The 57,671-nt window shown below is 39.3% G+C and carries 58 protein-coding genes and 2 pseudogenes (1 of these 60 running past the window's edge); 28 read left to right on the plus strand and 32 right to left on the minus strand.

All coding sequences use genetic code 11. The features are described from left to right. Positions 1-709: the 3' portion of a 2Fe-2S iron-sulfur cluster-binding protein gene (locus tag AC1M85_RS02250; RefSeq protein ID WP_488213470.1), read on the plus strand. Its footprint begins 284 nt before the window's first position; the window shows 709 of its 993 coding nt (coding positions 285-993); the start codon falls outside the window, past its left edge; its stop codon occupies positions 707-709. A 35-nt stretch (positions 710-744) separates the two neighbouring features. On the opposite strand, the gene AC1M85_RS02255 is transcribed toward AC1M85_RS02250, so the two are convergent. Further along, entirely contained in the window at positions 745-1,392 is a 648-nt protein-coding gene (locus tag AC1M85_RS02255) for a response regulator transcription factor (RefSeq protein ID WP_488213471.1), read from the minus strand. Further along, the gene (locus AC1M85_RS02260) at positions 1,383-2,870 is read right to left on the minus strand and encodes a PAS domain S-box protein (protein ID WP_488213472.1); all 1,488 of its coding nucleotides are present in this window, start codon (positions 2,868-2,870) and stop codon (positions 1,383-1,385) included. The genes AC1M85_RS02255 and AC1M85_RS02260 overlap by 10 nt, the downstream gene beginning before the upstream one ends. Before the next feature lie 392 nt (positions 2,871-3,262). Here AC1M85_RS02260 and AC1M85_RS02265 point away from each other — a divergent pair, with 392 nt between their 5' ends. The 5 genes from AC1M85_RS02265 (at position 3,263) to AC1M85_RS02285 (ending at position 6,683) form a co-directional block, all read left to right on the plus strand. Beyond that, complete coding sequence (locus AC1M85_RS02265) at positions 3,263-4,150, plus strand: EamA family transporter (protein ID WP_488213473.1); 888 nt, start codon at positions 3,263-3,265, stop codon at positions 4,148-4,150. Positions 4,151-4,321: 171 nt separating this feature from the next. Further along, the gene (gene ureE, locus AC1M85_RS02270) at positions 4,322-4,807 is read left to right on the plus strand and encodes an urease accessory protein UreE (protein WP_180028353.1); all 486 of its coding nucleotides are present in this window, start codon (positions 4,322-4,324) and stop codon (positions 4,805-4,807) included. Further along, the gene (locus AC1M85_RS02275) at positions 4,794-5,459 is read left to right on the plus strand and encodes an urease accessory protein UreF (RefSeq protein ID WP_180028352.1); all 666 of its coding nucleotides are present in this window, start codon (positions 4,794-4,796) and stop codon (positions 5,457-5,459) included. The genes ureE and AC1M85_RS02275 overlap by 14 nt, the downstream gene beginning before the upstream one ends. A gap of 22 nt (positions 5,460-5,481) precedes the next feature. After that, complete coding sequence (gene ureG / locus AC1M85_RS02280; protein WP_035266791.1) at positions 5,482-6,096, plus strand: urease accessory protein UreG; 615 nt, start codon at positions 5,482-5,484, stop codon at positions 6,094-6,096. Positions 6,097-6,113: 17 nt separating this feature from the next. Further along, positions 6,114-6,683: a HupE/UreJ family protein gene (locus tag AC1M85_RS02285; RefSeq protein ID WP_488213474.1), complete on the plus strand. Its 570-nt coding sequence runs from the start codon at positions 6,114-6,116 to the stop codon at positions 6,681-6,683. A gap of 59 nt (positions 6,684-6,742) precedes the next feature. Here the strand turns inward: AC1M85_RS02285 and AC1M85_RS02290 are convergent, their stop codons facing one another. Then, positions 6,743-8,653, minus strand: coding sequence for an ATP-binding cassette domain-containing protein (locus AC1M85_RS02290; protein ID WP_488213475.1), 1,911 nt, complete (start codon positions 8,651-8,653; stop codon positions 6,743-6,745). 34 nt (positions 8,654-8,687) lie between these two features. Between AC1M85_RS02290 and AC1M85_RS02295 the strand changes: the two genes are divergently transcribed. The 4 genes from AC1M85_RS02295 to topA all read left to right on the plus strand — a co-directional run bounded on the left by AC1M85_RS02295 (position 8,688) and on the right by topA (position 13,381). After that, positions 8,688-8,933, plus strand: coding sequence for a SlyX family protein (locus AC1M85_RS02295; protein ID WP_035266784.1), 246 nt, complete (start codon positions 8,688-8,690; stop codon positions 8,931-8,933). A 112-nt stretch (positions 8,934-9,045) separates the two neighbouring features. Next, a complete protein-coding gene (locus AC1M85_RS02300) occupies positions 9,046-10,056 on the plus strand; it encodes a hypothetical protein (protein ID WP_488213476.1) in 1,011 nt (336 codons plus the stop codon). Positions 10,057-10,259: 203 nt separating this feature from the next. Next, complete coding sequence (locus AC1M85_RS02305; RefSeq protein ID WP_488213477.1) at positions 10,260-10,709, plus strand: ammonium transporter; 450 nt, start codon at positions 10,260-10,262, stop codon at positions 10,707-10,709. Between the two features lie 32 nt (positions 10,710-10,741). Then, positions 10,742-13,381 carry a type I DNA topoisomerase gene (gene topA, locus AC1M85_RS02310; protein WP_488213478.1) on the plus strand — a complete coding sequence of 880 codons (2,640 nt, stop codon included), beginning with the start codon at positions 10,742-10,744 and terminating at the stop codon, positions 13,379-13,381. 42 nt (positions 13,382-13,423) lie between these two features. On the opposite strand, the pseudogene AC1M85_RS02315 reads toward topA, so the two are convergent. Continuing rightward, positions 13,424-13,873, minus strand: a pseudogene (locus AC1M85_RS02315) (carboxymuconolactone decarboxylase family protein). A 79-nt stretch (positions 13,874-13,952) separates the two neighbouring features. Between AC1M85_RS02315 and AC1M85_RS02320 the strand changes: the two are divergent. The 6 genes from AC1M85_RS02320 to AC1M85_RS02345 all read left to right on the plus strand — a co-directional run bounded on the left by AC1M85_RS02320 (position 13,953) and on the right by AC1M85_RS02345 (position 19,229). After that, entirely contained in the window at positions 13,953-15,083 is a 1,131-nt protein-coding gene (locus tag AC1M85_RS02320) for a glycerate kinase family protein (RefSeq protein WP_488213479.1), read from the plus strand. A gap of 102 nt (positions 15,084-15,185) precedes the next feature. Beyond that, positions 15,186-17,174: an ATP-dependent helicase gene (locus tag AC1M85_RS02325; protein WP_488213480.1), complete on the plus strand. Its 1,989-nt coding sequence runs from the start codon at positions 15,186-15,188 to the stop codon at positions 17,172-17,174. 80 nt (positions 17,175-17,254) lie between these two features. After that, entirely contained in the window at positions 17,255-17,506 is a 252-nt protein-coding gene (locus AC1M85_RS02330; protein ID WP_035266766.1) for an RNA recognition motif domain-containing protein, read from the plus strand. Positions 17,507-17,803: 297 nt separating this feature from the next. After that, positions 17,804-18,130 carry a hypothetical protein gene (locus AC1M85_RS02335; RefSeq protein WP_035266764.1) on the plus strand — a complete coding sequence of 109 codons (327 nt, stop codon included), beginning with the start codon at positions 17,804-17,806 and terminating at the stop codon, positions 18,128-18,130. Between the two features lie 194 nt (positions 18,131-18,324). Next, positions 18,325-18,828, plus strand: coding sequence for a DUF6586 family protein (locus AC1M85_RS02340; protein ID WP_035266761.1), 504 nt, complete (start codon positions 18,325-18,327; stop codon positions 18,826-18,828). Positions 18,829-18,950: 122 nt separating this feature from the next. Further along, a complete protein-coding gene (locus AC1M85_RS02345; RefSeq protein WP_035266758.1) occupies positions 18,951-19,229 on the plus strand; it encodes a hypothetical protein in 279 nt (92 codons plus the stop codon). 36 nt (positions 19,230-19,265) lie between these two features. Here AC1M85_RS02345 and AC1M85_RS02350 read toward each other — a convergent pair whose 3' ends face one another. The 4 genes from AC1M85_RS02350 to AC1M85_RS02365 all read right to left on the minus strand — a co-directional run bounded on the left by AC1M85_RS02350 (position 19,266) and on the right by AC1M85_RS02365 (position 23,154). Beyond that, complete coding sequence (locus tag AC1M85_RS02350; RefSeq protein ID WP_488213481.1) at positions 19,266-20,984, minus strand: cation:proton antiporter; 1,719 nt, start codon at positions 20,982-20,984, stop codon at positions 19,266-19,268. A 151-nt stretch (positions 20,985-21,135) separates the two neighbouring features. Further along, positions 21,136-21,291 (minus strand): 50S ribosomal protein L33, encoded by a 156-nt coding sequence (gene rpmG / locus AC1M85_RS02355; protein ID WP_001205031.1) that lies wholly within the window; start codon positions 21,289-21,291, stop codon positions 21,136-21,138. 12 nt (positions 21,292-21,303) lie between these two features. Then, positions 21,304-21,540: a 50S ribosomal protein L28 gene (gene rpmB / locus AC1M85_RS02360; protein ID WP_000048256.1), complete on the minus strand. Its 237-nt coding sequence runs from the start codon at positions 21,538-21,540 to the stop codon at positions 21,304-21,306. A 165-nt stretch (positions 21,541-21,705) separates the two neighbouring features. After that, positions 21,706-23,154, minus strand: coding sequence for a coniferyl aldehyde dehydrogenase (locus tag AC1M85_RS02365; RefSeq protein ID WP_035266754.1), 1,449 nt, complete (start codon positions 23,152-23,154; stop codon positions 21,706-21,708). Positions 23,155-23,278: 124 nt separating this feature from the next. On the opposite strand from AC1M85_RS02365, the gene AC1M85_RS02370 reads away from it, so the two are divergent. The 5 genes from AC1M85_RS02370 to AC1M85_RS02390 all read left to right on the plus strand — a co-directional run bounded on the left by AC1M85_RS02370 (position 23,279) and on the right by AC1M85_RS02390 (position 27,006). Then, positions 23,279-23,971 carry a TetR/AcrR family transcriptional regulator gene (locus AC1M85_RS02370; RefSeq protein WP_035266753.1) on the plus strand — a complete coding sequence of 231 codons (693 nt, stop codon included), beginning with the start codon at positions 23,279-23,281 and terminating at the stop codon, positions 23,969-23,971. Positions 23,972-24,059: 88 nt separating this feature from the next. After that, positions 24,060-24,926 (plus strand): formyltetrahydrofolate deformylase, encoded by an 867-nt coding sequence (gene purU / locus AC1M85_RS02375; RefSeq protein ID WP_092766746.1) that lies wholly within the window; start codon positions 24,060-24,062, stop codon positions 24,924-24,926. Between the two features lie 213 nt (positions 24,927-25,139). Beyond that, complete coding sequence (locus AC1M85_RS02380) at positions 25,140-25,958, plus strand: energy transducer TonB (protein WP_092766747.1); 819 nt, start codon at positions 25,140-25,142, stop codon at positions 25,956-25,958. A 20-nt stretch (positions 25,959-25,978) separates the two neighbouring features. Beyond that, positions 25,979-26,602 carry a MotA/TolQ/ExbB proton channel family protein gene (locus tag AC1M85_RS02385; protein ID WP_180028347.1) on the plus strand — a complete coding sequence of 208 codons (624 nt, stop codon included), beginning with the start codon at positions 25,979-25,981 and terminating at the stop codon, positions 26,600-26,602. Then, complete coding sequence (locus tag AC1M85_RS02390) at positions 26,602-27,006, plus strand: ExbD/TolR family protein (RefSeq protein WP_488213482.1); 405 nt, start codon at positions 26,602-26,604, stop codon at positions 27,004-27,006. The genes AC1M85_RS02385 and AC1M85_RS02390 overlap by 1 nt, the downstream gene beginning before the upstream one ends. Before the next feature lie 50 nt (positions 27,007-27,056). Here the strand turns inward: AC1M85_RS02390 and msrA are convergent, their stop codons facing one another. From msrA to lgt, 9 genes are all read right to left on the minus strand, one after another. Continuing rightward, positions 27,057-27,578, minus strand: a complete 522-nt coding sequence (msrA, locus tag AC1M85_RS02395) for a peptide-methionine (S)-S-oxide reductase MsrA (protein WP_481588671.1) — start codon at positions 27,576-27,578, stop codon at positions 27,057-27,059. Positions 27,579-27,661: 83 nt separating this feature from the next. After that, the gene (locus AC1M85_RS02400; RefSeq protein ID WP_488213483.1) at positions 27,662-28,117 is read right to left on the minus strand and encodes an META domain-containing protein; all 456 of its coding nucleotides are present in this window, start codon (positions 28,115-28,117) and stop codon (positions 27,662-27,664) included. A 74-nt stretch (positions 28,118-28,191) separates the two neighbouring features. Continuing rightward, positions 28,192-29,262: an Lnb N-terminal periplasmic domain-containing protein gene (locus tag AC1M85_RS02405; RefSeq protein WP_092766749.1), complete on the minus strand. Its 1,071-nt coding sequence runs from the start codon at positions 29,260-29,262 to the stop codon at positions 28,192-28,194. A 26-nt stretch (positions 29,263-29,288) separates the two neighbouring features. Further along, positions 29,289-29,801: a dihydrofolate reductase gene (locus AC1M85_RS02410; protein ID WP_035266739.1), complete on the minus strand. Its 513-nt coding sequence runs from the start codon at positions 29,799-29,801 to the stop codon at positions 29,289-29,291. A gap of 93 nt (positions 29,802-29,894) precedes the next feature. Beyond that, the gene (gene thyA / locus AC1M85_RS02415) at positions 29,895-30,737 is read right to left on the minus strand and encodes a thymidylate synthase (RefSeq protein WP_481588673.1); all 843 of its coding nucleotides are present in this window, start codon (positions 30,735-30,737) and stop codon (positions 29,895-29,897) included. Positions 30,738-30,929: 192 nt separating this feature from the next. Next, positions 30,930-31,421 (minus strand): lipocalin family protein, encoded by a 492-nt coding sequence (locus AC1M85_RS02420; protein ID WP_481588674.1) that lies wholly within the window; start codon positions 31,419-31,421, stop codon positions 30,930-30,932. A 146-nt stretch (positions 31,422-31,567) separates the two neighbouring features. Further along, positions 31,568-31,819 (minus strand): hypothetical protein, encoded by a 252-nt coding sequence (locus AC1M85_RS02425; protein WP_179998671.1) that lies wholly within the window; start codon positions 31,817-31,819, stop codon positions 31,568-31,570. 132 nt (positions 31,820-31,951) lie between these two features. Then, positions 31,952-32,323: a hypothetical protein gene (locus AC1M85_RS02430; RefSeq protein WP_179998670.1), complete on the minus strand. Its 372-nt coding sequence runs from the start codon at positions 32,321-32,323 to the stop codon at positions 31,952-31,954. A gap of 84 nt (positions 32,324-32,407) precedes the next feature. After that, positions 32,408-33,223, minus strand: coding sequence for a prolipoprotein diacylglyceryl transferase (gene lgt / locus AC1M85_RS02435; RefSeq protein ID WP_035266733.1), 816 nt, complete (start codon positions 33,221-33,223; stop codon positions 32,408-32,410). 93 nt (positions 33,224-33,316) lie between these two features. Between lgt and AC1M85_RS02440 the strand changes: the two genes are divergently transcribed. Beyond that, entirely contained in the window at positions 33,317-34,120 is an 804-nt protein-coding gene (locus AC1M85_RS02440; RefSeq protein ID WP_488213484.1) for an NRDE family protein, read from the plus strand. Positions 34,121-34,147: 27 nt separating this feature from the next. On the opposite strand, the gene AC1M85_RS02445 is transcribed toward AC1M85_RS02440, so the two are convergent. The 4 genes from AC1M85_RS02445 to tatA all read right to left on the minus strand — a co-directional run bounded on the left by AC1M85_RS02445 (position 34,148) and on the right by tatA (position 38,007). Further along, entirely contained in the window at positions 34,148-36,355 is a 2,208-nt protein-coding gene (locus tag AC1M85_RS02445) for a PhoX family protein (RefSeq protein WP_488213485.1), read from the minus strand. A 165-nt stretch (positions 36,356-36,520) separates the two neighbouring features. Next, complete coding sequence (gene tatC / locus AC1M85_RS02450; protein ID WP_488213486.1) at positions 36,521-37,303, minus strand: twin-arginine translocase subunit TatC; 783 nt, start codon at positions 37,301-37,303, stop codon at positions 36,521-36,523. After that, on the minus strand, positions 37,300-37,764 hold the full coding sequence (gene tatB / locus AC1M85_RS02455; RefSeq protein WP_051586559.1) for a Sec-independent protein translocase protein TatB: 465 nt from the start codon (positions 37,762-37,764) through the stop codon (positions 37,300-37,302). The genes tatC and tatB overlap by 4 nt, the downstream gene beginning before the upstream one ends. Before the next feature lie 15 nt (positions 37,765-37,779). Beyond that, complete coding sequence (tatA, locus tag AC1M85_RS02460; RefSeq protein WP_035266725.1) at positions 37,780-38,007, minus strand: Sec-independent protein translocase subunit TatA; 228 nt, start codon at positions 38,005-38,007, stop codon at positions 37,780-37,782. Positions 38,008-38,179: 172 nt separating this feature from the next. Between tatA and AC1M85_RS02465 the strand changes: the two genes are divergently transcribed. After that, the gene (locus tag AC1M85_RS02465) at positions 38,180-39,055 is read left to right on the plus strand and encodes an AEC family transporter (RefSeq protein WP_092766755.1); all 876 of its coding nucleotides are present in this window, start codon (positions 38,180-38,182) and stop codon (positions 39,053-39,055) included. On the opposite strand, the gene rdgB is transcribed toward AC1M85_RS02465, so the two are convergent. Beyond that, positions 39,052-39,681, minus strand: coding sequence for an RdgB/HAM1 family non-canonical purine NTP pyrophosphatase (gene rdgB, locus AC1M85_RS02470; protein WP_481609990.1), 630 nt, complete (start codon positions 39,679-39,681; stop codon positions 39,052-39,054). The two genes, AC1M85_RS02465 and rdgB, sit on opposite strands and share 4 nt — an antisense overlap. Before the next feature lie 193 nt (positions 39,682-39,874). Between rdgB and AC1M85_RS02475 the strand changes: the two are divergent. Then, positions 39,875-40,231: pseudogene (locus tag AC1M85_RS02475) on the plus strand (GNAT family N-acetyltransferase). Between the two features lie 42 nt (positions 40,232-40,273). On the opposite strand, the gene AC1M85_RS02480 reads toward AC1M85_RS02475, so the two are convergent. The 7 genes from AC1M85_RS02480 to AC1M85_RS02510 form a co-directional block, all read right to left on the minus strand. Continuing rightward, a complete protein-coding gene (locus tag AC1M85_RS02480; protein ID WP_488213487.1) occupies positions 40,274-40,864 on the minus strand; it encodes a tetratricopeptide repeat protein in 591 nt (196 codons plus the stop codon). Further along, positions 40,861-41,454, minus strand: coding sequence for a methionine biosynthesis protein MetW (gene metW, locus AC1M85_RS02485; protein ID WP_092766759.1), 594 nt, complete (start codon positions 41,452-41,454; stop codon positions 40,861-40,863). The genes AC1M85_RS02480 and metW overlap by 4 nt, the downstream gene beginning before the upstream one ends. Further along, entirely contained in the window at positions 41,454-42,614 is a 1,161-nt protein-coding gene (metX, locus tag AC1M85_RS02490) for a homoserine O-succinyltransferase MetX (RefSeq protein WP_035265259.1), read from the minus strand. The genes metW and metX overlap by 1 nt, the downstream gene beginning before the upstream one ends. Before the next feature lie 101 nt (positions 42,615-42,715). Next, a complete protein-coding gene (gene leuA, locus AC1M85_RS02495) occupies positions 42,716-44,413 on the minus strand; it encodes a 2-isopropylmalate synthase (protein ID WP_488213488.1) in 1,698 nt (565 codons plus the stop codon). 317 nt (positions 44,414-44,730) lie between these two features. Continuing rightward, on the minus strand, positions 44,731-45,414 hold the full coding sequence (locus AC1M85_RS02500; RefSeq protein ID WP_488213489.1) for a Fe2+-dependent dioxygenase: 684 nt from the start codon (positions 45,412-45,414) through the stop codon (positions 44,731-44,733). Between the two features lie 64 nt (positions 45,415-45,478). Next, a complete protein-coding gene (locus tag AC1M85_RS02505; RefSeq protein WP_488213490.1) occupies positions 45,479-47,770 on the minus strand; it encodes a TonB-dependent receptor in 2,292 nt (763 codons plus the stop codon). A 276-nt stretch (positions 47,771-48,046) separates the two neighbouring features. Further along, a complete protein-coding gene (locus AC1M85_RS02510; RefSeq protein WP_035265267.1) occupies positions 48,047-50,185 on the minus strand; it encodes a TonB-dependent receptor domain-containing protein in 2,139 nt (712 codons plus the stop codon). Positions 50,186-50,450: 265 nt separating this feature from the next. Between AC1M85_RS02510 and tig the strand changes: the two genes are divergently transcribed. The 4 genes from tig (at position 50,451) to AC1M85_RS02530 (ending at position 54,821) form a co-directional block, all read left to right on the plus strand. Further along, on the plus strand, positions 50,451-51,782 hold the full coding sequence (gene tig, locus AC1M85_RS02515; RefSeq protein ID WP_180028337.1) for a trigger factor: 1,332 nt from the start codon (positions 50,451-50,453) through the stop codon (positions 51,780-51,782). Between the two features lie 192 nt (positions 51,783-51,974). Next, the gene (gene clpP, locus AC1M85_RS02520; RefSeq protein ID WP_035265270.1) at positions 51,975-52,586 is read left to right on the plus strand and encodes an ATP-dependent Clp endopeptidase proteolytic subunit ClpP; all 612 of its coding nucleotides are present in this window, start codon (positions 51,975-51,977) and stop codon (positions 52,584-52,586) included. A gap of 33 nt (positions 52,587-52,619) precedes the next feature. Then, the gene (clpX, locus tag AC1M85_RS02525; RefSeq protein WP_179998657.1) at positions 52,620-53,930 is read left to right on the plus strand and encodes an ATP-dependent protease ATP-binding subunit ClpX; all 1,311 of its coding nucleotides are present in this window, start codon (positions 52,620-52,622) and stop codon (positions 53,928-53,930) included. A 138-nt stretch (positions 53,931-54,068) separates the two neighbouring features. After that, positions 54,069-54,821: a DUF2846 domain-containing protein gene (locus AC1M85_RS02530; RefSeq protein WP_488213491.1), complete on the plus strand. Its 753-nt coding sequence runs from the start codon at positions 54,069-54,071 to the stop codon at positions 54,819-54,821. Between the two features lie 27 nt (positions 54,822-54,848). On the opposite strand, the gene AC1M85_RS02535 is transcribed toward AC1M85_RS02530, so the two are convergent. The 3 genes from AC1M85_RS02535 to AC1M85_RS02545 all read right to left on the minus strand — a co-directional run bounded on the left by AC1M85_RS02535 (position 54,849) and on the right by AC1M85_RS02545 (position 57,651). Next, the gene (locus AC1M85_RS02535) at positions 54,849-55,391 is read right to left on the minus strand and encodes a DUF2059 domain-containing protein (RefSeq protein ID WP_035265277.1); all 543 of its coding nucleotides are present in this window, start codon (positions 55,389-55,391) and stop codon (positions 54,849-54,851) included. A 71-nt stretch (positions 55,392-55,462) separates the two neighbouring features. Further along, positions 55,463-56,989 carry a fumarate hydratase gene (locus AC1M85_RS02540; protein WP_035265279.1) on the minus strand — a complete coding sequence of 509 codons (1,527 nt, stop codon included), beginning with the start codon at positions 56,987-56,989 and terminating at the stop codon, positions 55,463-55,465. 320 nt (positions 56,990-57,309) lie between these two features. Further along, entirely contained in the window at positions 57,310-57,651 is a 342-nt protein-coding gene (locus AC1M85_RS02545; protein WP_481593308.1) for a hypothetical protein, read from the minus strand. Positions 57,652-57,671 lie beyond the last annotated feature (20 nt).

Here is a 57,671-nt window from a genome sequence, read left to right on the forward strand (position 1 = left end):
TAAAATTATTCCAAAACAAAAAAAAGTAACATTGAAGCATGCTCATTTGGTGACACATGATATTTTGGAAGTACATTTTCAATCAGATGAGCCAGCACAATTTATTCCTGGACAATACGCTTTAATTTGGGTGAATCAAGAGTTACTTCGTGCCTATTCGATGTCCAATCTGCCGAATGACGACGGTTTATGGGTCTTCCAAATTCGACGTGTTCCTGATGGTAAAATGACCAATTTGTTATTTGATGAACAGTTACGTGAAAAGGCTGATATTCAAATTGATGGTCCATATGGGTTAGCGCATTTACAAGAGAAGCCTCGCCCTATTGTCTGTGTGGCTGGTGGTTCTGGACTTGCTCCCATGTTAGCGATTGCTCGTGGCGTTGCAGTTAACCCACATTTGCAACATCAAAAAGTCTGGTTTTTCCATGGTGGTCGTGAGCAACGTGATTTGTTTACTGAAAATCAATTACGTGACTGGACAGAGTTAGGGGAACGCCTCAATTATGTACCTGCAACCTCCTCTGAACTCATTGAAGGTATCCGTTCGGGGTTTATTCATGAAGTGATTCAAGATGTATTAGGCGAACAATTGCGTGAGCATGAAATTTATTGTGCAGGTCCGCCACCGATGGTGAAATCTATTGAACAAATGGCCCATCAAGCAGGTATTCCACAACAACAAATTCATTTTGATCGTTTCTTTTAATCGAAGATATCATTTTTCTCCCGCTCAGGCGATGGTTAACCCATCGCCAGTATTGAGCGATCACGACACATCAAGACCATATTGACGATCTGTGCGATAGATTCAGTTCCTAATTTCTGACGAATATGAGTGCGGTGAATTTCTACTGTTTTATGGCTGATATTCAACATTTGTGCGATATGTTTACTCGAAAGTCCATCGACCAATAAATTGATAATCTCACTTTCTCTTGGTGATAAAGATTTCAATTTAATCATCTGTTCTTGACGTTTTTCTTCTTCAATAAAGTCTTGTTCAGCAAGTTGCAGACAGATTTGGATTTGATTAAGCATATGCTGTGGATTAAAAGGTTTTTCTAAAAAATCAAATGCCCCAGCTTTCATCGCATTGACCGACATTGGAATGTCGCCGTGACCAGTCATGAAAATGATTGGCATACGGATTTTTTGTTGATTCAATTGTTGTTGTAGTTGCAAGCCACTCATCCCTCGCATACGAATATCAAGGATTAAACATGCAGGTGTTTGCGGGCGCTGAAAATTCAGGAATTCAGTAGCACTATTGAATGTTTTAGTTTCGAGTTGCACTGAATCAAGCAACCATGTGAGTGAATTACAAATGTCTTGATCATCATCTATCACATACACAATGGGCTCGGGAACATGAGAATTAGTTAAATACATTTTGCACGCTCCTGTGCTGCTAAAGAAATATTAAAAATGGCACCAGACTCACCTTCACAGACCCATAAATAACCATGATGATTTTCAATGATGCTCCGAGACAGGGTTAAGCCAATGCCCATACTGTTGTTTTTACTTGAATAGAAAGATTCAAAAATTTGTTCTGGATTTTGCCCTTCGAGTCCAGGACCATTATCTGCAATTGCAACCCGAGCATGTTGGTTATGTTGCCAAGTGCGGATATAAATGTCCCTTTCACCTTCGGGATTATTTTGTAGAGCATCGACCGCATTAAAGACGAGATTGATAATGACTTGGCTAAAGAGCGTTTCATCTGCTGATATAAAAATAGGTGAAACACTTAATTCATAATGTATGGTACATCCACCTTGATCAGCTTTAAGCTTAATCAAAGGATGTAACTCTTGAATAAGATGATTCACAGAATGAATCTGAAAATTCGCCTCACCTTTACGCAAAAAACTTCGCATGCTGTGAATAATACCATTGACGCGATGTGTTTGATTTAACGCAGCATTGAGGGCATCAAGTGTCTCTTGTGAGTTGGCTAAACCGTTTTGAATGCGAATAATACTGCCTCCGACATAATTATTGAGTGCAGCAAGTGGTTGATTTAATTCATGTGCAAGTGCGGTAGCTAACTCACCCATAGTTTTGCAACGTGACATATGACCAAGTTGCTTTTCTCGAGCACGTGCTTTTTCTTCAGCCTCAATACGTTCAGTGATATCACGATAATTTACCAATATACCTTGAATATCAGGGTGATCTAATAAGTTACGATAGGTTGCCTCATGGTGTCGCCATTTTCCATTGTGGTGCAAGATTTTGTAATGAATCACACCAACTGCATGTTGTTCTGTTTTTTTAAATAAAAGCTGTCTGACTTTAATACGATCGTCGGGATGAATAGCGGTTAACACATTCTTATTAAGTACAAAGCGATCCCGATAACCAAGAATACCTTGTAGAGACGGGCTGGCATACAGCAACTTGCCTTGTAAGTCGAGAATAGCAATTCCATCTCCTGAATGTTCAAGCAGTATTTTGAAATACTGATCTTTAGACTGTAAGGCATATTGATATTTTTTGATTTCGCTGATGTTGCGTACTAGAGCAAGAAGCTTTGGTTCATTTTCGATTTCAACTTTTTTAAGACATACTTCAACGGGTATATGACGTTGGTCATGAGACTCTATTAACCATTCAAATGTGATTGCTTCATCTGTTGTTGTGGCGGCCTGTTGAACTTTTCTGAGCGCATGATGTAAATCAAAACCATGTTGAAAAGCACTGATCTTTTCAACAGTCATCTGTGTCAATTCAGATTTACTATATCCTGTAAGTTCCACAGCGGCTTCATTGACATCCATAAATTGGACGCTGCCAATATCATGTACAAAAATTGCATCGCCCGCTTTATCAAAAATAGTTTGATAATATTGTAAGCTGGTCATTGTAGGTCCTTACCTGAGATGGCTTCCGGCTATCGGGTATAGGGAGAAATATCGTCACTGATAAATCATTTTTTTTATAAGTAAATACTGCATTAAGGGGCAGCATCTTGCAATTAGACTTAGGGTCTAATTACATACTTTTAACATATAAAAATATTCATGTGAAAAATTTATCAGTGATCTCAATGTTATGCAATTTAGATACCATATTACTTCAACTGATTTAGGTGACAGTTACACGAGGAATGTTAGCTCAAAAAATATCATCTTTTTATCTAACGAATAAAATCAAACTTTATGCTATCTACATACAATCCTTTTTTGATTAGTCATTACACTGGATGAGGCATAGAATAAAACCCGTCAGTCCTACTCATTAAAGTGATATTTTTATGGCGTTCAGTTGGATTCTCTTTACCCTCATGGCTGCTTTTATGCAGGCTTGGCGCAATGCCTTTCAAAAACAATTGAGTACCACTGTCGATGTATGGGGCGTCACCCTTGCACGCTTTATCTTCGCCTTGCCTTTTGCATTGATTTATTTGAGTAGCCTTTATCACTTCTCACCGGTAACAGCGACTGTTCAATTTACGACAAAATATTGGGTTTATATTTTTATCGCAGGCATTAGCCAAATTTTAGCCACTGCATTGATGGTGCAGTTATTTAAACAAAAAAACTATGCCATTGGCGTGGGACTGGCTAAAAGTGAAGCGATCTTAGCTGCAATCATTGGCGTTGCTTTTCTCTCTGATCATTTGTCATGGTTGGCATGGTTTGGGGTGTTACTGGGTGGTTTTGCTGTGTTTCTGTTGAGTCGGGGACATGGTTTTACTGGATTTTCACCCAAAACACTGATGATTGGCATCGGGAGTGGTTTGTGTTTTGCTATCACTTCACTATTGGTTAGAGAGGCCAGTCTTGAACTGACAATGTTGCCAACAATTCATCGTGCTGCATGGGTATTACTGTCGGTGATTGGCTTTCAATGTCTGAGCATGCTTTTGTATCTCAGCTTATTCCGTCGTCAAACCTTGCTGGCGATGTGGCAACGTCTAGGACTGACCTTTAAAGTCAGTGTATGTAGTTTTATGGCATCTCTCGGATGGTTTACTGCCATGAGTATGATGAGTGTCCCAGTGGTGAAAACACTTGGACAAATTGAAATCTTATTTAGTTTGTTGATTTCAGCTTATTTCTTTAAAGAAAATTTAGCGAAAGCCGAACATTGGGGATTAGCCTTAGTTGTAATTGCAGCAATCTTGGTGATCTGGGCTTAAACATTTTTATAGATCATTGAATATTATTTAATAAGAAAGAAGGGGATGCACCAATAGATTTCATGTTGGCATGAATAATGCTTAATTTTGATGCGTAAATGGATTGATGTTGAACAAGACATTTCGCGAGTTGAAATTAAAGCAAAGTATTCAAGCGACAATAGGAAAGGCATGAAAATCTATACTCAAAGAATAGAAGCAGTGACAGAAGATCAAGCTTTCGAAACTGTGCAACTCAACTTTGATACACGACAAAAGAGCCGTTTTCGTGCAACTTTAGTTTCAGGGTGCGATATTGGTGCAGATTTACCGCGCACAGGTATTCTTCGCGGCGGATCATTTATTGCAACTGAATCAGGTGACTTACTGCGGGTGGACGCATTGCCCGAACGCCTGATGTGTGTTCAAGCTTCTTCTGAATTTGAGCTTTTGAAAGCAGCCTATCATTTAGGGAATCGTCATGTCCCTCTTATGCTCACGCCTAGTGCACTATATTTTGAACCTGATCATGTCTTAGCCGAAATGGTCGAAGGATTGGGTTTAATGGTCACGGAAGTGGATCATCCATTTGAGCCAGAAAGTGGTGCTTATGCTCAGCATGCACATGATCATCGTCTCAGCCCAATCAAAGCGATTCATGCTCATGCGCATCACTAATGCAGCTCACTTACTCAAACTGTTAACTTTGTCCTCTACAGCTTTGCCTGTAGGCGCTTATTGCTATTCGCAAGGTGTTGAAAGTGCGATCGATCAAGGTTTGATCCATGATGAGCAATCCAGTATTGCGTACTTCGAAGAAGTTCTGGAAATGCTTTTGGTTCGTTTTGAGTTACCTGTATTGAAGCGTTTGATGCAGGCCCATGATGATGAACAGCAGTTTAATCATTGGGCGCAGTTGTATCGAGCCAGTCGTGAAAGTCGTGAGTTATTGGCTGAATCGCAGCAGTTGGCATTTTCCTTGAACGCATGGATTAAAGATGTATTGAAAATGCCCGTTACGGTCAAAAAACAACTTGGATTTGTACCTGTATATGCTCAGTTATGTGGGCGATTGGATCTGAATATCGAAGATGTTTTAACGGCGTATACATTTACTGTTTTAGAAAACCAAGTACTTGGCGCAGTCAAAACTGTGCCGCTCGGTCAGATGAGTGGTCAACGAATTTTGTGGCATTTACATGGTTTAGTCTCAGATGCCATAACGCATGCAATGTGTATAGAAGATCATCAACTCAGCAGTGCCTTACCACAATATGCCATGCTCAGCATGTCCCATGAAACACAATATTCGCGTTTATTTAGATCTTAAAAATTATCATAAGGAATCAATCATGTCAGAACGTTCTCCTTTACGTGTCGGAATTGGTGGACCAGTCGGATCTGGTAAAACAGCACTGACTTTAAATTTATGCCGTGCATTGCGTAATAAATACAATATGGCGGTGGTGACCAATGATATTTATACAAAAGAAGATTCCAACTTCTTAACTCGTCATGAAGCCATGTCACCCGATCGTATTGTGGGGGTGGAAACTGGCGGTTGCCCTCATACGGCTATTCGTGAAGATGCCTCAATCAATTTGGCAGCGATTGATGACTTATGTGAAAAGTTTGATGGTCTAGAGTTAATTATCATTGAAAGTGGTGGTGATAATTTGGCAGCAACGTTTAGCCCTGAACTGTCTGATCTGACGCTATATGTGATTGATGTTGCTGGTGGTGAAAAAATTCCACGTAAAGGCGGTCCAGGCATTACCAAGTCTGACTTACTGATTATCAATAAAACAGATCTGGCGCCAATGGTTGGAGCGAATTTGCAGGTGATGGATCAAGATGCCAAGCGTATGCGAGGAGATAAACCGTTCTTGTTTTCAAACATGAAAACTGAAGATGGTTTAAACGAGATTATCAGTTTTATTGAAAAACAAGGTTTATTCAAAGCTTAAACAAGAGGGCTTAAAGGATGAAACAATGCAATAAATTCGGTCTATTCATTCTGGCAAGTGTTCCGAGCCTTGTAATGGCACATCCAGGCCATCATCACCATGACGCTAATTTTTGGACGGGCTTAATTCATCCGTTTACAGGATTGGATCATTTGATGATGGCACTCAGTTTCGGCGTTTTGATGTGGAGCATGTCTAAAATTTGGAAGATGATTGGGGCATGGGGCTTGCTTACAGCGCTCGTTGCTGGATTCAGTTTAGGTGCGCATGGAATTATTCCGAATGGCGTTGCAGAAATTGGAATTGTAGGTTCATTGTTCATCTTAGCTGTAAGTTTATGGACCAAATCGAACAGAATTTTTCCAGTTGCAGCAGTGTTTCTATCAGTTTTTCATGGTTCAGCACACGGAGCTGAATTAGCGATGAATGGAAATGTTGGCGTTCAGATTTTAGGCATGATTACTGCCATGGCAATGATTTATGCTCTTGGACTGGGTTTAGGGGCATTGATGGTGAAATTTGTTCCACAAGGTAAAAAGATTGTAGGTGTGCTAGCAGCATTGGTTGCAGTAATTGGTTTAGCGTGATCAAACTTGGCAAAATAAAAAACTCCGCAAGCGCGGAGTTTTTTTATTCATCAGGGTAATCAGCCACCATTCGCAAGACTTTCAAGCGCTTCCCAGCGCTCTAATTTCTCTAAAAGTAACTCATCAATTTCAGTAAGGCGAATCGAAAGTTGAGTTGCTTTGTCACTATCTGTCACAAATAAAGAACCATCTGCTAAAAGCGCATTAATCTCGGCTTGTTCCTTTTCCAAAGCTTCCATTTCAGCAGGAAGTTGTTCTAAAGCACGTTGATCTTTATAGCTTAGTTTTACTTTTTTAACCGCTGGTGCAGGGGTTGCCGCCGCTTCAGCTTTTGCAGCTGCTTTCTTCACCGCAGATTTCTGATCGACTACAGTTTGATCAGGACGTTGCATGAGGTAGTCTTGATAACCACCGACATATTCATCGATATTGCCTTTGCCATCGAATACCCAAGTTGAGGTCACGACATTGTCCATAAAGGCACGGTCATGCGAGATCAACAATAAAGTTCCTTTGTAATCACTGAGCATCTCTTCAAGCAGCTCAAGCGTCACCATATCCAAGTCATTGGTTGGCTCATCCATCACGATGAGGTTCGATGGTTTAAGCAGTAATTTCGCTAATAAAATGCGGTTACGTTCACCACCAGAAAGGGCTTTTACAGGTGTACGAGCACGCTCAGGGGAGAACAAGAAATCTTGTAAATAGCTATAGATATGACGACGTCCGCCATTGATATCGACAAAGTCTGACCCTTCGGCCACGTTGTCTTTTACCGATTTTTCAAGATCGAGCACGTTACGAAGCTGGTCAAAATAAGCCACTTCGAGTTGTGTCCCTGTTTTGACCGTACCTGAGTGTTCTTGTTGACTCAAAATTGCTTTGATTAGCGTGGTTTTACCGACACCGTTATCGCCCACGAGACCAATACGATCTCCACGCAGAACCAGTGCATTAAAATCTTTGATAATTGGAGTGTTGTCGCCAAATTGCACACTGAGGTTTTCAATTTCGAAGACCACTTTGCCTGAACGTTGAGCATCTTGGGTGGCCATGCTCACTTTGCCTTGCTGCGAACGGCGGGCTTTAGATTCTTCTCGTAATGCTTTTAAGGCACGCACACGACCTTCGTTACGGGTACGACGTGCTTTAATCCCTTGACGAATCCAAACTTCTTCTTCTGCTAACTTTTTATCGAACAGCGCATTTTGTTTTTCTTCTGCTTCCATCTGTGCAGCTTTGAGTTCGAGGTAACGTGAATAGTTCCCTTCATAACTGCGTAAGATGCCACGATCCAGTTCCACAATACGTGTAGCAATACTGTCTACAAATGAACGGTCATGCGAAATGAAGAGTAATGTTAGATTATTTTGATCGAGTAAGAATTTTTCTAACCACTCGATACTTTCAACATCTAAATGGTTCGTTGGTTCGTCGAGTAACAAAACATCAGGTTGGGTGAGTAGTGCGCGTGCAAGAAGCACACGACGTTTACGACCACCTGAAAGATCAGCTAAATCAGCATCAGGATCAAGTCCCATTTTACTGAGGATTGAATTCACTTTAGTTTCAAGTGCCCAACCATCTAATTGATCCATTTTATGTTGCAAGTTACCCATGCGATCGCAAGCTTCCATATCGCCGAGTACACAAGCTTCGCTTGCTTCGTGATAAGCTCTAAGAACAGAAGCTGCTTCACCTGCGCCATCTGCCACAATATCTGCAACACGTCCCGAGTCCATTGGCACGTCTTGAGCCAGCATAGAAATGGTGATGCCATTTTGCAGGGAAACTTCACCAGCATCAGGCAATAAACTTCCATCAATGAGTTTAAGTAAAGTAGACTTACCCTCACCATTACGGCCAATCAAACACACTCGTTCGCCGCGTTCTAAACTAAAATTCGCGCCGTCGAGTAAGTACGGTCCACCAAATGCGAGTTGGACGTCCCTTAAGGTAATATAGGCCATAATGTTTCCTGAAATCCCCTGATGAGGACTTATAATGTCGAATCAAAAAAATCTAAATGAGCAGGCGTCATTTTCCGCACCCATAGAAGATTTGCAAGTCCGAATTGCATTTTTAGATGAATTAGTTGATCAGTTAAATATTCAAATTGCATTACAAAGCCGTGAAATCAGCGATTTAAAGAAACAAATGCAAATTTTGTATCAACGTGTTGAAGCTACTCATGCTGACGATGGTGTTGCTCCATTTGATCCAATTTTGGATAAACCGCCACATTATTAAGACGTGACATAAATACTGATTATTTATTAAGAAGTATGCGTAAATAGTTTGACCTTTGATATGAAGGTCGTTGTAATAGTCTTTTCACTTGCCGAATTCTGAATCTTATCCTATGAGCGCTAAAGTTGTCCTAATAGATCTTGAAAATAACATGCCGACTTCGACGTTATTTCGGGAGATTGTGCAACATTACACCACGACCTATCTATTTCATTCGAAAGGGAGTTTTCATTACAGTCTCACTGATTTGACTGAATTTGCGAGTTGGATTAGTAGTGGTCAAATTGTCATTTTAGAAATGCTTGAGGCAAAAGAAAAAGAATTTGAGTACGCTGTGATTGTGGGGCAAATCTTGGCATTGGTTGAGCATGGCGCAGAGATTGATGTGATTTCTGCACGAAACTGTAGCACGATGTTGGCTGACATGATGCGAGCTTCTGGCATTCAATGTAATTTGATACAGGTACAACCAGAGCAACCTGTGTCAAAACTCAAATACAACGTGCCTTCAGTTGAAACTATTCGTCAAAATCATGATTTATTTAGAGTAAAGCAATATTGTGATGTTGTGGTTCGTATGGAAGGGAAACCCAACACCTTAGCTAAGCTTAAAAACTCGATCGAGAATACGTTGAGAATAAATGACGAGCACAGCGCTAAATTGATTGGCATGCTCATTAATTTAAAGGTGATTAAAAAAGAAGGTGAGCAAATTTCCTTTCGTAAAAAGGTATTAAAGCAGTGGGCTCAATTGGATATGAATGTTGATGAAGATGTAGTAGCAGACCACAAGCTTGGTCAGGTAGATGCGTTATTGGCGAAGCTACATATCGAAGCAAAAGACATTTTAGCTGAAATTGAAGAGTCACAAGACATTCAACATATTCAGAGTGATTTGTTTAAAAATTTTGAAAAAATAGATCCTGTCCAGCTGGAAGTCATCCAAAAATTGAATGCTTTAAAATCCGGAAAGCCTAAAGATATTTATGAACTGCGTGATTTATTAGAACAACTATTTCCAAAATCAGATGTGCGGTTATTGCTTAAGGAAATGATTGATAAAGGATATATTTATTGGAATGGTCATGAAGTACTTTATAGCCATGAGATGTTTTTGAACTAAAAATGCCTAGGAAAAAAGCGATGATTTTATCGCTTTTTTTTTATTTCAGTTGCACTGTGCTTAGGTGAGTTATACCACATCATGCCTTATTTGGTTCAGGTCTCAATACTGGTTTCATGCCGCTATAAATCGTATTTTTAATTTTCAACTTGCCTTTTATATTCGGCTTATGCAACTCTAATATAAGAAGCAAAAGGTGAACTATGGAAAATGCTGGACTTTGGATAACGATTCTTATCGTTGTTTTTGTGCTGGGCTCGATCTTCGGATTACGTGTAAATCCAAGAGAAAAAGCTTTGGGGATCATGCGTGAGAAAGCGCGAAAAATAGGATTACACCCGCGTTTGATTGCTGCACCTTCATGGACCAATATTCCAATGGCATCAGAAAATCGTGCCAGTATGGTAGCGTATTACAGCGTTATCATTCCTGATGGTCGCCTACCTTTAATGCGCGCATTGGTTGAAAATGAAAAACTCAATGTTGTTCACGGAAATGAGAAATTTAATGATTTCCCCATTGCATTAAAAGGGATTTATGCTATTGATATGCAGTCTAATTGCGTCGGTTTGTACTGGAAGGAAGAAGAAGATCTTCACGCTACACAACTTGATGAAATGAAAGCACTTTTACATAAATTGGCTGAAATTTAATTTTTTTAATCTTATAGGAATAACGGTTCACTATGGCGAATGCTCCTAAGTCCACATCCAAAAGCGCTACAGCTCAATCGTTAGAAGCTGGAAAAAAACGTGCTTTAGTGATCGTCGAGTCGCCTGCTAAAGCGAAGACCATTAATAAATACTTAGGTTCAAACTACATTGTGAAATCATCTGTGGGTCATGTTCGTGACTTACCAACAGGTGCTTCAAAAAGTACGGAAAAGAAACCAGTAACACGTACCAAACAGACTGCTGAAGAGAAAGCTGAAAAAGCTCAACAGGCACTGATCAATCGTATGGGGGTAGACCCTGAGCACGGTTGGAAAGCACACTATGAAGTGCTTCCTGGTAAAGAAAATGTTGTTTCAGAACTGAAAAAGCTTGCTTCGCAGGTTGACGAGGTCTATCTCGCAACCGATTTGGACCGTGAAGGAGAAGCAATTGCTTGGCATTTAAAAGAAGTTATTGGTGGTGATGACTCTCGTTATAGACGTGTGGTTTTCAACGAAATTACTAAAAATGCCATTCAAGAAGCATTTAAACAGCCTGCTCGTTTAGATATTGATAAAGTCAATGCACAACAAGCACGCCGTTTCCTTGATCGTATTGTTGGCTTTATGATTTCACCACTATTGTGGGAGAAGATCGCACGTGGTTTATCTGCGGGTCGTGTACAGTCAGTTGCTGCGAAACTTGTGGTTGAGCGTGAGCGAGAAATTCGTGCTTTTATTCCTGAAGAATATTGGCAAGTTTTTGCAGATACCAAATCTAAAAAAGATGATATTCGTTTAGAAGCAGTCAAACAGTCAGGTAAGACATTAAAACTTCAAAACAAAGCACAAACTGATGCTTTATTGGATGTTTTAAAAGAAGCTGAATTTAAAGTTGCTGCCCGTGAAGATAAACCGACCAAAGTTAATCCAAGCGCACCCTATATCACATCGACCTTACAACAAGCAGCAAGTACTCGACTTGGTTTCTCTGTAAAGAAAACGATGACGATGGCACAGCGCTTGTATGAGGCAGGTTATATCACCTATATGCGTACCGACTCTACATTCTTGAGTGATGATGCGGTCAATATGGTACGTGGACATATCGAAACTGAGTATGGTGAAAAATATCTCCCTGCAAAGCCAAACCGTTTTGGAAATAAAGCAGGTGCGCAAGAAGCCCATGAAGCGATTCGTCCATCAAACGTCGCGTTGAAGGGTGATCAGCTTGCGGGCGTAGATCGCGATGCTCAGCGTCTATATGATCTGATTTGGCGTCAGTTTGTTGCATGTCAAATGACACCTGCTGAATATTTGTCTTCGACAATCTTGGTCGATGCAAACGGTGTAGAGCTTAAAGCTAAAGGTCGTACTTTGGTATTTGATGGCTTTACGAAAGTACGTGGCCAGAACAAGTCGGATGATGATGTTTTACTGCCTGCTGTGAAAGTGGGTGAAGTTCTACAACTTCAAAAGTTAGATCCTTCGCAACATTTCACTAAACCGCCTGCACGTTTTACAGAAGCATCTTTGGTGAAAGAGCTTGAGAAAAAAGGTATTGGTCGTCCTTCGACTTATGCAGCGATTATTTCAACGATTCAAGATCGTGGTTACGTGAAATTGGATAACCGTCGTCTCTATGCAGAGAAGATGGGTGAAATCGTAACAGATCGTTTGGATGAAAGTTTTAACAACTTAATGAATTATGCATTTACTGCAGATCTAGAAGGTCAACTGGATAAAGTCGCAGATGGTGAGCGTAATTGGAAAGAGTTATTAGATAGTTTCTATGGTGATTTTAAGAAACGTCTGACTACTGCACAAGGTGAAAATGGCATGCGCCGTAATCAGCCTGTTGAAGTTGATGCTGTGCATTGTAAAGAATGTGATCGTCCGATGCAGATTCGTACCGGTACCACAGGGGTATTCTTAGGTTGTTCTGGCTATAACTTACCACCGAAAGAACGTTGTAAAGGTACACTCAACTTAACGCCAGTAGAGTCCTTGGCCGCATTATCTGATGATGAGTCTGCAGAAACCGCAGATTTAATGTCGAAAAAACGTTGCCCAATTTGCGAAACAGCAATGGATAGCTACGTTATTGATGGTGGTCGTAAACTTCATATTTGTGGAAACAACCCAGATTGCGAGGGTTTTGAGCTTGAAGAAGGTGAGTTCAAAATTAAAGGGTACGATGGTCCAACAATTCCATGTGACAAATGCGATGGTGAGATGCAGTTAAAGACAGGGCGTTTTGGTCCTTATTTTGCCTGCACAAGCTGTGAAAATACACGTAAAGTATTGAAGAACGGTCAACCAGCGCCTCCTCGTGTCGACCCGATTAAAATGGAACATTTGCGCTCAACGAAACACGACGACTTTTTCGTATTACGTGATGGAGCAGCAGGCTTATTCTTAGCAGCAAGTAAATTCCCTAAAGTACGTGAAACTCGTGCTCCTAAGGTTGCGGAATTGCGTACGGTTGCTGAACAGCTAGATCCAAAGTATCAGTTTATTCTGCAAGCGCCAGATACTGACCCTGATGGAAACCCAACTTTAGTGAAGTTTAGTCGTAAAAACCAAGCGCAATATATTGGTTCTGAAACGCCTGAAGGTAAACAAACGAAATGGTCTTTGATTTACCAAGATGGTAAATGGATTGAAGCATAAACTTAAAAAGCTCACTGTTAAGTGAGCTTTTTTAATGGGGATTTAGGGTTGTACACGATAACGGCTACTGATCGCAATTCGGTTCCAACTGTTGATGACGATTGTTAGCCACTCAATAGCAATGATTTGCAGATCTGTTAAATACTGCGTTGCTTCCTCATAAATGTGATTTGGTACTTGACCTTCACTTATAAGTGTAATTGACTCAACAAGTTTCAAAGCTGCACGTTCCTGTTCATTAAAATATAAACTATCTGCCCAAGCATTCAATAAGCTAATTCGTTCAATACTTTCATTGGCTTGTAAAGCATCATGAGTATGTAAACGAATGCAAAAAGCACATTGATTAATTTGTGACGCACGTAATTTTAATTAATGTGTAAAACCTTCTGAAATATTGGCTTCAATAATTTTTTTCATCGCTAAAGCATCAAGCTCAACGACTTTTTTATATAGTTCAGGAGCATTTTGGCCCAAATTCAAGCGTAGCACTTTAGGATCCATTCTATTTTTGATGATCTTCAAGCTTAAATCAGTTATGGTTTCTACCAAGAACAATTTGAAAAGAATTATGAAAAATTTTGTACTGGCTCCCGACTCTTTCAAAGAAAGTATGCCTGCTGAGCAGATATGCATGATTATGAAAAATGCCATCCATAAAGTCTTACCCGATGCACAATGTATTTTGAATCCAATGGCAGATGGTGGTGAAGGAACCATTGATGCATTGGTCATGGCAAAATCAGGATTAAAAATCGCGTGCGAAGTACAAGGCCCATTCGCTGATGAGCGTGTCATGACTCATTTTGGATTAATTGATCAGGGACAAACAGCAGTCATTGAAATGGCGAAAGCCAATGGCATTCATTTAATACCACCTCATTTAAGAAATCCTTTGTTCACTAATACTGTAGGGACAGGGCAACTGATTGTCGCAGCTCTTGAATTCGGTGTGAAAAAGATCATCATCGGATTGGGTGGGAGTGTGACCAATGATGGTGGTGCTGGTATGGCACATGCTTTGGGCGTGAAATTTATTAATCAATATCATGAAGCATTTGAGCCAACAGGTGGAAACTTAAACCAAATCGATTCCATTGATGTGTCACAACTCGACCCAAGATTGACTAAAACAGATATTGTTATCGCTTCAGATGTAAACAATCCATTATGTGGTCCACTTGGCGCATCGTATATTTTTGGTCCGCAAAAAGGGGCTACACCTGAAATGGTGCAAGTATTGGATCATAATTTATTGCACTTTGCAGGGGTGGTAGAGCAGCAGCTTTTAGTCGATTTACGTCATCGATCTGGTGCTGGTGCAGCAGGTGGTTTGGGATTTGGATTGATGGCATTTACAGGCGCAGATATTCGATCGGGTGCTGAATTAATCATTGAGGAAACTCGATTGGCTGAAAAAATTGCGCAAGCTGATTATGTATTTACGGGTGAAGGTAAAATTGATGCTCAGACTCAATTTGGTAAAACCCCATTTGGTGTTGCTCAAGTTGCGCATCAGCAGAATAAGCCTGTATTTGCATTCGCTGGTAGAGTTGGTGAAGGGGTAGAACCATTGTACGAACAAGGATTTCATCACATCTATAGTATTAATCCACCGGATCAAAGTTTGTCAGAATCCTTGAAAAATGCAGTTCAGAATTTAGATTTAACGGTACAAAATATCGTAAGGCAGTATATCTAATTCTCTATGTAAGTGGGCTTTGAGGTTTAAAACTGAAGCGTGTTTGTATTTTCTAAATCTAGCTCTGTTAAACTATTGTTATTGTAAAATTGATGAGTAGCGATGAGTTTAGACAGCCTGATTGATGAATTAAATCCTCAACAAAAACAAGCTGCAACCACAGAAGCCTTACATAGTTTGGTGTTGGCGGGTGCGGGCTGTGGTAAAACCAAAACGATTGTGGCACGTGCTGCTTATCTCATTGATCAAGGTATACCCGCCAATCAAATTCAAATTTTGACGTTTACGCGTCGTGCTGCCAGTGAAATCGTGGCGCGTGTCGAATTGGCACTCGGTGAACAAGCAAAAGGATTACGAGCATCCACATTCCATACTTTTTGTATGTACTTACTGCGACGTATACCAAAAGCTTTCGGCTTAGCGCAATTCTCAATTATTGATCGTGATGATCAACTCATGATGTTTCGTTTGATACGTGGTAAAGATGATAAGAAGAATCCCAATCAGCTCCCGAAGCCTGCTGAATTATGTGATCTGTATTCATATGCTAGAAATACGCGTCAAAAGCTAAGTGTTGCCATAGAAAAGCAAATGCCTGAATTCTTAGCAATGAAAGACCTGATTGCAGAAATCATGAAAGAATATGAAACTCGAAAGCAGGCACGTAGCTTTCTTGATTATGACGATATTCTTGCGATCGTGGCATCAGCTTTAGCACAGTCTGAGGGTCTAGTCGATTATGTGGCCTCGATTTGCAGACATATGCTTGTGGATGAAATGCAAGACACCAATCCATTGCAATGGGCGCTATTAGAGCCTTTAAAGGATCGAGTAAGTTTGTTTTGTGTCGGGGATGATGCTCAATCGATTTATGGTTTTCGTGGCGCAGATTTCGAAAACATTCATCATTTTAAAGAGCGTGTGCCAGCAGCACAGATCTTTAAATTAGAAAAAAACTACCGATCTACTCAAGAAATTTTAGATTTATCAAATTGGTTGCTTGATCAAAGTGAGATTAAATATGACAAGCGCTTAAATGCGTATCGAGGTACAGGCATAAAGCCTAAAATTCATATTTTCCCGAATGAGTTTGATGAAGCAAAATGGATTGCCATAGATATTAAAGAGCGACATTTGCTTGAGGGAAGTCCTTGGCGCGATCATATGGTTCTGGTACGTTCAAGCTTTGCAGCTCGTCATATTGAAGCAGCTTTCATTGCAGCCAATGTCCCATATCGGTTTATTGGTGGTATGAAACTTCTTGAAACTGCGCATGTTAAGGATTTACTGAGTTTACTACGGGTCATTGCCAATCCTTCAGACGATATTGCGTGGATGCGGTTTTTGACGCTTTGGGATGGGGTCGGTGATGTTGGCGCAAGCCGTTTAGCGCAACAGTTGTTACAGGACCCTCAAGATGACGTCATTGCGGAAAAACTAGAAAAATTTGGACGTATTCCTGCTGAGGCTCTACTCATTATGAAGCAGTTGAATGTGTTAAAGACTGAAGTTCAAGCTTGCGTAAGCTTGGCAATTCAGGCAATAGAAATTCAGTTGAGTGAAAATTACAAAAAGGATTGGGGGCGTCGTCAAGGAGACTTTGAGTTGGTGAAACAGTTAGCTTCAAAACATACTCAGTTAAGTGAGTTTTTAGAAGCCTACGTGCTTGATCCAGTTTCAATCAGTGAAATCGAACGCCAGTCAGATACTGATGTTGTTACTTTGATCACGATACATTCTGCTAAAGGAACTGAACAAAAAGTTTGTTACGTGGCGAATGTGACACCTGGTCAGTATCCACATGCAAGAGCTCAAGGGGATTTTGATGAAGTTGAAGAAGAACGCCGTGTGCTTTATGTAGCACTTACCCGTGCACAAAATGAATTGATTTTAACCAAGCAAAATTTGGTGACGTGGGCAAGGGAACAAGTCGATGAGCAAGGACGAAAAGTTGAAAGCTATTTTCTCAATGATCTTTCAAGACATTTGTGTACAAGTGAAACACATTATAAAACCAGAAAGCAAACGGTTAAGAGTGCTTTGATTGAGCGACAGTCGATTAATTTAGATTTTGGGATTGATCTCGATTAAACTATCTAGATTGTTTCATACAAAAAGTAGAGTAGGCGCGTACTTTTTGGTTTTTTTGCCTATCCTCTTAAGGTTTTTTCATGAAAATTTTAGTTCGTAACTTAGAGCGCAGCATTACTGAAGCTGAGATTCTGGAGTTATTTCAGCAGTTTGGAACAGTAGACTCATGTACATTGGTGTTAGATGCTGCAACAGGCAAATCGAAAGGATTTGCCTTTGTTGAAATGCCACATGGCCGTGAAGCTGTGAAAGCAATTAAGGGGCTGAACACCCGTAAAGTTAAAGGTGCAGGTATTCGAGTAAAAGCTGCAGACGAAAAGCCAGAAGCATAACTTGATGTCTAAATAAAGTAGGAGCAGTTATTGCTCCTTTTTATTTGATATTTTATTTAATTTCACTAATAAATATGAATCTTTTTTAGCTTTTTTGACAGACTTTTGTACTTTGAAGAATTGACATATTTTTGAAATGTATTTCTGTTATATATTAATATTTTTATTAAAAAAATACACTTAAAATCATATTTATATACAAATTATTGTGAAGTATATCTTAATAATAGATTGAATAAGTTTGAGTGAAGTGTGTAGTATAAAAGCTCCATTATAAAACCCCAAAAGGTTATAAAAATGTCTATTCAAGAATTAAATCATCTAGAAACAGAAATCGTATCAGGTGCAGGTACGTTAATCGGTGACACGCTTCAAAACGCATCAAACTTATTTTCGAGCACATTGAATGTTCAAGCTCCAATTTGGAAGCCATTGAGCCTAATTCCTGGTGTTGGTACAGTTCATCAAGCAATTGATGTTGGCTTTCTTGCGATTTCAGAGGGTCTTTACAAGGCTGGAACATTGTTAGGTGGTGATCAAGATCAGGTCAAATTTCATTATGACAATGAAAAAGGCGATGGGACTTATAATCCATTAGGAATTTTTAAGGGTATTGTTCGCTAATATAACCTTAGATTCATTCGAAAGGGTCAGCCATGCATTTGGCTGGCTTTTTTATTTAAGCAGTATGCATTAATCATCAAGCTTTCAATCAATCTTGTTGATCTAAAATTAATCTGTATTTTTTTCTTAAAAGCATTGCGTGATATGGCGCCAACATTTAAGTTGTATGACATAAATGTTGCTAGGAAGTTTTCATGTCTCGTGTTGCTCGTTTTCATGCAGATCGCACTAATCAAAAACTCTATTTTGCCCGTCTATCATGTCAGCAAGCCGAACAGACAGATCATATTCAACAAGCTCAAGCCCATCGTGAAGCGGCAGTCTTTCATTTGCATGGAGCGGTCTTGGCATTTTTGCAAGAGTTGGTGCGTTATTACCGTTTAAATGATTTTTCACCTACATTAAAATCTATTGAAGAGCATATGGCCGCTAAAGGGCAAGTTTCTCCAGAAATCACTGTGTTACAGCATCTTGCAAAGGATGGTTTTATTGCAGAACTAAAGCGCGCTTATCGTATGTGCCAGTATGCACCTGAACCAAGTGCACCAGAACCTGAGGATGAGACTTCTTCAAATCTTATTATTAAAGTCACGCAGACACCTCAAGCGTGGTTGCCAGACACTCAAATTCTTCGAGAGTGGCATCGTGACTTAACCCATCTTATTGACGGTTTTCGTAACGAAATGGTTGAGTTTTAATTGTAATCATGACAGTTTTAAACGATTAGACTTGAAATATAAATTTTAGAACTTATATAAAATAGTCTAAGCAATGCAAAGTGCATTCAGCATTTTGCCACCATGTGAATCATGGAGGGTATATGTCTATAGAGCAATTGAAAGAATTATTCGGAACACAAGAAGCAATTTTAGAATTGGTGCAACTTGAGAATGGCGAGTTAGCGCTTCGTCACGCTGCATCTGAAGATGAGCCACTTGTGAAAATTCAATTTAATGATGAAGTGAAAGCTTTATTAGGTGATCATATGCCTTTGATTGCCCAACACATGATTCAGGCTGCGTTATTTGCACTTCTCGAAAAACAATCGAATGAATGGCATGCGGAAGTCGTAGATGAAAAACCACAGTTTTATAGCTAAAAAAAAACCGCGCAAATAGCGCGGTTTTTATTTTACTTAGTGAGATGGTGCATGATGATGTGCGATTTCAATTTGATTTAGAATATGATTACTCATGTTCTTCGCCATTTCTTCCTTCGCGTAATACACTTCACCAATTTCATCTGCACGTATTGCTTCAGCTTCTTCTTTACTTTCCGCACAGATCAAAACTTGAATCTGTGGATTCAGAAGTTTGGCAGTATCTACAATCTTATGAATATCTAAAATATCCATCGGCGAGATAATTAAAAGCCTCGCATGTTGTATATGCGCTTGAATTAATACGCCCGGTTCTGTTGCTGAACCTGATACTGCAGCAATATCTTTTGCACGTAGTTTTTCAACAATTTCTCGATTTTCTTCAGCAATCACCACTTTGATGTTATTTTCCATCAGTGTTTTTGTTAAGCGACGTCCAACTTCTCCATGACCGACCATGACCACTTGATCGCGCAGGTAGTCCTGTGAGACCTCGTCAGGTAACATCGCCAATGGATCACCACTACGCTCAAGCAAACGAGCCAAATGCGAGCGCTCACGAATCCATTTCTGTACGGGTTCAATGGCTGAAAATAAAACAGAATTGAGCGAAATAGAAAATAATGCCCCGGCTAAAATCAAGTTTTGAGCTTCAGGGGTTAATAATCCTATAGATAGACCGAGTGTTGCCAAGATAAAGGAGAACTCACCGATTTGAGCGAGTGAGGCACCTACTGTAAGTGCGGTATTTAATGGATAGCGGAAGAACAAAACCAGCGCCATTGCTGCCAATGTTTTTCCGATCATAATAATGCCAATCACAGCCAGAATATGAAGTGGTTCTTCAACGATAATTGTTGGGTCAAACAACATTCCGACAGAGACGAAGAATAGGATGGAGAATATCTCACGCAGTGGTAACGTTTCTTCTTCAGCACGATGACTGAAGTCAGACTCTTTAACCACCATCCCAGCAAAGAATGCACCTAATGCCATTGAAACGCCAAAAACTGCATACGAACCATAGGCAATGGATACGGCTGCTGCAACCACAGTCAATGTAAATAGCTCGCGAGAACCTAAGCGTACGACAAACTGAATAATTTTAGGGATGAGGCGCTTACCTATAATCAGCATAAAGGCGATAAAGCCCGCAACTTTAAGTAAGGTTATTCCTAAAGTCACAAAGACATTTTGATCTGGATTGGCGCCTTCGAGTGCTGTTCCGCCGAGGAGTACGGCTGTAGCGGGTAATAAAACTAAAGCGAGCACCATAACTAGGTCTTCGACGAGTAGCCATCCCACAGCAATTTTTCCATTGACTGAATCCAATAAGCCTCGGTCACCCAAAGCTTTCAGGAGTACCACAGTACTCGCACAAGATAAGCTTAAGCCAAACACCAATGCTGACCCAAAACTCCATCCCCATACCATAGAGACGCCAATCCCGAGGATGGTAGCCACTGTGATTTGTAAAATTGCACCAGGGACAGCAATACGCCGAACTTGCATTAAATCTTTCAGTGAAAAGTGCATCCCGACACCGAACATCAAAAACATGACGCCGAGTTCTGCGAGTTGATTGGCTAGTGTGATATCGGCGACGATACCGGGGGTTTTAGGGCTAATAATAATGCCGGCAATGAGATAGCCAACGAGAGGGGGTAGACGTAAACGTGCGGCGATAAAGCCAAAAATAAGGGCTAAGCCAAAACCAACCGCAAGCAATATAATTAAATCTACATCATGTGGCACTAATCACCCCTTAAATATTTATAAATTATGAATTGGCTTTTGAGCTGTATAAGCATAAAAAATGCCAAACTGAGATTAAATTTTAACAACCTGAAGAAAAAAAAGGCAAAAAAAACGACCCAATGGGTCGTATTTTTTTAAAGAACTAAAATTATTTGATTTTAGCTTCTTTGAAGATTACGTGTTGACGGATTTTTGGATCAAATTTTTTGATTTCCATTTTTTCCGGCATAGTACGTTTGTTCTTAGTAGTGGTATAGAAATAACCTGTACCAGCAGAAGAAACTAGGCGAATCTTATCACGCATTTTCGTTGCTCCTTAGATCTTTTGACCTTGAGCACGTAGGTCAGCAACAACCTTTTCGATGCCCAATTTGTCGATAATACGCATACCTTTAGTAGTTAGACGAAGACGTACGAAACGTTTTTCGCTTTCTAACCAAAAACGGTGGTGGTGCAGGTTCGGCTCGAACCGGCGCTTAGTTTTGTTGTTGGCGTGTGAGACGTTGTTACCAACGACTGGACGCTTGCCGGTAACTTGGCAAACCTTAGACATGGTGTAACTCCATTGATTTAGCCAACAGCAAACCTGTATGGCCAGTCAAAATAAAACGGATTGAATTCATTCAAGGGGCGTTTTATATCAAAAATACGCTTAAAAGACAAGCGAAATTGATAAAAACAGGGCATGACCTGTTGTGATAGATCATGCCTTGATCATTTAACGAAGAAAGGCTTTACGGATAAGACTAGGGATCGGTCTATTAAACGGAGGCAGTACGTATTTCAAGCTGAATAGCTTTGGAATAGACATGACTGAGCGTTCATTTGATAAACTGAAGAAGCCTTCGGGACCATGGTATCTGCCCATACCAGATGCACCAACGCCACCGAAAGGTAGATCATCTTGTGCAACATGAGTAACAACAGCGTTTTGACCAAAGTGTCCAGAGTGAGTACGTTGCGAAACGTATTCTGCTCGAGCATCGTTAAAGTCGAAATAGTATAATGCAAGTGGACGTGGTCGGTCATTAATAAACTCGATAACTTCGTCTATTTGATCATATTCTAAGATTGGTAAAATTGGACCAAAGATTTCGTTCTTCATAATTTCCATATCAGGGCTGATATTGGTCAGAAGGGTTGGCGCTATTTTACGTACAGAAGCAAGCTCTTCTTTTAATGGGTTAATTTCAGTGACTTGAGCACCATTTTGAATCGCATCTTCTAAGTAACCTTGTAAGCGTTTATTTTGCTTATCGCTCACTATAGAGGTGTAATCTTGGTTGTCACGTAATGTTGGATACATCGTTTTCGCAACGGTTTCAAACTGGTGAATAAACTCTGAAGTTTTACCACGTGGTAGGAAAATATAATCTGGTGCGACACAAGTTTGACCCGCATTCCACAATTTACCGAATGCAACACGCTCCGCGACATCCTTTAAGTCAATTGAAGGGTGCACGATAACTGGTGATTTACCACCAAGTTCTAGAATAACTGGAACTAAGTTTTCAGATGCTGCTTTCATCACAGTCTTACCAACATTGGTAGAGCCTGTGAAGACTAATTTATCAAATGCAAGATGACTGAATGTGTCAGAGATTACGCCACCACCTGTAACAACGGCAACTAACTCTTGTGGGAACGCTTCAGATAAAGCATTTTGTAATACATAGCCAAAGTTACGAGAGGTGCTTGAAACTTTAATCATGGCGTGGTTGCCCGCTGCCAATGCACATACTAATGGGCTAATCGCCAATAATAAAGGGTAGTTCCAAGGGGAAATGATACCGACAACACCTAAAGGTTGATACTGAACCCAACCTTTTGCAGGTTGATGTAAAATACCGATATGGCGTTTAGAAGGCTTCATCCACTCTGTTAAATGTTTGCTGTAATATTTGATTTGTTCGAGTGAAGTGAGTAGTTCACCAATTTTCGTTTCAGAAACCGAACGATTACCATAATCTTGGCTAATTGCTTCTGCAATTTGGTCCTGATATTTAATCAAAACTGCTTTAAGACGAGCCAAACGTTCAATACGCTGTTTTGCTGTCGGGTTCGGATAACGTCGATAGGCTGCTTTCTGAAGCGCTAGAAGATCATGTAAATGCTGAACTTCCGATGCTTCAGTCGTCATTAAATTTGTTTTTGTTTGACTGTTCATGACCAGTACCACTAATGTAAGGGTTGATGTGATTTTTATTTTTAGAGTAAATACTCTAAAAGTCAAGTCACTTTTATGTTAGCTTGGGCTAAACGTCATTATTCTTGTTATAGATGGTATTAGGATGTCGCATTCCAAAACGTTAAAAACCAAAGACCGAATCTTGCAAATTAGTTTGCAACTCTTTAACGAACGTGGAGAGCGATCTGTCACAACTAACCATATCGCAGCAGAGTTAGGTATTAGCCCTGGTAATCTCTATTATCACTTTCGTAACAAGCAAGAGATCATTAAAGAGTTGATGGAGCAATATCAGCATGCAACTTTAGAGCTGCTAGCATTGCCAGAAGACCGTGATGTAAATGCCAATGATAAAATCCGATACTTTCAAGTACTCAGTAGTCAGTTATGGGCCTATCGTTTTCTGCATCGTGATGTATATCATTTAACCGAAAATAATGATGACTTTAGAAAAATTTACCCGCGTTTCGCAGGTAAAGTGATGCAACAAGGTCAAAAGATTTACCGAGCCTTCGTCAATGCAGGTCTCATGCAAATGACAGAGTCTGAAATTGAAGCGTTGATCATTAACCTATGGATTGTCCTAACCAATTGGACGAACTTTCTCTATATGTCTGGTCATTTAAAAGATTCCAACCATCTAGATGAAAAGTGGGTTTGGCAGGCACTGCGTCAAATGGTGTTTCTTGAAGGTCCTTATTTACGTGGTGAAAGTCGTCAGACTTATGAGCGCTTGCTTGAAACGTTGGGAACATCTGAATTATTTGCTAGTCTTTCTGCTGATCGAGAAGATTGATTTCAGCAAAGATAATTTGAAAGCATTAAAAAAAGAGTTAGAATACGCGGCTGTTTTTCAATTTAACTGTTAAGTGATATAAATCATCATGAATATGACAACTGCTAACACAGCACGTTTACTGATTACTTGCGAAGATAAACCAGGAATCGTGCAGGCTGTATCGAGCTTTTTGTATCATCAAGGGGCAAACATCACTGCGCTTGATCAATATGCAACAGAAGCTCAGGGCGGGCGTTATTTCATGCGTGTTGAGTTTGAACTCGACAATTTGCAAAGCCGTAAGGAAAATATTCTACAAACTTTCGCCACAAACGTAGCTGAACGTTACAACATGCATTGGCGTCTAGCTTTAGTGTCAGATGTAAAGAAAGTCGGTATTTTGGTATCGAAAGTCGATCATGCCTTGCTTGAACTTTTATGGCGTCATGCACGTGGTGGATTACCTTGTGAAATCACTAAGGTTGTGTCGAATCATGAAGATCTACGTGAGTCTGTGGAAAACTTCGGTATTCCTTTTGAAGTTGTGCCTGTCAATAAAGAGAACAAGCGCGAAGCATATGCAAAAATTGATGAGTTAATGCAAGGTAATGATTTGCTTGTACTCGCACGTTATATGCAGATTCTTGATGAAGAGTTCGTCTCTAAGTGGGAAATGAAAGTGATCAACATTCATCATTCTTTCCTTCCAGCTTTTGTGGGTGCTAACCCTTATAAGCAAGCGTATGAAAAAGGCGTAAAACTGATTGGTGCAACAGCGCATTATGTGACAGCTGATTTGGATCAAGGTCCGATTATTGAACAAGATGTTGAGCGTGTCAGCCATGATTTTACAGTTGATCAATTACGTGAATTAGGTCAAGACGTTGAACGTAATGTCTTGGCGCGTGCTGTTAAGTGGCATTTAGAAGACCGTATCATTGTTGATGGTAATAAAACTGTGGTATTCCAGTGATTTTTAATTAAATATCACTGATTTATTAAGGCATGCATGAGCATGCCTTTTTTATTGATGATCAAAAAAACTCATCAAAACTGCAGAATTAATAGTTGCAAATGAAAACACTTCTCATTTATTATTGGCGTACTTTAATTGTACTAACCGATAAGTTTGATTGAAATCTTCCTTATGAAGACAGCGTCAATGTATATCAGATCATAAATTTTAATGAGCCCATCTCCCATTCCTATGATGCAAAATCCAATCTCAATGAAAAAGAAAGTGCTTACTTCGCTCATTGCAGTGGTGATCGGGCATATTGGTGTTTTATTTGCCGTGAGTCAGATGAAAACACCTGAATTAAAACCTATTGATAAGGATCCAATTAAGGTTCGTTTTGTTCAGATAAAAGAGGATGCGCCACCGCCGCCACCTCCTGTTGAACCTGTGAAACCTCAAGTTCAACCAAAACCAGAACCTAAAGTCGTTGAACCACCTCCTGTGGTTAAACCCAAAGTCATTGCTGAAAAGCCTAAACCTGTCGAACAAAAAGCAATTGTTCAAGAAGATAAATTAGAAAAGCAAAAGCAGGAACAACAGCGTTTAGAGCAAGAACGTAAAAATCGTGAGTTGCTTGAACAGCAGCGACGTGAGCAAGCATTGCGTGACCAACAGCTACGTGAGCAACAAGAACGTGAGCGCTTGGAAAATGAAAGACGCGAACAAGAACGTCGTGAGCAGCAAGCACGTAATACACCAAAGAATTTAAGTATTGGGCAAATATCATGGTCTCGTACACCGAAGCCATCATATACCAACCGAGATTTACAAGGTTCTGATCGTACTGTTGTAGTATCGATTGAAGCGGACACTAACGGTAATGTAGTGAATGCCAGAATCACAAAATCAAGTGGAATTGATTCGCTTGATCAAAAGATTTTACGCTCGGTGCGTAATGCAAAATTCAGACCTTATAAGGAAAATGGCGTGGCTTATCCGTTTAGAGCGGAACAACCATTTGAACTTAAGTTGAATTCTAACGGCTAACTTTTATTAGGAGTTCGAGTATGAACTTTTCAGTTTATTGGCAACATGCTGATGCAGTCAGTAAGACGCTTTATTTCGTTTTACTCGCAATGTCTATTGCGACATGGACAATTGTCGTTTTACGTGTGATGGGAACACGTCAACTGAAAGAAGTTGCTTATGCTCAACTCTCTAAAGCATTAGCAGGATTGAAAGCAAAACTCGCTCCTTTGGGATTTGAACAACGTAAAGCTGTTGCTGAGCAAGCTTTATTGCGTCAGATTGCTTTGGAAAAAGCATCTGCTGAAAAAGGTGTTGCTGTACTCGGAACAATTGCCTCACTTGCACCATTTGTAGGGCTATTTGGTACAGTATGGGGAATCTTCCATGCATTGGTTGCAGTAGGTAAAAGCGGTCAAGCAGGACTTGCACAAGTTGCAACCCCTGTGGGTGAAGCCCTGATTATGACTGGTATTGGTCTAGCAGTAGCTATTCCAGCAGTGATCGCATACAACATTTGTATTCGCTTTAATCGTACATTAAGTAATGAACTACAAGATCATGCTCACAGTCTTTTAATCGACACGATGCTGCAACAAGATTCTTCTGCGCAAAAAGTTGAAGTGAAAGCGACTCAAGAAAGTTACGTTGGAGGTCAAGCTTAATGGCTTTTCAATTGGGTGAAGACAACGATACAGGCATGACGGAGATGAACCTCATCCCGTTAATTGACATTATGTTGGTTTTGATGATCATCTTCTTGGTGACAGCGACCGTTGCTAACCCATCAATTCCATTAACTTTACCAAAAACGACAGCGGATATCATTGATCCACCACCTGAATCGATTCAAGTAAGCATTAACTCACAGGGTGAGATTGCATGGGATTCAGAAATTATCAGCTTAGATCAATTGCAAAAAAGATTTAACGATGCCGGTGGTTCAGCACAACAACCGACAATTATTCTTAAAGCAGATAAAGAATCACGTTACGATACTGTTGCTCAAGTGATGTCACGTGCAAGCGAAGCCGGGCTTGCTGACATTGCCTTTGCCACAGATAATTAACTGATTAACATGAGAAAAGCGACCATAAGGTCGCTTTTTTTAAACCTGTATTAGTCTTTGAGTAAACCTTCAAATTTAGAGCGCAGCTTTAAAAGTTTTGGTGGGATACTAAAATTGCAGTAGCCTTGAGTCGGGTTACGAGCAAAGAAATTTTGATGATATTCTTCAGCAGGGTAGAAGGTCGGTACTGAGCTTAGTTCTGTAACAATATCTAAACCTTCTGCTTTTAACTGTTGAATCGCTTTCTCTGCAATCTGGCGCTGTTCTTCATCAAAATAATAAATGACAGAGCGATATTGCGTACCTATATCATTACCTTGGCGATTGAGTGTGGTTGGATCATGTGTTGCAAAAAATACATCAAGCAATTGAGCAAAGCTAATTTGACTTTCATCAAAATCCACTAAAACCACTTCTGCGTGATGGGTGTCTCCTTTGCAAATGTCCTCATAGCTTGGATTGGCCGTATACCCACCCGCATAACCACTCACGACTTTAGTGACACCTTTGAGTTGAAGGAAAACTGCTTCAACACACCAGAAGCATCCGCCACCGAGCAAAGCTTGTTGCATGGGATTCACCTTATTGAGTTGCAATGACTGAAATAATGGGGTGTAGAATGAAAAAAGCAACCAGTGAAATGGTTGCTTAACTGTTAACGCGGTTGTATTGCAGACTCATACTGCAATACTGGATTACCATTCTCATCGAGTAGGCGAAGCGTTTTTTCATAGACTTGGAATGCCGCGACTTTTGCCAAGGCAGCATTATAGCGATTTGCAAGTTCTTGAGTATTCACACACATCATTTGTGTAGTTGCAACTTCACTCAAGCTAATTTTGTCAGCTTTAATGCTATATGCACCCATAAAACGGTTACAACCATCTGCACCACTCAAACGACTAGATGCTGCATCAAATTGAATACTTGGAACATTGTGTGCAGTAGGGTCGGTCTTAAATTCTGTTGCGCCAATATGTGTCAAAATCCAAGTTTTATTTTGCAATTGATTAAGTGCTTGTTGTTGCTTTTCAGCAGATGGTGTTGTGGTACATGCTGTAAAAAGTAATGCTGAGCCTATAACGGATACGGCTAAAAGTTGTTTTAACATATGAAATGCCCCTGTGTTATTTCTTTCTAATGTAAATTAAATTCAAGTCAATTTTATGTATATCAACTGATACGCTAAGGTGCAAGCTCTGGCTGACTCTGAGGGAGACCCAGACGAATCAATTTTGAATAATTTTCACTACTTTGATATTTAAATTGATTAAATTGGTCTGTTCTTGGGTTGACATGTGCCTTGTTGTACCATGTTTTGATATCCCAATGATGTTGTAATGCCCCTAAGTCATACAGATAATTAGGTAAATAACCTGAGGCTAATAATCGGTAGTCCACTGGCAGTTCATGTTTGGAAATCGCTTGAACCATATCAAAAACCAAAGTGGTGCAGTTACTGGTCAAGGTGTTATACCATTTTGGTTCTTGACTAAGTTGATCTGCTTGCTCTAAATATTCCTCAAATAAAGCTTTCATTTCAGCAGCTTCCATGTTGATTGGGAAAAAATAGACCTGCTCATTACGTACATTGCTACGTGTATAAATAATGTCTTTCTCGTCAGCAGCAACTAAACTGACTTCGTACTTTCTAAAAAAACCACCAATAGCAGAAAACTCTTCATCTTTTTCTTTGCGAATTTCAATCGAAAAGGTCAGTGGTTTAGAGTTTTTGAAATCAAAGCTGACTAAAGTGTGGGCGATTTGTGGGCCCATCCAATATGAAGTAATGATGTTAATGCCACTGATTTGATTCAAATCAATTTGACGTGTTTCCCAGCGTTCTTGATAGGTTCCGTCTTCATTCCATGCAAAATTACGCACATTGTGTAAAGTGACCCAATCACCTTGACGTTCATAATTGAGAATTCTTGCGACTTCAGGATTCCACTCACGGTCTTGTTTGGCAGGGATACTAAAATACCAAACTAAACTGAACGCAAAAAAGACAATGTATAAGACAACATCTTTACTACGGCTGAAAAAATGTTGTGTTGCATATATGCCTAAAACACTTAAGGCAAAAGCGACCCAAAAGCCAATGATAATACGACTGACTAACCAGCCAAATGGCTCTTGAACCCATAAGGCCATACATAACCAAATTGAAGAGAAGATGACAAATAAACTAAATAGGGAGTGAAAAGCTCCCTTTGCAAGCGCAAGAATAAACTCTCTTTTACCGATGTTATGCATTGTTATTGGCTATATGTAAGAAAGCTTTATTTTTGGTAGGTTGCGAACTCAAATGCAATATTTGTTTTGTCATCAATGTGTTGCTCTGATGCCACTTTTTTAAATTCAGGTGGAATCTCAGGATAATGAGCATCACCTTGAACGTCTAATTCAACATGCGTGAGTTCTAAGCGATCCGCAATAGAGATCGTTTGGCTAAAAATTTCTCCACCACCTATGATAAAAATAGATCCAGGCTTTTCTGAAGCTTTTACATCATGGACTGCCTGCTCAAGTGCACTCTCGATTGTATGCGCGATTTTTGTTCCTTCAAACTGCCATGACGTATCTCGTGTAATGACCCAATTTACACGTTTAGGAAGTGTTCTACCCATAGACTCAAGTGTTTTACGTCCCATGACCACAACACCACCTTGAGTAATTTCTTTAAAATGTTTGAGATCAGCTGAAATATGCCATGGCAAATCATTTCCTTTGCCAATACAACGTTGCTGATCCATTGCAACGACGTGTACGACTTCTAAACCTTGAAATGCCATGATTATTCTTCCAGCGAATATGAGTTAAAGAGGGAAATGTAAAGTTGGATCACGATTAGTATCAACTGTGATCCCAAAAGACATTAGTTAAAATCAAACCGCAACAGGTGCTTTAATTGCAGGATGCGATTCGTAATTTACGATTTCAATATCTTCAAATTTGAAATCAAAAATATCTTTAATTTCGGGATTCAGTTTGAGTTGGCACAATGGAAGTGGTTCACGTGTTAATTGAAGTTGTGCTTGCTCGAAATGATTGGCGTAAAGATGAGTATCACCACCTGTCCAAACAAAATCACCGACTTCTAGATCACAGACTTGCGCAATCATATGGGTGAGAAGTGCATAACTTGCAATATTAAATGGAACGCCAAGAAAAACATCAGCACTACGTTGATAAAGCTGACATGATAATTTTCCATCCTGAACAAAAAACTGGAAAAGCGTGTGACAAGGAGGGAGTGCCACTTGTCCAGCTTCTTTTGGGTTCCAACCTGATACGATTAAACGACGGGAGTTTGGATTGGTTTTAATTTCATTAATTAACCATTTGATTTGATCGAAACCATCTTGCTCGTATAAACCATCGTCTTTTTTAGTTGCACCAAAGTTACGCCATTGGTGTCCATATACTGGACCTAGCTCTCCTTCAGGACGTCCAAAACGAGCAGTCTGCTCAGCTGTCGACCATTCATCCCAAATTGTAACTTTATGATCTTGGAGATATTTAACATTGGTATCACCTTTAAGGAACCAAAGTAATTCAACCACGATTGAACGGAAGTGAACTTTCTTTGTGGTCAGTAGAGGAAAACCTTTAGAAAGATCAAAGCGCATTTGATGACCAAATACAGAACGAGTACCTGTACCAGTACGGTCACCTTTATCACCGCCATTGTCGAGGATATGTTGTAGTAGGTCTAAATACGCTTTCATAAATTTCCTGATCGATTTGAATGTGGCATTTGAAGAATAAACCAATGCCAAAAATTTCATTGGCATCAGTTTATACTAAAGCAGCATGCTTTTTAATATCTTCCTTACGGAATAGAATCTTTGAAAGCGAGTAATTAAAGAAATAAGAAAGCACCCTTTAGGGTGCTCTCATTTAACTCAAAATTTTAGGGCTTAAGTAGTTTTGTGTCCTGTATGTACAGTATGAATTAAATCGCTTAGGTCATAACCAATGGATTGAGCATATGCAAGATACGCTTGTTTGATAGATTCATTTAACACAGGTTCACGGTGCAGAATCCAAAGATATTTTTGATTAGGTTCACCGACTAAAGCAGTTTGATAATTTTCATCGATCTTAAGTACCCAATAGTCACCTTTAGTGAATGGAATCCAACGAAATCCTTCAGGCAAAAAGCTGACTTCTAATTTGCCATGTGCAGCATCTACGACTGTGGCTTCGCCAATAGACTCATCCAGTTCTTTGTTGCCATCAAGACAACGATTTTGAACACGTACAGTTCCATCGCTGTTTAAGGTATAGACTGCCGAAATATCCGTACTGTCTTCAGGTTGATGCTTCATTGGTAAGCGTGCAATCTCATACCAAGTACCTAAATAGCGTTCAAGTTGGAAGTTAGATACGGTCGTTAAATTTTGACTCATTATGATGTACTCCATTTAATCTAAATTAGATACATCCTTTGAGTATAGGCACAGTTTTGGAGTAGAAATAATACTGTTCTGTAGCAAAGCGTTAAGTGAGTGCGATTAATTTATATTTATTTTCATTTGCTTAGTAGTTTTGAAATTCAGCGGGGTGTACGAGATGCATATAAACTCACTACGAATAATCCCACTGCGCTATAACCCATGAGTTGTACAAAAAGTGCAAAAAACTCTCTGCTATTTTGAAAGTTCAGCGCTGAAAGCATGAAGATAAAAAATACAATCAAGATGAAAGGACTAAAAGCATAATATGCTTTCAGCTGATGCTTTAGACGCTTAGATTGGATCAAAACATGATGAATAATGTGTAGACTTAAGCCTAAACATAAGCTCATTAGTGTCGATAGAAAATCAAGTTTTTTAATTTCAGCTGTCAACAGAATCACTACACACGTTGATATACAAATGATCAATTTAAGCCTGCGTGTGCATCGTTCCGAATACCAGAAATTTAACATAATGAAGTCTTAATGCTGATGTTGATGAAGTAGAGACAGTGGGGAAAATAAGCAAATAGATAAAGCCATAAATCCTAATCCTTGAGCGCCAGGTAAAAGAATTTCTCCATCTTTTGCATGCATGAAAATCAAGGCAAGTAGCAGAGCGATAGGAATCCAAGTAAATAATCGGTACATCAACCCTGTTGGATGGTGTGAAGCGAAATGAATTTTACAGTAACGGCAAATAAGAAAAACGATACCTGTGCCCACAAACATTAAGATGGCATCAAAGTTAAGCGGTTGCATCCAATATAACGTAGCGGTAGCACTCGCGATCAAAATAAAAAATAAAGCTTTGTGCTGTATTGAAACTTTAGGATCAAACCAAAACTCGAGCATAGTAATCTGAATCAAAGTAAATAAGTCAAAACTCTAGCACAAAAAAAGGTGAACAAGATGTTCACCTTTGAGGGCATGATTTACTTATTTGCCATTATTTTGTAGAGGACCCCAGTCATATACTTTCTTTTGGTAGGCATACCAAAGCATCCATAGGCCGATGAGAATCATTGGAACTGTAAGGAATTGTCCTTTGCTCATCCATCCGATAAATAATTGACCATTATCTGGCTCACGGAAGAATTCAACTGTGAAGCGAGCGATACCATATCCAATTAAGAATAGAGCAGAAACAGCCATGCGTGGACGAGGTTTAGAACTAAACCACCACAGAACAATAAAAAGAATCAAACCCTCACAGAGTGCTTGGTAAAGTTGGGATGGATGTCGTACGAGTTGTAAAGGATCTGTAGGGAAAATCATACCCAATGCGAAATTTGGATCTGTGACTTGTCTGCCATAAAGTTCGCCGCCAATAAAGTTGCCAATACGACCAAACATCAGACCTGTTGGAACACATGGGGCAATAAAATCCAGTGTTTGGAACCAAGTCATTTTGTATTTTTTACACCACAATAACATGGCCAACATGACACCTAAGAAGCCGCCATGGAAGCTCATGCCACCTGTCCAAACTTGGAATAACCATATCGGATTTGCAAGGAATTGATCAAAACCATAAAAGAACACATAGCCTACTCGACCACCAATCACGACACCTAATGCACCGTAAAAGATGAGATCAGAGACCATGTCTGGTGTCCATCCTCGTTGCTTAGCACGGAATGTTGCCAAGCCCCACGCAAATAAAAATGCGAGTAGATACATGAGTCCATACCAGTGAACTTGTAATGGACCCACAGATATTGCCACTGGGTCAATAGAAGGATAGGTCAGCATTGCTTTTCCTTTATATTATGTTTTGTGTCGATTCTAACGGAAAGACTGAAAAAATGTTGTACATTCAATGTGTAAAGTTCTAAGGATGCAACGATGTGTATTGTAGCAATCGCATGGCAAGTGTTGGATGAAACACCATTATGCTTAATTTCAAATCGGGATGAGTTTTATCACCGACCTGCTTCACAAATTCATAAGTGGGAAAATAGCCCAATTATTGCAGGTCAAGATTTACAATCTGGTGGGACATGGATGGGGATTACTGCTGCAGGGCGTTGGGCACTTGTGACAAATTACCGTGATGCAAATGATAAGAAGGAATATCCAACTTCAAGAGGACATATCATTCAGCAATATCTGGAGTCTGAATTAGCACCGATCCGATTTGCCCAAGAATTAGAAAAAAAGCAATGTGATTACGCTGGATTTAACCTTTTTATCGGAACCTCTGATCAAGCGGTTTATATGAGTAATCGTGGTGAATCTCCACAAGTTCTTGCCAAAGGTGTATATGTGGTTTCCAATGGTGTATTAAGTGATCCATGGGAAAAAACCAAACATTTGCGTAAACGCTTTACACAAGAGTTCTTACCATTATTGCAATTAAATCCCAATGCTCAAAAAGCGTATGATTTAGAGTACGCCGTTTGGGATATCTTACAAGATGAAAGAAAAATTGATTTAGACTTATTACCTCAAACGGGCATATCAGTGGAAATGGAGCAGCTGTTATCTTCTACTTTTATACAAAGCCCGATATATGGAACACGATGCTCAAACTATTTATTGATGAAAAGAAATCAATGGACTTGGCTTGAAAAAACGCAGCAAGGTACGCATCAGAATCACATAGTCAAAATTGATTTGCATCTCTCAAAAAAAATGCCGACATCGTAGTCGGCATTTTCTATTTCAATGTTTGAATTAAGCAGCAGGAGTGTTTTCTTTCTTTTCTAGACTTTCCCCAACAATCTCGCCACCATCTTTACGTGTAATCACGACCGTCGCAGAGCGAGGACGTGTACCTTTACCACCGCTGATACTATTGCTGTGATTTGCAGGCCAAGTACCACCAGGATGCTGAACATTCACAAAAATAGCTTTATAGTCTGGTGTCATCGTTACACCTGTAATTTCACAGCCTGAAGGACCTGTTAAAAAACGACGTAACTTTGAATCATCAAGCTGTGCGCCAGCAGGAGTAAGTTGAGTGGCATTATTTGAACCAGCATTTGCAGAAGTCACTTTACCATCACTTACTTGACCTGGAAGTGCAGCGAGCATCATGCAATTCGTTTCATCTGTATAAGCGCCATCATCAGTTTGTATCCACAAGACACCACGTGGATCAAACCATAGGCCATCTGGACTTGAGAAATCATTTGCTGATGTGAGTCCAGATAGGTTTACACCTGGAAGTGAATCTTCTTCTGCGCCAAATAAGAAGATATCCCATACAAATGTTTTTGCTGTAACAGTATCACCAGTTTCACGGAAACGAATAATATGTCCGTTGATATTCCCGCGAGGAGTACCACCTTTATCATTATCAGCATAGTTACGAGGGTTAGCAGCATCAATTGTATGCTCACTTCCACGTAATGAGTTATTGGTTAAGGTGACATAAACCTCACCATTCTCTGGGTTTACTGCAACCCATTCTGGACGATCCATTTTGGTTGCACCAACTGCATCACCTGCTAAACGGGCATTTACCAATACATCAGCTTGATCTGTAAATTTGTATTTTGAATAACTAGCAATTAATGGATTGGAGATATTGAGTTCAATCCACTCACCAGACGTCTTTTGAGTTGCTTCATTAAAGTTAAATTTAGCAACATAGAATTTACCGTTATTCATATATTTATCACCAGCAGCATAACCGCCGTTGATATCTTTAGGGTCCCAAACCGCATCTGAAACAAATTTATAGATATATTCGCCTTGAGAGTCATCCCCCATATAGAAGGCTAGTGGTTGTCCAGGAATGGCACGACTCACACGGCAATCTTCATGAGCGAAACGTCCAAGAGCTGTACGTTTTACTGGGCGCTGACGACCATCAAATGGGTCAATTTCAACAATCCAACCAAATGTATTTGGTGAGTTTCTAAAATCTTGAGTTGCAGAAGATGCAGAGACTTTGGTTAACCAGCGCTCATAGACATCTTGAGGGAACAGTTGTGCTTGAACAGTGTGCCACTTATAAGAACTATTTGAAGCAATTTTATAACGTTTTAATGACTCCAAATCCTTTTCAGAACGATCTTTGTCATCGCGAGTAAAGTATTGGTTAAAGTTTTCTTCGGTGGTTAAGTACGTGCCCCAAGGCGTATAACCGTTACCACAGTTATTGATCGTACCTAATGTAAATGTGCCTTCTGGACTGATCTTGGTCTGCACCAATTCATGCCCTTTTACAGGACCAGCGAAATCGATTGGTGTTGCAGCTGTAATTCGACGGTTGAATACAGAGCGTTTATTTAGAGTGACTTGTTGAGTTGTTGGATTTTTTTGTACTTCAATCACTGAAACGCCGTGACAGTTGATTTCACGTAATGCTTCATCTTCAGAACGAATATCCGCTGAAATGGTATTATTCGCTGGATGTAAAATTGCTTTGTTATCTACATATTCATGGTTGAGTACCAGTAAACCTACATTTGACTCATTTTGATCATAACGGCTATTTTTCATGCCGAAATATGTCATACCGTCATGACATTCACCTGAACGCATGGTAAATGAAGCACCACTCGGAATATTATCTGCATCCCATTCAGGCATACCTTCAAAAAGCGGGTCTCCTAGTGCATAAATAACACGTGCTTCATATCCTTCAGGCACTGTGAATTCATTTTTAATATTTTTATCAACCGCTTTAAATGTTAGTTCAGTTGGCGTTTTTGATTTGTCGAATTCAGGTAGTGAAGGATTTGAGTTGTTATTGTCATTGTCGTCACTGTTACAGCCTGCGACTGAAGCCGCTACTGTCAATGCTACTGCACCACCAGCAGTCTTCTTAATGAGATCTCTACGCGTAATTTGCTTTTCAAGTAAATGGTGAAATTCTGGATTCCCCGAATCATTGCTATCGTAATCATCGTTAAAAGGTATTAAATCAGTCATGTTCGTTCCTAGCATCTTGCTTGGTAGTTTTTAGCGTCACAAACAACTTAATGCGCAATCATGACAATCAAATGATAGATTTATGTCAGTTGAATTAAGCTTTTATTTAAAGAGTATGAAAAAGGCGAGTCTTAAGACTCGCCTATGTTTAAAAGGGTCAAAATATCAAAGTATTGACTTTGCTCTTCTATTTTCGAGTAATTTTCCAAAGAAAAGTCCCAATTCAAATAACATCCACATTGGTATCGCCAACATAATCATCGATAGTGCATCAGGTGGCGTCACAAACATAGAAACGAAGAAACAACCTACAATAATAAAACGTCTTTTTTCAACCAATTGTTCTGTGGTAACGACCCCAATCATAATGAGTAATAAAGTCACAATTGGAATTTCAAAAGTTAAACCAAAAACCAAGAATAACTTTAAACAGAAACTCAGATAGCTATTAATGTCAGTCATGGGTGCTACCGTTTCAGGTGCAACGCTAATGAAAAAATGTAAAATCGAAGGGAGGGCTACAAAGTAAGCAAAAGCAACACCCGCATAAAATAATGTAATACTTCCGATGAGTAATGGTAGAGCTAAAGCTTTCTCATTTTTATATAGCGCCGGTCTGACAAAAGCCCATATTTGATAAATGATAAATGGCATGGCGATCATTAGAGCAACGAAGAAGTTTAACTTAAATGGTGCCATAAATGTCGCGGTGACATCAGTTGCAATCATTGATGAATTTATTGGGAGTTGAGCTCTAAGAGGCTCAGACATCATTTGATAGCTTTGATTTGCAAATGGTAATAAACAAAAGAATAAAACGAGAATGACCCCAACTATTCTAAATAAATATTTTCTTAAAATAATAAGATGCTTGGTTATTGGCATTTCTTCAAGCTGAGGATTAACTTCATTTGAAGAGATGATATTTGGGAGAGTATTGTGACTCATACTGCCTCCGCTAAGACTACATACGGTTTATTGTGTTGCGCTGAATTTTGAATATGAATAAAACTTTGCTTAGGTGTAGCGTGTCCTCTAAAAGGAACAGCTGTACTTTGCTGAACGCTTAAATACACATAAATAGATCTTGTTTCAGAGAGAACCTGTTGATCGATAGGTGGATTTAAATATTCATCGCTTAATACTGTGTGTTTTTCAATTTCCTGCATTTGCGCTTTCATTTTTTCTTCTAATTCTTGAATGCGCTTCATTTCAGTCTGCATTTGTTCTTTAAGTTCAGACATTCTTAGTTCACGATCAATATCATTTTGTACATTGCTGACCATACGCTTAATTTTGCCATACCATTTACCAGCAAATCGCGCACCCTCAGGAAGCTTTTCAGGTCCAAGAACAAGCAATGCAATGATGCCAAACATTAATAGTTCAGCCATACCAATATTCAGCATTACTGTTACCTACCTTTAATGTTTCGCTGTTGAGTTCAAATCATGAGATGTTTGATGTTCAATCGTGCGTGGTTCTTTTAATTGAGCAGATGTGCTCTGGTCTTCGTCATCCTTAATTGATTTTTTAAAATCTTTAACCGCACCTCCAACATCTTTACCCAAATTTTTTAGCTTAGACGTACCGAACAAAAGTAAAACGACAATTGCGAAAATAAGTACGTGCCAAATTGATAATCCAGCCATGATATATTCCTTATTGAAAATGATCTTGAATGATTTCAACAGTTCTTTATGACAGCAAGTTGACGGAATTATTTCAGTTTGAAGTCATGGATTTTTTATGTGTGCAAGAGACTTATTCTGAAGTGAAATAGATGTTGTGCTAAGATGAGAAAAAATCTATTTCATATTTAATATGGTTCTTCTACTCCCACTAGTCTCCTTTCTCATCGGCTATTTTGGCGTAGAATATTTACAAAAAATTCGTCCCTTTATGGCGATGTTGTTGGCGAAAGTGCTGATTCCTCTCATCATTATTTACAATATGGTGTTTTACCAAGAGGGCAGTATATGGTTGATGTTATTTAGTTTTATCGCTTCATTTTTGCTGTATTTATTTGTTTATTACCGTACAAAAGACAAATTAGTCTCCTTATGTTCCAGTTACCTGAACATGGCTTGGCTTGGCTTTCCATTTGCATTCGCTATTTTTGGTGCGCAAGCATCTAGTCCTATGGTTGCACTTTATGTCGGGGGCTCTATTTTTGGTAATATTTGTGCAGTGACCGTATTAAGTGCTGAAAAGCAGTCTGCGATGGAGATTTTGAGAAAATTGACTTTCTCTCCACCGATTTTAGCTTTATTAGTTGCTGGTTTTCTTTCGTTATGGAATGTTAGTCATTTTCAGCAGAATGCAATGATTCAATCATTGTATATATTGGATAAGTGGTTAATGACCTTTACAGGGATGTGTATCCTTGGGATGTGGTTATCTCAAGTAAAAATTCACTTGTCCGATTTAATTGAAAGTTTAAAACTTGCTTTGATTAAATTTCTATTTGGTTTAGTGTGCTGTGCGGTAGCCTATTTTCTTCTACCGATTCCTCACGAACTGGTTGTTATTGCACTGATGTCTATGTTTTTTTTATTGCCACCCGCAGCGAATATTGTTGCTTTAGAAACACATTATTCAGGAACAGGTGTTTCAGCCCAATATATCGCAGCGGGTACCATCGTAAGTTGCATGACAATTGGTTTATTTGCCATGGTTTATCATGGACTGATCGTTTAGTTCGTTTCGAGGCTTGCTTTGAATAACTGCATGGCTTGACCACGATGACTGATCTTATTTTTTTCTTCTTTGGTCATTTCAGCGCTACTAATATTGAGTTCAGGTAGCCAAAACAGTGGGTCGTAGCCAAAACCATTTTTGCCACGTGCTACTTCCAAAATTTCACCTTTCCAGATTCCTTGGAAAATCTGAGGTAAAGGATCTTCAGCGTGTTGAACTAAGGCGAGTACACACACAAACATCCCTTCAATCACGTCACCATTGTTACGTAATGGTGCTAAATCTGCCAGTAATTTAGCATTATTGGCAGCATCATCGCCATGCTCACCAGCATAACGTGCAGAGTAAATACCAGGAGCACCACCAAGTGCAGGGACGCAAATACCTGAGTCATCTGCTATAGCTGGTTTACCCGAAATCTTAGAAGCATGTCGTGCTTTGATAATGGCATTTTCTACAAAACTTAACCCATCTTCCACCGCATCCTCAATGTTCAGTTTTCCTTGAGGCACAACGTTAACAGGGAGTTTTAATTCTTCAAATAACTTTTCGAACTCAGCTATTTTCCCTTTATTGTTGCTCGCTAAAACCAAAGTACCTTGATCTAACCAATCTTTAGACGCCATGTTGAATCGCTTTCAGTTTCAAATTTGAAGCTATTCTAACGGATATTTGCGATGATACAGATGAACTCATCTCTAAAATAACCAATCATTAATCATGAGAGATTTAAATACCATTCATATTCGTCAAGCAGAGATCGCGGATGTTGAAAATATTGCGTCCTGTATTGCTTTAGCTTTGAATCACTTTGATGAAATGCCAAAAAGTAAGTCCCTATTTTCAAAAGAAGCTCTTGTATCGCACATCAATCATCAAGAGATAAAATACTTTGTTGCAGAATTAAAGCAGTCGCTTGTTGGGATGATTGCTTACAAACAACCCACTCATATTTTTCATTTTTTTGTTCATCCAAATCTGCAATTTCAAGGCGTTGGAACTCATTTATTTAATTATGTGTTAGATCAATTAACTCAAACGGATATCCAGTAGATAACAGTCAATGCGCATATAGGGGCTGTTCATTTTTATAAAAAATTAGGTTTTACTTCACAGAGTGAAGTGGACATATTCGAAGATATGAAATTCATAAGAATGAAGAAGATGCTCGAATAAAAAAAGCACCGATAGGTGCTTTCTTCAAACTTATAAGCGTGATTAACGGCTTTGAATCCATTGATCAGCACGATCACGTGCAGTACGAATTTGTTCTGGTGTCAGGTTAGCAGCCAAAGCCGTCTTTTTTGTCTCAGACATATTGATCACTTTATTATCTAACATGCCATCACGTGTAGAAAGCTCATACCATTGGTAAGCAATCATATAGTTTTTCTTTTGCTCTTCCATAACGGCTAAATTGAAACTTGCACGATTGTCACCATGACTTGCTGCTTTTTCGAAGTATTGGCGAGCTAAGGTTTCATTTTTAGCAACACCAATACCGTCAGCATACATACGACCCACATTTAGCTGAGCAGATGAAATACCTTGATCGGCTGCTGCCTTATACCAAACGAAAGCTTGCTTTAGGTCTTTAGCAACATCTTTACCATGTTGATAATGTGTTGCCAGATAAAACTGGGCAGCCGGTTGACCTGCTCGAGCAGCTTTTTGCAGCTCAGATACAGGCATACGTGAATACTGTGCAGCCAGTGCAGAAGTTGATGGTTGTTGAGGTACATAATCTGCATGAACTTGGAAACTCAACAACCCTAGAAATAATGAAGTACCTAAGAATAACTTTTTCATAGAGCGCTCACTCGATAAATCGCGACCTCGCCAAACAAGTTCGGGATATGCTTGCTGAGCAAACTCCCTTGTTGATTCCCATTCACGGCTAAACGGTCAATAATTTTAATTTGATTCTCAGCACAAAGTGCTTCGAAATCCTTAAACGTGCACAGATGGATATTTGGAGTGTTATACCACATATAGGGTAAGGCATCCGAAACAGGCATTTTCCCTTTTAAAGCAAGGAAAGAGCGTGTTTTCCAGTGTGCAAAGTTAGGAAAAGTAATAATTGCTTGTTTCCCAACACGCACCATATCGCGCAAAAGCACATCAGGTGCATCTACAGCTTGCAAAGCTTGTGCCATGACAACATAGTCAAATGACTGGTCTGCAAAGCGTCCCAAACCGAGGTTCAAGTCTTGTTGGATGATATTTAACCCTCGACTGACTGCAATTGCAATCTTTTCTTGATCGATTTCTAATCCGTATGCACGAATGTTGTGCTTTTTGCTCATATGAGCCAGTAACTCACCATCGCCACAACCAAGATCTAAAATGCTTGAATCAGGTTTAATCCATTTTTCTGCAAGCTTCTGATCGATACGCATTACACGGTCTCCTTAGGGGTTGAAGCAAGATGGTCTACACCACCTAAGAAAGCCCTTAAAGTTTTGACATATAAAGGGATAGGGAACAAGAACGAGTCATGACCTTGTTCTGCATCAATATCAACATAGCTCACAGGCTTATGATTGGTAATCAATGCATCCACAATCTCAACAGATCGGGAAGGAGAGAATCTCCAATCCGTAGTAAATGAAATCACAAGGAATTTACATTTTGTATTCGACATTGCTTTAACTAAAGATTGTTCATACTCACGAGAAGGATCGAAGTAATCCAAAGCTTTAGTCATGATCAAGTAGGTGTTCGCATCAAAGTTACGACTAAATTGTTCACCTTGATAGCGAAGATAACTTTCAACTTGGAATTCAACATCGAAACCATACATGAATTTGCCAGATTTTAAATCACGACCAAATTTTTGTTTCATGGCTTCTTCAGAAAGGTAGGTAATGTGACCTACCATCCGCGCTAGAATAAGACCACGTTTAGGATAGCTGTCTTTTTCTAAATAGCGACCATGATGAAAATCAGGATCAGACAAAATGGATTGGCGCGCGACCTCATTAAACGCGATATTTTGCGCTGAAAGTTTAGGTGCACTGGCAATAATGACACAATTATTTAATCGGTCAGGATAATCTACAGACCACTGAAGTGCCTGCATGCCTCCCAAAGAGCCACCAATAATCGAGTGCCAAACAGTGATACCAAGACGATCAGACAGCATTGCTTGAGTTTTAACCCAATCGCGCACGGTCACTAATGGAAAATCTGGACCATAAGGACGATTTTCATTTTCAGGATTTGGGGAGGTTGGTCCTGTTGATCCGTTACAACCACCAATATTGTTTAATGCCACCACAAAAAATGTATTGGTATCAATTGCTTTGCCTGGCCCAATACAAGCATCCCACCAACCTGCTTTTTTATCATCTTCATGGTGATAACCAGCAGCATGATGATGACCAGAAAGCGCATGGCAGATCAAAATTGCATTGGATTTATCTGCATTGAGTGTGCCATAAGTTTCGACCATCAATTCGAAACGTGGTAAAACGCGGCCACATTCTAATGCGAGTGGTTCTTCAAATTGGAACTTTTGTGGAACAACAATGCCCACTGAGTCAGCTGGAAAAGACACAGGATAAATTCGCCTAAAATCTTAAGTATGAATAAATAAAAGGATACCACTTGAGGGTATCCTTCTAAAGTCATTTTCGTGCTAAATATTATTGCTAATATTTATACTGCCGCAGCGATCACTTGATCTGTGCTCAAAACACCTTGATCAATTAAACGATTTGTACATGCAATAATTCCTTCAATAGATGAAGTCACGATGTTGTCATGTACACCAGCACCGAATGCTGATTTACCTGTACCTTTGACTTGAAGTTCAATTAATGCCAACGCTTTAGCATTTGCACCAGAACCAATGCTACGTTCTTCATAGTTCACAACATCGATTGGCAACTGTAAAGCATCTAAAATTGCAGAGATTGGTCCGTTGCCTTCACCACGTAGATGTTGAACTTGACCACCGATTTCAATATCTAATTCAATGACTTGATTGCCATTTTCATCAGATAATCGATAGTTTTTCGCGACATAATGTTTATCTTTCTGATTTACATATGTACTTTGGAATAAACTCCAAATTTGCTCAGCAGAAACTTCTACGCCTTCTTCGTCAGCTACCTGTTGCACGACTTGCGAGAACTCAATTTGTAAGCGACGTGGTAATACGACGTTGTAGTTCGACTCTAACAAGTATGCGATACCACCTTTACCTGATTGTGAATTGACACGAATGACTGCGTCATAATCACGTCCCAAATCTTTAGGATCAATTGGTAAGTAAGGCATGTCCCAAATTTCTTCGTTTTTCTGGAACTCAAAGCCTTTTTTAATCGCATCTTGGTGCGAGCCAGAAAATGCAGTAAATACTAAATCACCCGCATATGGATGACGTGGATGAACGGGTATACCTGTACATTCTTCAATAGTAGAAATGATTTCATTAATATTTGAAAAATCTAGATTTGGAGCGACACCTTGGGTATACATATTTAATGCAATCGCCGCAACGTCAACGTTACCTGTACGTTCACCATTACCAAATACACAACCTTCCACACGATCAGCACCAGCCATGATCGCTAACTCGGATGCTGCAATACCGCATCCACGGTCATTGTGACAGTGTACAGAAATAATGACACCATCGCGGCGTTGTAAGTTGCGATGCATCCATTCAACTTGGTCAGCGTAAACATGAGGCCCAGAAACTTCAACAGTCGCGGGTAGATTCAAGATAACTTTATTATCTGGGCGAGCATCCCAAATTTCAGTGACTGCATCACAGACATCTTTTGCAACTTCTAATTCAGTTGCGGTAAAGCATTCAGGAGAGTATTGGAACACCCATTCAGTTTCAGGATATTGTGCTGCATATTCTTTCACTTTTTGAGCCGCATTCACCGCTAAGGCTTTCGCACCCGCTACATCAACATTCAATACTTTTTGACGGAATGTTGGTGAGTTTGAATTATAGATATGCACAATTGCACGTTTTGCACCTTGTAATGATTCAAATGTACGTTGAATCAAGTGATCACGAGCTTGAACTAATACTTCGATATAGACATCATCTGGAATATGATCTTCTTCGATTAATTTACGGGTAAAGTCAAAATCAATCTGTGAGGCAGATGGAAAGCCAATTTCAATATGTTTGAAACCAATTTTCACCAACATTTGGAACATCTTGAACTTTTGTTCAATGTTCATTGGTTCGAAAATAGCTTGGTTACCGTCACGAAGGTCGGTGCTCATCCAGATAGGCGCTTTATTAATTTCGTTATTTGGCCATTGACGGTCAGGTAAGTCTACACGTTGGTACATGCGACGGTATTTTTTGCTTGGATCAGCCAACATCATGAGATAACTCCTTTCATAGCACAACATGCTTGGGTCTTGTGTAAAGGCACTGCGCTATTTATATCGATTGTGTCTATTCTATCAATTTACAAGTGGCTTACTGCATCATTTTGCTGAATTCTCTAAAAATCTTTTGAATATATAGAGCTTAGCTATACCGTCACAGTGCTTGTAAATTCTTTCTTTTATTATAGTGCGATCTTCAAGAGAATTATTCCCTGATTTAGATCAAAGTATGATGAATGTGAAATTTTTTTTCACAATATATTTTTTTTTAATAATATTTTTCATTATAAAAATTAACTGTGAAAAATAAATTATAGTTCTGCCCATTTTCGAATTAAATTGTGATAGAGGCTCGTGAGTTTGATGACTTGCTCATGTTGATCCCCTAATTCCAGACGAAGTTGCTGAATAGATTGATCTAAAGTAAATAACATATGTCGATTTGAATCATCTCGAATCATACTTTGTACCCAAAAAAATGATGCCAAGCGACAACCCGATTGGATAGAAGTGACCTCATGTAAGCTAGTAGATGGATAAATTATCAAATCTCCTGCAGGGAGTTTGACTTCGTGATATCCATAAGTATCTTCAATGACTAATTCACCGCCGTCATATTCGTGCGGATCACTCAAGAATAAGGTACAAGATAAATCTGTTCTCAAGCGTTCTTGTGAGCCTTGAACTCTGCGAATCGAATTGTCGACATGAAAACCGAATGATTGATGCTGTTCATAGCGATTAAACAGAGGAGGGATGATATCTAGTGGAATTGCTGCTGATAAGAATAAAGGATGTTGACCTAGGGATTCTAAAATAATATCACCTAGATGTTTGGTCAGGGGATGATCATTGGAAAGTTGCTGATTATGTTTCACTGTTGCAGAGAGTGTTCCAGCTGTTACCTTTCCATTGACCCAATCTACTTTAGACATTTCTTCACGAAAATATCGAACTTGTTCAGGGCTTAGAATATTTGGAATATGATGAATCACTACGATCACTCACTGCTTTAGGTGATGAAAAGCATAGCTTGTATAGAGCTATGTTGAAATGAAATCAAAACTTGAAATTTAAAGACAATACAGCATTTCGACCTTCAGCTTCAGTTGCATAATGCGAAGCATAAGCTTTCGTGAAATAGCGTGTATCTGAGAGATTATTGACGTTCAATTGAAGATCAATATCTGAATTTACTTGATAGCGAGCCATGGCGTCATAACGAACATAGCCTGGTACAAATTTGGTATTTGCAGCATCTCCATACACTCGATCCATAGCTAAAACACCAGCACCTAATTGTAATTTAGGGAGAACTTGGTAAGTTGTCCACAAAGTGGCAGAGTGTTTTGCGACATTTTGGACTTGGTTACCATTAGTTGGGCTAGCCGAATAACTTCCATCGCTATTTTTGACATAACCTGCATCAACAATTTCACTATCTAAATATGTGTATCCTGCAGATAAAGCCCATTTATTTGTGATATTGCCGTTTAAGCCTAATTCAACGCCATCAACACGTGTCTCACCAATATTTCTTGTAAATCCATCACTATCTAAAGCGCGAGTATTTTCTTTTTCTGTACGAAAAATAGCAGCTGTGAGATTAATTCTGTTATTCAAAAGGTCCCATTTGGTTCCGATTTCATAGGTTTTGACTTCTTCAGGTTTGAGGTTGTTAATTGCTCTTGCTTGTGCATCAGTCGTATTTCGTCCTGGGACACTTAACCCTTCTGAACCATTACCAGCATCGATTCCAACGGGATTAGCTGAAGTCGCATAGCTTGCATAAATTGATCCATTTTCTCTTGGTTTAAAGGTTAATCCAACTTGATAATTGAAGAAATCGTGTTTTGAATTATATTTTGTTCCTGCTTGAATTGCTGAAGTGCCTGAACCAGTATCTTGATTGTATTTCATTTCAGTTTCGAATTCATCCCAGCGAATACCAAGGTCAAGGAGCCACTGAGGATTAAGCTCAATATTATTTAGGGCATATACTGATTGTGTTTCAGATTTAATCTTCATGACATTTGGATTCGCTTGAACTTTACCTAGCCAAGCATCATTCGAATTGGGGTTATAAAGATCAGTACACCAACCATTTGAAATATTTAATGAGCATGCATTATTAGCACCACTACCGCCTATTAACGTGGTATTAGGGTCGGTTACAATGTTTGTGCCGCGTTCAGAATCTTGTTTACTGTATTCAGCACCCAAATTGAAATTATGTTTTATGATGCCTGTTTGGAATTTACCTGTTAATGCGAGTTGATCTGTAAAACTGTCAGTGGTTGTTAGGTTGGTATTTAGACGACGCCAAACTTTTCCATTTGCGACGTTGCCCTGACTGTCATCTGGTTGAGTCCATAAGTAATTATTTTTTGATTTGCTTAAGACAGCAGTATTCGTCAAGCTTAGATTTTCGCTAAAATCGTGCTCTAGCTTAAGGGTCCCACTTTGATTTTCTTGCTTTTGAAAATCACGATTTAACCAACCGTAGTATGTACCCTGTTTAACATCAACGGGTGAGCCGACGGTCGCTTTTCTGTCAGTGTCGTATTTATATGGAATACCTGAATCTGGCTTATCATCAGACTTTAGGTAGTAGTAGGCTAGTGTCGCTCGAGTGGGCGTGTCTAACCCAAAGCTAATACTTGGTGCAATACCAGCACGTTCATATTCAGCGCCATTATGTTGTCCCGCTTTTTCATTCTGGTGACCCATTGCCACGACACGAGTCGCAATACCATTCCCAAAATCTTTATTTGCATCTAATGTGATACGTGCATAAGCATCAGTACCGCCAGCAACAGAGCCTTGGAAAGCATCTCCAGATTTGGCTAATTTGGAAATTAGGTTAATACTACCACCCGTAGAACCTCCACCACCTAAAGTAGAGGCGGAGCCTTTGGTGACTTCAACCTGTTCGACAGCAAACATTTCACGGTTTTGAGAAGTAGAGTTTCTTACACCGTCAACGTACATTGAACTTTCAGAGTTATAACCACGGATAAATGGACGGTCACCATTTGGGTTGCCACCTTCGCCCGCACCAAGTGTAATTCCTGGAACAGTTCTTAAAGCATCAGACAGCGTAGTCACTTGAGTATCTTGTATCTGTTTTTGAGAAATAACAGAGATTGATTTGGGAGTATCGAGTAGGGGAGCAACGTATTTAGCGTTTGAGGATTTGTCGACTTTAAATGACTGCTCTGATTGAGCCTCTGATTTAATTGTTTCTAAATGCGCTGTATCTTCTTGTGCAAAAGTTTGACCTGAAATAACAGCCAATGACGTTGCTATAGCAGATGAAACGATTTTTTTACGTGTTGTGATAAAGGCCATGTTTAACCTGATATGAATTTGTTTTCAGGTTGAGAATAATAATGATTCTTTTTTAGCTTTAACGGATCTTAAAATTGATATTTGCGATTTAAGTCAAACTAAATAACGGAAGCTTAAATGTAATAATGTAATATTATGTATATAAGTAAATGAATTTAAATAATATTGGAAAAATTAAAGTTTCTACATTTTTGTATGGCTATTTTTAATAGGGAATTTTATTAAAATAAAAAACCCTGCTAGCGCAGGGTTTTGCTAGAGAGAATCTACCTAGAATTAGAAATCATATGAAATAGATAACCAGTAGTTACGACCAGCTAAGTATGTGCCTTCAGAGCTACGTCCAATTGAAAGATATTTATAAGCTTGTTGAAGATCGCCGTTAATATCTACATATTCCATATTTTGAGTAAAGTCTTTATCCAATAGATTGTTTACTGCAGCATTAATACGAATTTTATCGTTCAGTTGATAACTTGCACCAAGATTAAATAAATTATAACCAGAAAATTCGTTATTGGTTTGTTCCAAAATACTAATTGAGCCAGCGTCTGTAGGTTCACTAGTAAATCGAGGACGACCAGATTGATATTCATGTTGTAACCATAGGTCTAAAGAGTCATTAATGTGCCAAGTAGATGTTAGGCTAGCTAAATGTTTCGCAGTAGACTCTAAAGCATATCCTTTGTCTTGACCTTTAGTTATTTCTGAATCGGTATAGGTGTAAGCCGCTTTTAAGCTCCATTCTGGAATAATTTGATAATTTAGGGATGTCTCTAAACCATAAATTTCTGCTTCATCCGTGTTGAAACTCTTGCTATAAGAAGTTGCTTTATCACTAAGATTAGAGCAATCATTGGTGTTACAACTGAACGTTCTAGAAACGATCTTGTCTTCAACAACGTTGAAGAATGCAGTTGCTGTAAGGTTAAAATTATCAGAAGGTTGATAATTAAATCCAAGCTCATAGTTGATTGATGTTTCAGGATCTAAATCTGGATTTCCAAGACTCGGTGTAGCACCTTGACCACTATAACCATTGATTCCGTCGTAAAGATCCTTAGCGGATGGTGTTTTATAACCTGTACTTACGCCACCTTTGATCGTTAGTGCATCATTGGTGTTCCAAACTAAATAAGCCCGCGGACTAAATTGTCCACCAAATCCGCTATGATCTTCGAAGCGACCACCGAATGTGAAAAATAAGTTGTCTTTGAGTTGCCATTCATCTTCAGCGTAGAGAGACCAAGTATCCTGTGTAAATTCTTTTCCTATACCAGCAATATCATCTGCAATGGTTGTATCTTTGTATTCAGTACCAACTGTCAATTTATGACTTTTGATTGGTGCAACAATATGAGAGTCAATCACAAGATCTTTATTTTCGAGTTTTCGAGCTTGACCTGCTAACTCTGGGAATGCATCTGTTGGAATGGTGCGACCTTGGGTCTCTGTTGTGTTATGGCTTAGATAAGTTTTCCACAAACCAAAATCATAGTTACCATCATGACCAAGTGCAAATTGAGTTCGATTGAACTCAAGCTCATCGTTATAGCCTGCGATACCACCACGAGAAATAAAGTTTCCTAAACGTTGATCTGTGTTGTCATAGCGTTGGCTAGAATAAAAACCATCGATCCATAAAGCATTTTGTTCATCTAATTTAAAGTCTAATTTTGCACCATAATCATAATTATCTGCTTTACTTGGGCGTGGATCACGGCTAGTCGAACCCTCAACAATACGTTCAGAACGTTGACGATCCAAATAGCTACCTCTTAATTGTAAACCTAAGCGGTCATTAATAAGTGGACCATTAATCACAAAACTAGATTTCCAAGAGTCTGCTTCAGCATTACTTTCCATAATGTTGCCACTCGTTGTGACATTTGCTGACCACTGATCTGCAACTTTTTTAGTAATGATATTGATCACACCACCCATTGCTTCTGAACCATAGCGAGTAGCCATTGGTCCACGGATAACTTCAATTCGCTCAATAGCGGCTAGAGGCGGTAAAAAACTATTAGAGGTTTCACCAAAGCCATTAGGTGTTACATCTGATGAGGTTGTTTGACGGCGTCCATCAATAAGAACTAAGCTATAGTCATTACCAAGACCACGCATCTTAACGTTAAGGCCAGATGTTTTCCCAACTCCAGAACGAATATCAATACCAGGGACATCTGATAAAAGATCAGCGATGCTTGTCGCATTTTTCTTTTCAATATCTTCTTTAGTTACAACACTAATAGATGCAGGTGCATTTTTAATATCCTGCTCAAAACCCGCAGCAGAAACGACAATTGTCGAAAGTTGATGAGCACTACTTTCATTTGTGGTATTTGCAAATGTTACACCGCTAGACAAAGCGAATAATGCAACTGTAAGAGGTTGAAGCTTAAACTTACTCATATTATGTTCTTCCGCTGGTATGAGTGATGCTTGAGGGCATGATCAAATTTGATGCAAATATTAATGATAAACTTTATCATTTGCAATAAAAAACAAACAATAATTAAGAAATATGAATTGAATATGGTCAAACCTTGTGAGCAAAAAAATATTCTCAGGTTCATAAAAAAGATGGTTTGAAAAAGGTATTTTGTATATCTTTGATTGTTGTCATATAATGTGGCACTTTAAAAATTGCAATTACTATTTCTATATCGAGGAAGCCATGCAAGTAACTTCTGAAGCGGTTTCGGGCGTAGCCCGTCGTTTAAATGTATCTGTACCGACGAGCCGTGTTAATGAGCAATTCGAAGCTCGTTTAAAACGTACTGCTAAAACAGTTAAGATCAACGGCTTCCGTCCAGGTAAAGTGCCTTTAAATGTTGTTCGTCGTGAATACGGCGCGAGTATTTACCAAGAAGTGGTAAATGATGTTATTCGTGACACAGTATTCGAAGCAATTCAACAAGAGAAAATCAATGCTGTAGGCATGCCTAACATTGAAAAAGTTGAAAACAAAGAAGATGCTTTAGTTTATGAAGCAACTGTTGAAGTTTACCCAGAAGTTTCAGTTAAGTTTGACGGTTTAGAAGTTGAACGTAAATCTACTGAAGTAAATGATAAAGATGTAGATCAAATGATCGAAAATCTTCAAAAGCAACGCGCGACTTGGACTGAAACAAAAGGCATGGCTAAAAAAGACATGCAAGTTACTTTTGATTTCGAAGGTTCTATTGACGGCGAAAAATTTGAAGGTGGTTCTGCTGAAGACTTCAAACTTGTATTAGGTTCTGGTCGTATGATCCCTGGCTTCGAAGACGGTATCGTTGGTATGAAGAAAGGCGAAGAGAAAGTAATTGATGTAACTTTCCCTGAAGATTACCAAGCAGAAAACCTTGCAGGTAAATCAGCTCAATTCAAAATCACAGTTAAGCTTGTTGAAAAACAAAAGCTTCCTGACGTAGATGCTGAATTCCTAAAAATCTTTGGTTTAACTGAAGAAGAAGGTGTTGAGAAGTTAAAAGCTGACGTTCGCAAAAATATGGAACGTGAAGTGAAAAACGGTCTTCGCAATCAAGTGAAAGGTGCAACTTTTGATGCGCTTGTAGCTGCAAATGAAATCGAAGTACCTGCATCTATGTTGTCTCAAGAAATTGACCGTCAACGTCAACAAATGATCCAACAGTTTACTCAACAGTTTGGTGCTCAAGGCGCTAAAGCATTTGATTCAAGCATGCTTCCAGATGAATTATTCAAAGAGCAAGCTGAAAAATCAGTAAAATTAGGTGTTTTGGTGAGCAGTATTCTTGCTGAAGCAAAAATCGAAGTTGATCAAGCACGTGTAGAAGCTTATATCGAAGATATGGCGACTTCTTATGAAGATCCTACAGAAGTTATTGAATACTTCAAAAATGATAAGCAACAACGTGCACAAATCGAAGCTGTTGTTTTAGAAGACCAAGTTGTAGATCACATCTTAGCGTCTGCTAAAGTAACTGATAAAGCTGTTAGCTATGAAGAATTGTTGAAAGAACAACAAGCTCGTCAACAAGGCTAATCGGTTATCCGAAGGAAGAGGCGCTTAACGCGCCTTTTTTCTTGTAAAAAATATGGATCAACTTGTCCTGTATTCACAAAGCCTAATTAAAAAATATCTGATATTTAATGGTGAATATTTTGCATTTTCGACAATTATCCCTCATATTGTGAAAATGTATTGAGTGACAAAAAATTCAGGAATAAATAACGTATGTATGTTCCAACAATTGATAATGCTTTGGTTCCAGTTGTCGTAGAGCAATCATCTCGTGGTGAGCGTTCTTTTGATATTTTCTCGCGTCTTTTGCGCGAACGTGTAATTTTCTTAACGGGTGAAGTTGAAGACAATATGGCGAACTTAATCGTTGCGCAAATGTTGTTCTTAGAAGCTGAGAATCCAGAAAAAGATATTCATCTGTACATTAACTCACCTGGTGGTTCAGTGACTGCGGGTATGGCAATTTACGATACAATGCAATTCATCAAACCAGATGTCGTGACATATTGTATGGGCCAAGCAGCCTCAATGGGCGCTTTTTTATTGAATGCTGGTGCTAAGGGTAAACGTTACTGCTTAGAAAACGCTCGTGTTATGATTCACCAACCATTGGGTGGTTTCCGTGGTCAAGCTTCAGATATTGAAATTCATGCACGTGAAATTCTATTTATTAAAGAGCGTTTGAACCGTCTAATGGCTGAACACAGTGGCCAAGATTATGAAACTGTTGCACGTGATACAGACCGTGATAACTTTATGACCGCTCAAGCTGCAAAAGAATATGGTTTGGTCGATGAAGTTTTAACGAAACGTCCGCAACTTTAAGCTGTAAAGCATAGAAATTTATTTGGAGTGAAGATGTCTGAAAATCCTCAAGGACAAAAGCATTGTTCATTTTGCGGTAAAACGCAGTCTGAAGTGGGTAAACTCATTGCAGGCGAGGACGCTTACATTTGTAATGAATGTGTAGATGTATGCTTAGATTTAGTTCAGACGAGCCAGCAAGTCGAAACTGGTGAATGGGCAACTCGTCCATTACCTAAGCCGCATGAAATTCGTGCAGCTTTAGATCAATATGTGATTGGTCAAGACACTGCGAAAAAAACGCTCTCTGTTGCGGTATATAACCACTATAAACGTCTTAAAGTGACTCAATCAACTGCAAAGTCAGAAGATCGTGTAGAACTTGCTAAAAGCAATATCTTACTCATAGGACCAACAGGTTCGGGTAAGACTTTGTTGGCGCAAACTTTAGCGCGCTTATTAGATGTGCCATTTGCGATGGCTGATGCAACGACATTAACTGAAGCTGGTTATGTTGGTGAAGATGTTGAGAATATCGTTCAAAAATTGCTACAAAAAGCAGATTACGATGTTGAGAAAGCACAGAAGGGTATCATTTATATCGACGAGATCGATAAGATTACCCGTAAGTCTGAAAATCCTTCAATAACACGTGATGTTTCAGGTGAAGGTGTTCAACAAGCGCTTTTAAAAATGATCGAAGGCACGGTAGCTTCAATTCCACCTCAAGGTGGTCGTAAGCATCCACAGCAAGAGTTCATTCAAATTGATACGTCTAATATCCTGTTCATCTGCGGTGGTGCATTCTCTGGTTTGGAGCGTGTCGTGCAACAGCGTCAAGAAAAAGGTGGAATTGGTTTCACTGCTGACGTGAAGACTAAAGATGACTCTAAGAAGTTATCTGAATTATTTAGTCAGGTAGAAGCTGCCGATCTTGTGAAATTTGGTTTAATTCCTGAATTCATTGGTCGTCTGCCAGTGATTGCAACGCTCGAAGAATTGGACGAAGAAGCATTAATGCAAATTTTGACTGAACCAAAAAATGCATTAACGCGTCAGTATCAATACTTGTTCGAAATGGAAGATGTTGATCTATTATTTGAAGATTCAGCATTGCGAGCTGTTGCGAAAAAAGCACTTGAGCGTAATACAGGTGCACGTGGTTTACGTTCAATTCTTGAAAACGTCTTACTCGATACGATGTACGACTTACCAAGTCGCTCTGATATTGGTACTGTTGTGATCAATGAAGCTGTGATCAATGAAAATGCTGAACCAGAATATCGAGCTGAGCGCCAACCTAAACAAGAACAACAAGTTGAAGAAAAGGTCGATTTAAAGATTTTAGATACTAAATCTGCTTAATTGATTGTAATTCATCTGAAACGCGTAAAAAGTCCCACTTTTTGCGCGTTTTTTGTTTTTAATCTCGGATTGAGATGATAATCTAACGATAACAAAAACATGACATAGAATAAAAAGTATTCGTGATGAGGGATAATCATGCGATCAACCGTAGCAGTGTGTGCTTTGAGTCTGTTTCTTGTGGCATGTCAGACACATAAAGGGCTTAACGAAAATAATCAAATTCATGTGGTTTCAACGTTAAAACCGGTAGATTTTAGTGAGAAAAAAACTTTTATATCTCAGAAGCTAGATCAATATAAAGTTGCAGGATTTGATCTGGGCTCATGGGTAAATCAAAAACCAGGACAGTTTTTCAGCCGTGTAAAACCTCAACATCAGCAAGCCGCAGTGTTGTATCTGTACCGTCCTGATAGTAAGTGGAATCGTCAGGAAATTATTGCACCGAGTTTTTTTCTAAATGGTAAGCGCATTCCGAGTTTAATCAGCAATCATTATTATTGGATAGAGCTGGCTGAAGGGGATTATCAACTTAGTATTAGTCGACCTTTAACTGTGATGCATTTTCAAAAACCTTTGGTTGCAAGTTTTAGTGTTAAAGCGGGGCAGCAGTATTTCTTAAAATATGAAGAAGAACAGTTTCGAGGTGGACCAAATGGTAGTGAAGATCTCCTCAGAGTTGGACCATTGATGCAAATGCCAACAAAACAGGCATTAAGAGAAATTGGCATGACTCAGTTGAAAACGCCTGGGCTTAACTATGTTGCCGTTATTCAACCGAACGGAACATTGCAAAAATCAAAAGAAAAAATTAAAAATAAAGAATATAAAGCCAGTGATGATGTGCGCTTAACAGAACCTTTTAAGATATATGATCCACGCACATGGTAACTCTGATTCAGCAGAATGGTTTTTAGCTTATTTCGAGTCAGTATGAATACTTTGTTTTTGTAGTTGTTCTAATTTCTTTTGGACTTCAGCAAAATTCTTTTCTGTAGATTGTAAAGAGCCTGCAAGTTGTTGATTCAGGATTTTCATGGATTCTTGAGCAACAAGTGGACCTTTATTTAAAATGGATTGACCTGTTGGAGAGGAATAAAAGTCGATCTGGGCTTGAACTTCTTGGGCATCATAGACATCTTTATAAATTTTGAGATAGATCGGTTTAAGTTTTTCCCAAGAAGTTTGCTTAATATTTTCTTGGTGAATTTTATCAGCCAGCTCATTGGCAATAACTTGTTGTTGTGGTGTTAATTTTTCGGCCTTAACAATATTTTGAACAATGCTATAGGCCTGTTGATCAATTTGAGGTCGGATTTGTTTAAGTGTACTTTGTAAGAGCTGATCTAAATTCAATACTTGTATGAGTTTTTCGATTTGTTGATCAGTCGCTTGAGCTGCCATAACCGCAGGTGAGCAGATCATGCATCCGCTCAAAAATAATGTTCTTAAAATTTTCATGAGTATTCTCGGTATAAAAAAGCACCCTAATGATAGAGTGCTTTTTGAACTTGAGACAAGTCGAATATTATTTATTGTGCAGCTGCATCTACAACTGGAATTTTACCAATTTTAGCCTGCCAAATTTTTGGTGCAGTTGCGTGAACTGATGTTCCGTTAACGTCTACTGCAACAGATACAGGCATATCTTTAACCACGAACTTATAGATTGCTTCCATACCTAAATCTTCAAAAGCGACAACTTCCGCTTCACGAATTGCTTTAGATACGAGATATGCAGCACCGCCTACAGCCATGAGGTAAGTTGCTTTATTGTCTTTGATAGCTTCAATCGCAGCAGGACCGCGGTCCGCTTTACCGATCATACCGAAAAGACCAGTTGCTTCTAAAACTTGACGTGTGAACTTATCCATACGTGTTGCAGTTGTTGGACCTGCAGGACCTACAACTTCGTCACCCACTGGATCAACAGGACCAACGTAGTAAATGAACTTACCTTTAAGGTCTACAGGAAGCTCTTCACCGTTGTTTAACATATCAACCATACGTTTGTGCGCAGCGTCACGACCTGTATAGATTGTACCGTTAAGAAGAAGCGTATCACCTGGTTTCCAAGAGTTCATTTCTTCTTGTGTGATGTTATCTAAGTCAACACGTTTAGAAGAAGATGAGTCCCAAGTGACTTCAGGATAGTCTTCAAGTTTAGGTGCAATAATATTCGCAACACCTGTACCGTCTAGTGTGAAGTGTGCGTGACGAGTCGCAGCACAGTTCGGGATCATACCGACTGGTTTACCCGCAGCGTGACAAGGGTAGTCTTTAATTTTGATGTCTAGAACAGTCGTTAAACCGCCAAGACCTTGTGCACCAATACCCAGCGCGTTTACTTTCTCGAAGATTTCGATACGAAGTTCTTCAAGTTTATTTTGTGGACCACGACGAAGAAGCTCGTCCATGTTGATCTCTTCCATCAATGCTTCTTTAGCAAGCATCATGGCTTTTTCAGCTGTACCACCGATACCAATACCGAGCATACCAGGAGGACACCAGCCTGCACCCATGGTTGGTACAGTTTTCAGTACCCAGTCCACGATTGAATCAGATGGGTTTAACATTGCAAGTTTAGATTTATTTTCTGAACCACCGCCTTTTGCTGCAACAGTGATATCTACTTTGTTACCTGGAACAAGTTTATGGTAGATCACAGCAGGGGTGTTGTCTTTCGTATTCTTACGGCCAAAAGCAGGATCAGCAAGTACAGATGCACGAAGTACGTTAGAGTTTTCTAAGTAACCTTGGCGAACACCTTCGTTAATCGCGTCGTCTAAGCTCATTGTTAAATCAAATTTAACGTCCATGCCCACTTCAACGAATACGTTGACGATACCAGTATCTTGACAGATCGGACGGTGACCTTCGGCACACATACGTGAATTGATTAAGATTTGTGCGATCGCATCTTTGGCAGCTTTGTTTTCTTCACGGTCATACGCACGACTCATTGCTTGGATGAAGTCTTGTGGATGATAGTAAGAAATGAACTGAAGCGCATCTTTAACGGATGTGATCAAGTCGTCTTGCTTGATAATAGTTGTCATACAAATATCTCTTGAGCGGGCTGATAGCTAGCGGGCTAAATTATAAGACAAAATGATTAAGTTGTGGCTGTTTTGCTGAGGATTTGACCGAAAGTTTACGAGAAAGGTGGGCTGTTCTAAAGGTTTTGCTTGATATATTCATCATATCTGGAGTGAACTTTCCAGATTGGGCTATTTGCTTCCACTGTTGGTATTTTGGGGGTATTACTGTAGCTGCTATCTATGCTCTACAATAAGATCGAGTTGTAAGCTTTATATTCGCTTTTTTGTGTAGAGGTGTCTAAAAATCATCGACCTATCAAGTTAATTTACCTCTTCATTTATCCACCTTTAAAGAAGGCAAGTTCTAAAGCACGATATTCAGAAATCTGATACCCGACTTTGTTTTGCATTAAGTAGTAAAATTTTTCAAACATCATCTCATTTTTCAACTGATCAAGAAGTGTCAAATATGCTAAATACGTTTCTGGTTGTTTAAAAATTTGATGATGGGGCTTACTCTCGCTTAAAAATCTGAATACTCGGCTATCCCAAATTGCATATTGTTCGGGGTGAATAAAGTGCAATAGTTTAGATACGCTCACCAGTGAATTATTGAACGCACTTTTGAGAATTTTAAGCTCTTCAACTGTGATGCGATGACCCTGTTTGAATTTATTCAAAATAAGGATTAGATCATCTG

It is taken from the genome of Acinetobacter sp. 24-47-64 (assembly GCF_057737055.1).

What these genes read in the sequence shown, in the direction of transcription:
- AC1M85_RS02255 (WP_488213471.1), bottom strand. Translation starts at nt 1,392, where the DNA reads ATGTATTTAACTAATTCTCATGTTCCCGAGCCCATTGTGTATGTGATA.
- AC1M85_RS02260 (WP_488213472.1), bottom strand. Translation starts at nt 2,870, where the DNA reads ATGACCAGCTTACAATATTATCAAACTATTTTTGATAAAGCGGGCGAT.
- AC1M85_RS02265 (WP_488213473.1), top strand. Translation starts at nt 3,263, where the DNA reads ATGGCGTTCAGTTGGATTCTCTTTACCCTCATGGCTGCTTTTATGCAG.
- ureE (WP_180028353.1), top strand. Translation starts at nt 4,322, where the DNA reads ATGAAAATCTATACTCAAAGAATAGAAGCAGTGACAGAAGATCAAGCT.
- AC1M85_RS02275 (WP_180028352.1), top strand. Translation starts at nt 4,794, where the DNA reads ATGCGCATCACTAATGCAGCTCACTTACTCAAACTGTTAACTTTGTCC.
- ureG (WP_035266791.1), top strand. Translation starts at nt 5,482, where the DNA reads ATGTCAGAACGTTCTCCTTTACGTGTCGGAATTGGTGGACCAGTCGGA.
- AC1M85_RS02285 (WP_488213474.1), top strand. Translation starts at nt 6,114, where the DNA reads ATGAAACAATGCAATAAATTCGGTCTATTCATTCTGGCAAGTGTTCCG.
- AC1M85_RS02290 (WP_488213475.1), bottom strand. Translation starts at nt 8,653, where the DNA reads ATGGCCTATATTACCTTAAGGGACGTCCAACTCGCATTTGGTGGACCG.
- AC1M85_RS02295 (WP_035266784.1), top strand. Translation starts at nt 8,688, where the DNA reads ATGTCGAATCAAAAAAATCTAAATGAGCAGGCGTCATTTTCCGCACCC.
- AC1M85_RS02300 (WP_488213476.1), top strand. Translation starts at nt 9,046, where the DNA reads ATGAGCGCTAAAGTTGTCCTAATAGATCTTGAAAATAACATGCCGACT.
- AC1M85_RS02305 (WP_488213477.1), top strand. Translation starts at nt 10,260, where the DNA reads ATGGAAAATGCTGGACTTTGGATAACGATTCTTATCGTTGTTTTTGTG.
- topA (WP_488213478.1), top strand. Translation starts at nt 10,742, where the DNA reads ATGGCGAATGCTCCTAAGTCCACATCCAAAAGCGCTACAGCTCAATCG.
- AC1M85_RS02320 (WP_488213479.1), top strand. Translation starts at nt 13,953, where the DNA reads ATGAAAAATTTTGTACTGGCTCCCGACTCTTTCAAAGAAAGTATGCCT.
- AC1M85_RS02325 (WP_488213480.1), top strand. Translation starts at nt 15,186, where the DNA reads ATGAGTTTAGACAGCCTGATTGATGAATTAAATCCTCAACAAAAACAA.
- AC1M85_RS02330 (WP_035266766.1), top strand. Translation starts at nt 17,255, where the DNA reads ATGAAAATTTTAGTTCGTAACTTAGAGCGCAGCATTACTGAAGCTGAG.
- AC1M85_RS02335 (WP_035266764.1), top strand. Translation starts at nt 17,804, where the DNA reads ATGTCTATTCAAGAATTAAATCATCTAGAAACAGAAATCGTATCAGGT.
- AC1M85_RS02340 (WP_035266761.1), top strand. Translation starts at nt 18,325, where the DNA reads ATGTCTCGTGTTGCTCGTTTTCATGCAGATCGCACTAATCAAAAACTC.
- AC1M85_RS02345 (WP_035266758.1), top strand. Translation starts at nt 18,951, where the DNA reads ATGTCTATAGAGCAATTGAAAGAATTATTCGGAACACAAGAAGCAATT.
- rpmG (WP_001205031.1), bottom strand. Translation starts at nt 21,291, where the DNA reads ATGCGTGATAAGATTCGCCTAGTTTCTTCTGCTGGTACAGGTTATTTC.
- rpmB (WP_000048256.1), bottom strand. Translation starts at nt 21,540, where the DNA reads ATGTCTAAGGTTTGCCAAGTTACCGGCAAGCGTCCAGTCGTTGGTAAC.
- AC1M85_RS02365 (WP_035266754.1), bottom strand. Translation starts at nt 23,154, where the DNA reads ATGAACAGTCAAACAAAAACAAATTTAATGACGACTGAAGCATCGGAA.
- AC1M85_RS02370 (WP_035266753.1), top strand. Translation starts at nt 23,279, where the DNA reads ATGTCGCATTCCAAAACGTTAAAAACCAAAGACCGAATCTTGCAAATT.
- purU (WP_092766746.1), top strand. Translation starts at nt 24,060, where the DNA reads ATGAATATGACAACTGCTAACACAGCACGTTTACTGATTACTTGCGAA.
- AC1M85_RS02380 (WP_092766747.1), top strand. Translation starts at nt 25,140, where the DNA reads ATGAGCCCATCTCCCATTCCTATGATGCAAAATCCAATCTCAATGAAA.
- AC1M85_RS02385 (WP_180028347.1), top strand. Translation starts at nt 25,979, where the DNA reads ATGAACTTTTCAGTTTATTGGCAACATGCTGATGCAGTCAGTAAGACG.
- AC1M85_RS02390 (WP_488213482.1), top strand. Translation starts at nt 26,602, where the DNA reads ATGGCTTTTCAATTGGGTGAAGACAACGATACAGGCATGACGGAGATG.
- msrA (WP_481588671.1), bottom strand. Translation starts at nt 27,578, where the DNA reads ATGCAACAAGCTTTGCTCGGTGGCGGATGCTTCTGGTGTGTTGAAGCA.
- AC1M85_RS02400 (WP_488213483.1), bottom strand. Translation starts at nt 28,117, where the DNA reads ATGTTAAAACAACTTTTAGCCGTATCCGTTATAGGCTCAGCATTACTT.
- AC1M85_RS02405 (WP_092766749.1), bottom strand. Translation starts at nt 29,262, where the DNA reads ATGCATAACATCGGTAAAAGAGAGTTTATTCTTGCGCTTGCAAAGGGA.
- AC1M85_RS02410 (WP_035266739.1), bottom strand. Translation starts at nt 29,801, where the DNA reads ATGGCATTTCAAGGTTTAGAAGTCGTACACGTCGTTGCAATGGATCAG.
- thyA (WP_481588673.1), bottom strand. Translation starts at nt 30,737, where the DNA reads ATGAAAGCGTATTTAGACCTACTACAACATATCCTCGACAATGGCGGT.
- AC1M85_RS02420 (WP_481588674.1), bottom strand. Translation starts at nt 31,421, where the DNA reads ATGAGTCAAAATTTAACGACCGTATCTAACTTCCAACTTGAACGCTAT.
- AC1M85_RS02425 (WP_179998671.1), bottom strand. Translation starts at nt 31,819, where the DNA reads ATGAGCTTATGTTTAGGCTTAAGTCTACACATTATTCATCATGTTTTG.
- AC1M85_RS02430 (WP_179998670.1), bottom strand. Translation starts at nt 32,323, where the DNA reads ATGCTCGAGTTTTGGTTTGATCCTAAAGTTTCAATACAGCACAAAGCT.
- lgt (WP_035266733.1), bottom strand. Translation starts at nt 33,223, where the DNA reads ATGCTGACCTATCCTTCTATTGACCCAGTGGCAATATCTGTGGGTCCA.
- AC1M85_RS02440 (WP_488213484.1), top strand. Translation starts at nt 33,317, where the DNA reads ATGTGTATTGTAGCAATCGCATGGCAAGTGTTGGATGAAACACCATTA.
- AC1M85_RS02445 (WP_488213485.1), bottom strand. Translation starts at nt 36,355, where the DNA reads ATGACTGATTTAATACCTTTTAACGATGATTACGATAGCAATGATTCG.
- tatC (WP_488213486.1), bottom strand. Translation starts at nt 37,303, where the DNA reads ATGAGTCACAATACTCTCCCAAATATCATCTCTTCAAATGAAGTTAAT.
- tatB (WP_051586559.1), bottom strand. Translation starts at nt 37,764, where the DNA reads ATGCTGAATATTGGTATGGCTGAACTATTAATGTTTGGCATCATTGCA.
- tatA (WP_035266725.1), bottom strand. Translation starts at nt 38,007, where the DNA reads ATGGCTGGATTATCAATTTGGCACGTACTTATTTTCGCAATTGTCGTT.
- AC1M85_RS02465 (WP_092766755.1), top strand. Translation starts at nt 38,180, where the DNA reads ATGGTTCTTCTACTCCCACTAGTCTCCTTTCTCATCGGCTATTTTGGC.
- rdgB (WP_481609990.1), bottom strand. Translation starts at nt 39,681, where the DNA reads ATGGCGTCTAAAGATTGGTTAGATCAAGGTACTTTGGTTTTAGCGAGC.
- AC1M85_RS02480 (WP_488213487.1), bottom strand. Translation starts at nt 40,864, where the DNA reads ATGAAAAAGTTATTCTTAGGTACTTCATTATTTCTAGGGTTGTTGAGT.
- metW (WP_092766759.1), bottom strand. Translation starts at nt 41,454, where the DNA reads ATGCGTATCGATCAGAAGCTTGCAGAAAAATGGATTAAACCTGATTCA.
- leuA (WP_488213488.1), bottom strand. Translation starts at nt 44,413, where the DNA reads ATGATGTTGGCTGATCCAAGCAAAAAATACCGTCGCATGTACCAACGT.
- AC1M85_RS02505 (WP_488213490.1), bottom strand. Translation starts at nt 47,770, where the DNA reads ATGGCCTTTATCACAACACGTAAAAAAATCGTTTCATCTGCTATAGCA.
- AC1M85_RS02510 (WP_035265267.1), bottom strand. Translation starts at nt 50,185, where the DNA reads ATGAGTAAGTTTAAGCTTCAACCTCTTACAGTTGCATTATTCGCTTTG.
- tig (WP_180028337.1), top strand. Translation starts at nt 50,451, where the DNA reads ATGCAAGTAACTTCTGAAGCGGTTTCGGGCGTAGCCCGTCGTTTAAAT.
- clpP (WP_035265270.1), top strand. Translation starts at nt 51,975, where the DNA reads ATGTATGTTCCAACAATTGATAATGCTTTGGTTCCAGTTGTCGTAGAG.
- clpX (WP_179998657.1), top strand. Translation starts at nt 52,620, where the DNA reads ATGTCTGAAAATCCTCAAGGACAAAAGCATTGTTCATTTTGCGGTAAA.
- AC1M85_RS02530 (WP_488213491.1), top strand. Translation starts at nt 54,069, where the DNA reads ATGCGATCAACCGTAGCAGTGTGTGCTTTGAGTCTGTTTCTTGTGGCA.
- AC1M85_RS02535 (WP_035265277.1), bottom strand. Translation starts at nt 55,391, where the DNA reads ATGAAAATTTTAAGAACATTATTTTTGAGCGGATGCATGATCTGCTCA.
- AC1M85_RS02540 (WP_035265279.1), bottom strand. Translation starts at nt 56,989, where the DNA reads ATGACAACTATTATCAAGCAAGACGACTTGATCACATCCGTTAAAGAT.